Below are 57,671 nucleotides of genomic sequence, written 5' to 3' on the forward strand. Positions count from 1 at the left end.
GGCTTCGCTCCCGGGATCAACACCAGGTGCCATTCCGGTGGCTCCGCTTCCGGGTTCCACCCCAGGCGCCTTGCCGGTGGCTTCGCTCCCGGGTTCAATCCGTCGTCCTTCCTGCACCAGCATCAGCTTGCGACCAGGCTTCTCTCCAAGCCGAAGAGCAAGCCAAAAAGATCCCTTCCCGGCAGGAAACGGCATGTTGCCGCCAATGTCCACCGATGAAGGGATCTTTCTTTTCGCACAAGAACGATGGCTGCTCATCCACCCATCCGGATAAAATCGATCTCGGCCAGGTCGCCGATGATGCCGACCGCGGCGCGGGTGCCGCTGGCCGCCGCGACGACGATCTGCGACGGCGAGAACCCCGCCGTATCCCCCGCGGCATAGACGCCGGGGACGCTTGTGCGGCCGGAGCCGTCGGCCGAAACGGAGCCGTACGCATCGTGCGCGCAGCCGAGCTGGCTACCGAGCGGCGTGCCGAGCATCCCGTCCGGCGAGGCGAAGCCGCCGCTGCGGGCTATCCGGCTGCCGTCCTCGAAGACGACCTCGCGCAGCTTGCCGCCGCTCCCTTCAAGAGCGGCGATCCGGAGAGAGCTGACCTTCACTCCCCGGCTCTCCAGCGCATGCCTCTGCTGCATGGTCAGATTGGATGCCCCGTGGCTGCATACGAGCAGATCGCGGCTCCAGCCGAGCAGAAGCCGCGCCTGCTGGAACAAGCCGCTTCCCGTCGACAGCACCAGCAGCGGCTGCCCGCGAAGCTCCCAGCCGTCGCAGTAAGGGCAGCTGAACAGGCTTTTGCCGTACATTTCCCGCAGTCCGGGAATGTCCGGGAACCGCTCCTGCAGTCCTGCGGCAAGCAGCACCGTGCGGGCGGCGGCGGAACCCCCGGCTGCGGTAAAGACACGGAAACCTCCATTGACCCTCTCCACCGAGACGACCCGGCTCTTGCTCAGCCGCACCGAAGGATATTGCGCCAGTTCATTGCGGGCGAGGGTGCGGAATTCCTCAGGCGCAATCCCGTCTCTCGTCAGATAGCCGTAGCTGGCCTCCGTCACGGAGTTGCGCGGCTGATGATCGTCGAGCAAAAGGACCGACCTTTGCGAGCGGCCCAGCATCAAGGCGGCGCTCAAGCCCGCAGGCCCGCCGCCAATGATTGCGCAGTCCCAATCCATCCCCCTAAGCCCCCTTCCTTGCTACTCTAACCTTATTAGGAAAACAGCAAGCCTAGAAGGGAACGGCCCGACAAAAAGGCGGAGACGAAAACGGGCTCCCCCGCCTTCATCCCCGCCTTGGCGGATCTGCTTTCTGACTCCGTGAATGCCTTCGTCCCGACGCTTACTTCCGTCCCGTAACCGGTACCGCGGCTCCGTAATACTCCTCCAGCGTGTCTCCGCTTTCAGCAAGCTTGGCGGCCAGTTCCTTGCCTACGAAGCGGATATGCCACGGCTCGTATTTATAACCCGTAATGGATTCCTTGCCTTCGGGATAGCGGATGATGAAGCCGTATTCCGCCGCATGCGCCGCCAGCCACTCCGCTTCCGGCGTACCGCCGAAGCAGCTTTCCGCCGCGCATTTGCCGTCCGTTCCGGACATGTCGATCGCAAGTCCGGTCTGGTGCTCGCTATGCCCCGGCCGTGCGCTGTATTTGTCCGCAGCAGCGACTCCGTCTTTTTTGACATAGTTGTCATACAGCGTTTTTTGTCTCGTTTCCGAGCGGTAGCCCGACACCCCAGCCAGCGAGATTCCGTCTTTCTTCGCACCTGCCACCAGCTTCTCCAGCGCCCCGGCAGCCTCCTTGCGAAGCTTGCGCTTGTCGATCTTTTCGCTGAAGGTGAACGGAATGTCCGGGTAGACGAGGTCATCCGGCACGTAGCCCTTCGGCAGGCGGAACTCCTTGTTGATCAGGGCCGCCACCGTATCGGCCTGGGCCGCAACCTGTTCGGACGGCTGCCCGGAGACAGCGGTTCCTTGTCCATCCTTGTCCCCTGCCGGCTTGTCTGTGCCGCCCTTGGAGCCGGATGGATTCGCCGCTCCGCCTGCATTCGTTGTGTCCCCTGCATTCGCTGCCGCTCCGCCTCCCGCAGCTTCGCTGCCGTCATTGGCTACCGGATCCTGCGACGGCGACGGAGAGGCCGTCTGCACATTTCCAGCAGCCTCGTTGACTGCCGAACCCGTTCCCGGAGCGGAGCTGTCGGAGCAGGCTGCTGCCGCCCAGGCGGTAAGGGCAAGCAGAAGCGCTGCCGCAATTCGTTTGTTTCGGTTTTTCATCATCGTCGTTCCCCTTTGCTGTATGAGATCCGCCTCCCGGCGAGCCTGTCTTAAATGTCGAATGAATGGTTGTTAATCTTCTGAACGATCCCGAAGCAGGAAATGTTTCAGCCTCCATGCCCGTCCTCCATCGTACCAAACTGCAGCGGGGGATGGAACAGGGAGCCGCAGGCGCCGCTGCAGGAATATGCCGCAAGTTCCATTTGAACGAAACGGCTAGGAAGTTTATGCTTAGTTTTGGAAATGCTATAGCTTGAGAGGAGTATGTTTCATGTCCCATCTATTCGTGTCGCCCTTCGAAATCAGGCTTGGCGACGGCGGCATTATCCGCGGCGAAGTGCGTGCGGCCAAAAAGCCGGGAGATCGCCCGGCGCTGTTCCTGGCCCATGGCTTCAAGGGCTTCAAGGATTGGGCTTTCATGCCCTATGCGGCCGAGAAGCTGGCCGAAGCCGGCTTTGTCGCCATCACTTTCAATTTCTCCCGCAACGGAGTCGGCGAGCAGGATTTCGATGAGCTGTCCAAATTCGGCTACAACACCTACACCCGCGAGCAGGCCGACTTGGCGGAAGTCCTCAAAGCCGCGATCGGCGGCAATCTGCCCCACGCGGGCTTGATCCAGCGGGCTAAGCTCGGCATGATCGGCCACAGCAGAGGCGGAGGCAACGCCCTCATCTTCGCCGCCGAGCATCCGCTCATCCGGGCGGCCGCTACCTGGAACGGCATCGCCCGCGCCAACCTGTTCGACGACGCCTTCGAAGCCAAGGCCCGCGAGGAAGGCGTCGCCTACGTCACCAACTCACGGACTCGGCAGGAAATGCCTGTGCGGCGCGAGTTTTTCGAGGATCTGGACGCCAATAAAGACCGCTTCGACATTCCCGCCCGCCTCGCCGGACTCCGGATTCCGGTCTTGATGATTCAAGGAAGCGACGATGCTCCCCGTCTGGTCGAAGGCTTTCACCGCCTGCAGGAAGCGGCGCCCCATCAGCCCGCGATCGAGCTGGAAGGAACCGGCCATACGTTCGGCGCCGTTCATCCTTTTGCCGGCACGACGGAGGCGCTGGAGCAGGCTCTGAATGCCACGATCGACTTTTTCAAAGCCCATTTGTAGAAATTTCATGTTCCGTTAAGGTAACCCGGCATGGATTTTGATATTATTCTCGCAGCAAGCAATATCCAGAATCCATTGCATTCACCACTCTTTGAAGGATACAGAAGGGAGTCAATCGTTTCATGGCAGATAAGGACAAGGATCCCAAGGATCATCTCGATCCGGTCGATCCAAAACAGGACGAGCATCTTACATTGGAAGATACGGCAACGAACGAGGGCGTCGAATTCGCTGGCCGCAGCGGCGACGAGCATCGCGAAGAAACGCTTCAAGCCGAGGATATCGTCGAGGAGGAGCGCGCCGAGGAATCCCTCCGGCAGGCCGAGAACGACGCCGAAATCCATACGGCGGATCCCGAGCGCGCATTCGGTTCGGTGCCGGTCACGGAAGGAAGCGCGGTCAACACCTCCGCTGGAGCGGCTGATCTGCCGCTGATGGACGGCGACGGATCGGGTCCCCGCCGCAGCGGAGCCGCTGCCGGCTGGATGATCGCTTCGCTCCTGCTGGCAGTGGCGCTCGTCATCGCGCTGGTCAGTCTCTTCAACGGCAGCGGCGGCGCCGCATCGGGCGGTACGGTTGCCACCGTCAACGGCGAGAAGATCTCGAAGGACGAGTTGTACGAGGCGATGGTTCCTTCCGCAGGCACGACGGCTCTGGACAGCCTCATCACGATGAAGCTCGTCGACCAGGAAGCCAGCAACAAGAAGATCGAGGTCACCGAAGATGAAATGGCCAAAGAGCTTGCCGACGTCAAGAAGAACTTCGGCAGCGAAAGCGCGTTTAAGGACGCATTGAAGCAGGCCGGCTTGTCGGAGGACGTTCTCAACAACCAACTGCAGATGCAGGTGCAGCTTCGCAAGCTGCTCAAGGACAAAGTCAAAGTAACCGATGCGGACATCAAGAAGTATTACGATGAGAACAAAGCTTCCTTCGCAACCGAGGAGCAGGTGAAAGCCTCCCATATTCTCGTCAAGACGAAGGAAGAAGCCGACGCCATCGAGAAGCAGCTCAAAAACGGCGGCGACTTCGCGGCGATTGCCAAGGAAAAATCGACCGATACCGGCAGCGCGGCGAATGGCGGCGACCTCGGTTACTTCGGCAAGGGCGCCATGGTTCCGGAATTCGAGAAGGCGGCCTTCGACCTTAAGGTCGGCGAAATCTCCGCACCGATCAAATCCGACTACGGCTACCATATCATCAAAGTCATCGACCACAAGCAAGCCTCGACGCCTACGCTGGAAGAGAAAAAAGCGGAGATTACGGAATCGCTTGAATATCAGCAGCTCGGCACCTTGTCCCAGACGCTCATCACCGACCTCCGCGGCAAGGCGACGATTACGAATTCGTTTGAAGAGAAAGAAAATGCGGCCGCCAACACTGGAGCAGCAGAAAACAGCGCCGGCGCCGAAAACGCGGCAGCGAACAACAGCTAGGCAGGCACGCTGGAAAGCAATAAAAAGGCTTCCGGAGCCATCCATGAGGATGGGCTTCGGAAGCCTTTTTTGATTGGTGCGAATGGTGACTCAAGGGGCGCCCGTCCGGCTTGAGCTCATCGGCACGGAAGCGGAAGCGAAACCGCCCCCGCTCAAGCCGAACCGCCAACCGTCCCGGCTTCCCGACGCTACATCGTCGTATCCTTGCGGACACGGCGCCGCGCAGCGCGGCTCCGCCTCAGCAGGCCCAGCACGGATACATGCGCCGGAGCAGCATAATAGCCCGCATCCTCATCGGGAGCCAGCAGCACTCCGAGCTGGTGATGTTCGCCCGCATACCTGGCCCGCTGCAGAAACTTGAGTTGTCCATCGGCATTGAACACTTCCATCCGGCAAAAGGCGGAGTTTATATGCAGCGCAGCATGCAGGTCTTCCTTGGTCCTTACCTTTTTCCCGTTCACCTTGTGGAGCACTTCGCCCGCTTCGAGGCCCATCTCCTCTGCCGGCGTTCCCGGCACGACTCCGAGAATGCACAAGCCCCGCTCGTCATGGACGAAGCGCGGCTGACGCTGACGCTCCCGCATCGATCCAAGCACGATGAGCGCTTCATGAAGCCCGAGGGAAAGCAGCGCTGCAGCCGGCACGAGCGGCTGCGCATATGCGGCACCGAGCGCGGCCGCAGCCAGCACGGCACTGTAGGCGAGCAGCCGGCGCGACGTAAGGCGGGCCTGGAGCTTCGGCAGCTCCGAGCGTGTCAGGTCGGTGAAGCCGATGATGGCCGGAAGCGCGATGACCGTCCAGCCGCCCTCCCATGCGGAGCCGCCGAGCAGAGGCGTCCATGGCAGCGAGGCCGCCGCCGAAGCGGATGGCACCAGCAGAAGCAGCGGCACCGGCCAGTAGCCCTGCAAGGCGTAGCCGCCGATCAGCTTGCCGCGCTTGCCCTCGAGGAACAGCGGCGAGGAGAACCGGGCGCCATCCCGGCGGACGAGCAAAGCCTCGGCCGCATGCAGGCCGGCAACGAGCAGCAGCAGGCCGGGAATATCGAGGTTCTCCAGCGAGAGAGCGGCTCGTCCGAGCCAGCCGCCCGTCCCGTCCGGCAAGCCGAGCAGGCCGCTGAGCCATTGCAGCAGTCCGAGCACGCCGGCGCTATAAGCGAAACAGAGATAGCGGACGCGGACGAGCATGAGCAGGGCGGCCGTCCCCCACAGCCAGAGCGCGGCGGAAGGCGTCAGGCTCATGCCGATGAAGGCTGCGCCAGCCGAGAGGGCGGCTCCAGCGAGCAGGCCGCTCCAGACGGCTCGGCCGAGCAGCTTGGGCCAGGCATGCAGGCGCACATGGAAGAGCTTGCGTTCCGTTCGGGTCTGACGAATATAAGAGAGAATGATCAGCAGCAGCGCAAAATAATAAAACGGCTGGGACAACAGCCTGACGGCCGCTGTCCCGTAATGACGGAGAATCTCCAAGGCCGTGTCCACAGCAAGCACCTCATTTTCAAAAGAATGACTCCCAAAAGCGTACCATCCAGTCGTATTGTTTTCGACAACGAAAGGCCGAAATCCTCCCCGCGGAGAATTTCGGCCTTGATTTGCGCGGCGGCTTCGAGCCGGTGAAAAGGGGCTTCCTGATCCCTGCCGCAAGGGCTTATTGCTTCCGGGCTCCCTTGCCGGAGCGGAGCGCCTGCGCCGCAGCCTCCAGCTGGGTATCGTGGCTGCCGCTGCGCACCCAGTCGCGAACGGCCTTCTCCAGCTTTTCCTGCGTAGCCGAATCGGCCGAGCCGGTCTCCCGGAGACCGCATTGCCGCTGGAACGCCTTCACCGCGGCAGCCGTCCCCTCGCTGTAATAACCGTCTGTTCGTCCGGGCTTGTATCCGAGGCCGACGAGCATCGCCTGCAGCGTCTTCGTGTCCTCGCTGATGGCATCTCTCTGCGGCTCTCCCGACCTCGACAGTCGGGACACCGTATATAAAGCCGGAGGCTTCACCTGAATATCCGGGCGGATGCCTTCATGATGGATCCAGACGCCGTTCGGCGTCAGCCATTTGGCGATCGTCATCTTGACGAGCCCGCCTTCCAGGTTGCGGTCATAGCTGACCTGGACCGTTCCCTTGCCGAAGGAGGTCTGACCGACGAGCACGGCGTCCGCCGACTCCTTCAAGGCGCCGGCCAATATTTCCGATGCGCTGGCGCTTCCCTTGTTGATCAGCACAGCGACGGGATACGGCTTGCCTTTTCCATTGGAGAGGATCTTCTCGGCGCGCTGTCCGCGCTGCTGGACTTGCAGGATCGGCTTTCCTGCCGGGATGAACGGCTCGGATATCTTTTCCACCACCGGCAGAATGCCTCCCGGATTGTTGCGGACGTCGATTACGAGCCCTTTCAGCTTCCGCTTCTCGAGCTTGTTCAGCTCCTCTGCGAAGCGTTCGGCCGTGTTCAGCGAGAACTGCCGAATCTCGATCAAGCCGACGCTCCCCGGAAGCAGGCGGGCCTCCACGGTTTCCACGTCGATCTCTTCCCGCACGACGGTAACGGTCATCGGCTTGCCGCTGCCGGCGCGCTGGATGACGAGGACGGCCTTGGAGCCCTTTGGACCGCGCAGCTTGGCTACCGCCTCCGAGATCGGCAGGCCTCCCAGACTGATGCCGTTGACGGACAGGATGACATCCTTCGCCTGCACGCCTGCCCGCTCCGCCGGCGACCCCTTCATCGGCGAGACGACGGTCAGCCTGCCCTCTTCCAGGGACACCTCCGCTCCGACGCCTCCGAACGCCCCTTCCACCGTCTCCGAAAACTGCTTGGCTGCGGGAACGTCCATATAGGTGGAGTACGGATCTCCAAGCGACTCCATCATCCCGCTGAGCGCCCCGCTCACGAGCTTGGCGCGGTCAACCGGTTCATAATACTGCTTCTGGATCAAATCGAGCACCGTATTGATTCTCTGCAGCTCTTCCTTGCTGAGGCCGCCGGACTGCGGCTCCGCGGCTTCCGCCGGCTTGGCCGGAGCATGGAGCGGCGCCGGCGCCGGGGCGGCTGCTCCGGCTGCTTGAGGCAGCGCCAGGACGATCGCCGCCGCCGCGCCCAATGCGGCTGTCCTTCGGACCATCCGCAGTGACAATGACTTCATACCGTTCTCCTCCTCGGTTGCTGTTTCGTTCCAGACCTGCATGAGAATTCTAGTATGCGACAACGGCCCGGGTTTTATTTGGCAGCAGCGGGAAAAGAACGGATCCTCCCCGGCCTCGCGGCTTCGGATTCGACCTAAACAGAACGTCTCGAGGAGCAGCAAGCCGCCTCGACGCCGAGCAGGAGCGACGGTTCTCGGGTCGAAAAGCAAGCCGCTCGCATCGGACCGGCAACAAAAAAGCTCCCCGCAAAAGCGGGAAGCTTTTCGACTTCGCAACCCGCCGCCGCGAGAAGAATGCTCGCGGGCGGCGGATGTTCGTCCATTATTTCAAATAAGGCAGCGGATTGACCGGCGTTCCGTCCTTGCGCACTTCGAAGTGGAGATGATTCCCGGTCGAGTTGCCGGTCGAGCCGACTTCGGCAATGAGCTGGCCGCGCTTCACGGTCTCGCCCTTCTCCACCTTGATGCCGCCGTTGCGGATATGGCCGTATATCGTCCACAAGCCGCCGCCATGATCGATGACGACGCAGTTCCCGTACCCGGTCCACCACTGCGCGACGAGCACGACGCCGGATTCGGCCGCGTAGATGTTCGTTCCTTCCGGAGCCGCCATGTCGGCGCCGGCATGGAGCTTGCGCTTGCCGGTGATGGGATGGATCCGATAGCCGAACGGCGAGCTGATGCGGTAGCTTGCCTTCAGCGGAACGCCAAGCTTGCCGCCGGTGTAATACGTCTTGAGCGCGTTTTTCTTTTTGATCAGCGCAGACTCCTTGGCCGCCAGGTCCAGCAGAAGCTGCTCCTGCTCCTCGCTGATCTCGCCAAGCTCCTCCAGCTTGTCGTCGTACGCGGCGATCAGCTGCTGCTTCTCCGATTCCTTGTCCGAGAGCACCTGCTGGTAATCGGCTATCTTCGCGTACAGCCCCTTGACCTCGGTGAGCTGGGATTCCACTTCCTTCTTCTTCTCCTCGACGAGCTCCTTGTCGTGCCGGCGCTCCTCCAGGATGACCTTGTCCTGGCTCATCATCGTATGAAGCGAGTCGAGGCGGCTGAGGAAATCCGCGAAGCTCGCCGCATTGAGCAGAACCTCCAGGTAGCTGACCCTGCCGTTCATGTACGTCATCCGGATCCGGGACTGCAGGCGGTCGTCCTGCTTGCCGATCCGCTTCTCGGCATCATCGAGCTCCTGGGCCGTCCGCTGCAGATTTTCGGTCGTGTCGCGAACCTCGTTCTGGACCTGGCTGAGGCGGGTGCCGACGGTGTCGATCTCCGCCATGACGGTTTTGAGCGATTCCGCCGTCTGGATCTTCTGCACCTGCACGGTCTTGGCATCCTTCTCGGCCTGGTTGCGGTTATGGGAAGCGGCCTGCATCTGGTCGCGGACCTGCTTGATTTGCTTGTTGATCTTGTCCACCTGCGAGGCCGCCTCTCCCCCCGCCGGAAAGACGGTCAGGGCCAGGACAGCCGCAAGACAGGCGAGAATAACCCTGTTCTTCTTCATCTGCGCTTGCATCCTCCTACACTTTCAAATAACGGCGTACCGATAATACGCTGCCCCATACGCCAAGCAGCGTGCCGATGCCGATCGTAAGCAGCGCGATGATCGGAGCGGCCTCCTGAATCGTGACGAGCCTGATGCTCATGAGGCCCAGCTCGAACTCGGACTGCTGGAACAGCTCCCGGTAGCCGAGCAGGATGACGGCGGCCGTCAAGGCAGAGGAGAAAAATCCGATAAGCGCGCCCTCAACGAAAAAGGGCCAGCGGATAAACGCATTGGTCGCCCCTACCAGCTTCATGATTCCGATCTCCCGCTGGCGGTTGATGATCGTCGTCTTGATCGTCGTGGCAATGAGGAACATGGCTGTGACAGCCAGTCCAGCGACGAGGATCAGGCCGATGTTGCGCACGGCGTTGGTCACCTTGAACAGCGTCTCCACCTGTCCCTGGCCGTACTTGACCCGCAGGAACGGGGAAGGATCCTGCCCCGCGCCGAGCGCTTCGATCTGGCCGGCTGCGGATGCGATCGTCTGCGGATCGTACACTTCGATGACAAAGGAAGCGGGAAGCGGATTGTCCTCGCCTTGATAGTCCTGCAGCAGCTGCTTTCCGTCGCTGCCCATCATCCGGCTCATTTCCTCCAGATTCTGCTGCTTGGTCCGAAACTCGACGCTCTTGACCTCGGGGATATTGCGGATCCTGGTCTCCAGCGAATCGATCTGCTGCTGCGCCGTGTCCAGCTGCAGGAAGGCGCGGATCTCCACCGTGCTCTCCAGCTGGTCGGCCAGCTTGTTGACGTTGAGCGCGAGCAGGACGAAGACGCTGAGGATGAACAGGGAAATGAAGATCGAGCTGATGGAGGCGAAGCTCATCCAGCCGTTGCGGAAGATGTTCCGCACGCCTTCGCGCATGTGGCGCAGGAGGGTTCTAGCCTTCATAGCCGTAATCCCCTCTCAGCTGGTCGCGCGCGATGACGCCGTTCTCGATGGCGATGACGCGCTTGCGAAGAGAGTTCACGATCTCGCGGTTATGCGTCGCCATCACGATGGTCGTGCCCCTGAAGTTGATTTCCTCCAGCAGGTTCATGATGCCCCAGCTCGTCTCGGGGTCGAGATTGCCTGTCGGCTCGTCGGCCACGATGACGCTGGGATTGTTGACGATCGCGCGGGCGATCGCCACGCGCTGCTGCTCGCCGCCGGAGAGCTGAGCCGGCAAATGGCCATGCTTGCCGCCGAGGCCGACAAGCTCCAGAACTTCCATCGTGCGCTTTTTCATCAGCTTGCGGGGAGCTTCGATGACCTCCATCGCGAACGAAACGTTCTCGTAGGCGGTGAGCTTCGGAAGGAGGCGGTAATCCTGGAAGATGACGCCGATGTTGCGCCGCACATAAGGAATCTTGCGCGGCTTGAGCTTGCCTATATTGAAGCCGTTCACGAAGAGCTGCCCCTTGGTCGGGTACTCTTCCCGGTAGATCAGCTTCATGAACGTGGACTTGCCGGCGCCCGAAGGCCCGACGATGTACACGAAGTCATTGCGGTCGATGACGACCGAGATCCCGCGCAGCGCATGCGCGCCGTTGGGGTAGGTCTTCCAGATGTCCATCATTTCAATCACGGGTGTTCTCACATCCTGTCTGTTTTCCGCTTATGAATGTTCGACAGAAAAGGCTTATTTCCTCTCCTGCAGGAAGGGATTTCCTTAATTTTCACAATTCTCATCTGCATGTCCGGTCCGCAGTACCGGATTCGACAACCATCCCTTTGCCGCCTTGTCGAACAAGGGAGAGAAACTCCCTCTCTTTACATCGGTAAAAGAGCAACGATTTGTAGATAAATGTCGAGAAAACCTTATATGTCCCGCCAAAAAAACAACAAAAGGCACGGCGCGCCGATCGGCGTTCCGTGCCCCGCAATTCCGCTGCTGCCTCGCAGTCAATCCTGATCCCAAACCCCGGACAATGAGATCGGGATCCGGTATGGTCGCTCGATATAATTCGGATAGCTGCCGATCGTGAACGTGAGCGGCTGCTTGTAGGCGCCCGCCTTGTACTTGAACGCCAGAGTCTGGTTCGTCTCGTCGGAATTCGCGCTTACCGAGGATCCCAGCTGCTTGTCTTCATGCCGGCTTCCGCTCCCGTCCACGAACGTTCCGTCCAGCAGATTGTAGCTCATGTTGTCGTCCTTGCGGCCCGTATCCAGATGGAACCGCAGCTGCAGCTCCCCGCCGCTCTCCGTCGATCCCAGCAAAGTCACCTTGTCGTCCGGAGCCTTGAGCAGCAAGCCCTTCTCCGTGTCGATGACGATCTCATTCTTGCCCTTATCCAGAGCCCGGAGCCAGGTTCCCGTCAAATACAGAGCCTGCGGCTTGCGGAAGTAGCTGCTCTGGAAGGTGAAAATGGTCCGGTCGGGATCGTTCGTCCCGGAGCTCATGGAGGGAACGGACCATTCCTTGCCGGCATCGTCCACCAGCTTCATGTCGCCTCCGCCGAAAATCTTCATCGTATTGCTCTTCGCAAAACGCGCTTCGATTTTGATCGTAAGGGGAGAGATGACGGCCCGCTCGAAGATGATCTTCTGTCCGGCGGCTTCCAGCGTATAGTCCATCGGGACGGAGCGGGAATGACCCCCGAACTTCGCGGTGTCTACCGCGAACGCCACCTTGTACTTCTGGCCGCGGAGCGTGAGCACGACGCCCAGCTTATCCGGCAGCGGCTCCTCCTTGCTGAACAGAATGGAGATGTTCTCCATATTCTCGGAACCGTCCGCTTGGCCCGTGACGTTCCCGGATGAGCCGTAGCCGACCTGCAGTTGCCGGTCCGTCCCGTCCGTCAGGCTCAAATCATGCAGCTCGACCTGTTCATCGGAGCGCAGGCCCTTGATGCTGTACAGCAGGTTCATCCGGAACTCGTCCGCGACGATGCCCTCCACGGTGAATTTGAGCCCGCCATGCTCATCCGACAGCCCTACCTTCTGCATGTAGTCGTTATCCACCGCGTCCAGAATGGATTGGTCGTTGGCATACTGTTGGCGGATCGCGTCCACCAGCGGGGCCATTCCCGGAATCTGCCTCACGGCAGACGCGAATGCCGGGGATACGCGGATCGTCACGAGACAGACGAGGAGCAGGAGGCAGGCGGCCGAAGCGGCATAAATTCTCCGGCGGACCGTCCTTCGCCTTCCCCGCTTCCTTTCCTTGCCGGCTGCAAGTCCCGCCCTAATCGCTGCGTCCGCCCGTCCTGCGAGAACAGGATCCATCCCCCTATCTTCGGCCAGAACGGAAAAGTCCGGCTGCTCATCCTTCATCCCGCGCCTCCCCCTCTCTCATCCATGCTCTCAGTTTCGCCAGCGCCCTGTTCAGCCAGGTCTTCACCGTGCCCTCCGGCTTCCCCAGCAGCCTGGCGATTTCCGTCAGCGTCATATCGTCGTAGTATTTGAGAATGACGACCTGCCTGAGCTTCGGCTCCAGCTCGGCGATGGCCTCCTCCATCCGCAGCCTGTCCTCGATTCCAGGCATTCCGAATTCCGCAGCGGGAGCCTCGGGCAGCCATTCGGCCGGTCTCTGCCTGCGGCGCCGCTTCTGCTCGTCGATGCAGACGTTCATCAGAATCCGGATGAGCCAGGTTTGGAAATAAGCCGGTTCCTTGAGCTTGCCCAGCTTCATGTACGCCCGCAAGGTCGTCTCCTGAATGGCTTCCAGCGCCGCTTCCTCGCTGCGCAGATAGGCCAGGGCGATCCGCAGCAGCCGATCCCGCGAATTGCCCATCAGCTGCAGGAAGGCGCCTTCGTCGCCCGCGCGGGCTTGGGCGGCCAACGCCGCGGCGCTGTCCTTTGCTTTTGCTTCCGATAAAACCGGTGTCGTCGTTATGTCGTCCAAGCCCTTCCCTCCCTATCTCCGCATTAGACTTCGAGCGCCGTCAAACGGTTTTGACCGCAGCAAAAAAAAGCCGGCTTCGGGCTGGCTTGCCGTGGCGGCCTGCAGCATTCCCCTGAGACAGCGGCTTGCCGCGCTTTCTTCTCCGCGTCTCCTTCCACTGACGCGCTCCCTCATACGGACAGCATGTCAGCGGAGGAGGATAGAGCCTGTGCGGAGCCATATCCGTGAATTTCCTCGAAAATAAGGTCCGCAGGCCGAGGATGAGGCTGCCATTGAGCCTTATTTTCCAGCAATGCGCAAGCGAACGCAAATAGGGCCCGTTCGGAGCCCTATTGCTCTTCTATCAAACCAGGTGCGCTAAAAAAAAGAAGCTTCCCCTGGCCATGCTCATGACCTAAGGGACAGCCTCTTGAATTCTCTTCCGAGCCGTCCAGCCGGCAGAGGTCGGACGCTTGCCCGGCAATCAGCCCTGCTCGACCTCCAGCTGCTTCAGCGGCTGCGTCGCCGGTCCCTCCAGCACGGTGCCGTCATAGCCGAAGCGCGAGCCATGGCACGGGCAATCCCACGAGCGGTCCCCGGAATTCCACCTGCACTCGCAGCCCATATGCGTACAGGTCGTATCCACGACATGCAGCGCTCCTTGCGAGTCGCGATAGGCGCCGGCGCGCTTGCCCTTGACCTTGACGACGGCGCCCTCGTCCGGCTCCAGCGAATCCGGCGTCCGGGACGGAGCGTCCAGCTTGCCGGAGATAAGCTCCCCGGCGACGTTGGCGTTCTGGGCCACGAACGTCTTGAGCGACGGATCGGCCTTGAAGCGCGAAGGCTTGAACAGCTCCAGATGCTTGCTCTGGCCGTTCGCGACGAGATCGTTCACGATCAGCGCGGCGAGCGTGCCGGTCGTCATTCCCCATTTGTTGTAGCCGGTGGCGATGAGCAGGTTGGGATGCTTGCCCGTGATCGGCCCGATGTAGGGCACTTCGTCGAGGGTGACGAGATCCTGCGCGGACCATCGGTAAGGAATGCTCTTGGCTCCGAGCAGAGAATCACCGAACTGCTCCAGCGCCTCGAAATGCTGGATCATCGGAATGCCCTGGCCCGTCTTGTGGTTGTCTCCGCCGACGAGCACGACCCGCTTGTCTCCCAGCTGCGCCGAGCGCAGAGAGCGGACGGTGCTGCCCGCGCTGATGTACATGCCGCCCGGGAAAGGCTTCTCCGGCTCGACCGCGACGATGTAGGAGCGCATTGCATGCAGCCGGGAGAAGAAAAAGCCGCCGCCGTCCGTGAAAGGGAAATGCGAGGCCGAGACCGCCCAGCTGCAGGAAATGGTGCCGCCCGCTTCCGTCTCCACCTGCAGGCGCCCGTTGTCGTCCTCCTTCACCTTTCCGCTCGCGGTCGTATTTTCGTACACCTTGAGCCCATGGCGCTGCGCTTCGGCCAGCAGCTTCTTCAGGTATTGCAGCGGATGGAACTGCGCCTGGCCCGGCAGCTTGATCGCGCCTTTCTCCGACAGTCCGTCCAGCGGAAGCTTGTCCGTCCATTCGCCCGGTATGCCAATGGTCTGATAGGCTTTCCACTCCGTATGCAGCTGCTTCAAATCCGCATCGTTATCGGCATATATATAGGCGTCCTGAGTTTCAAGACCGCAGTCGATGCCGAGCTCCGCCACGATTTGCGTCATCCATTTCAACGCCTCGTCGTTGGCATCGTAATACTGCTTGGCCTGCTCCTTGCCGAAATGCTGCAGCAGCTTGTCGTAGATCATGCCGTGCTGGGCGGTTATTTTGGCGGTCGTATGTCCGGTCGTCCCATCCAGAAGCCGGCCCGCCTCCGCAAGCACGACCTTGAGCCCCTGCTTGCTGAGCAGGTAAGCCGCCGTTATCCCCGTGATGCCGCCTCCGATGACGGCAACATCGGCTTCCACGGTGCCGCGCAGAGATTCGAATTGCGGCAGCTCCTCCGTTGCCCTCCACATCGATTCCGGGTAGCGGGGAAGCTTGCTGGATGAAGAAGGATTGCTGTTGTCCATGATTGACCTCCCATAGGCTGGATTTCCTATTTCTTTTATTCCCACAACCCGACGGAATCAAAACCCGGCGTATAATAAGGAATAGAAAGAAGGTGCCGGAATGGGGATTTCCTTTTACCGAGAATCGGCCTTGCCCTTTCTGGAGGCCAAAGCCTGCTCGTCGTACGATTTCGGCTGCCGGAAGCATTTCCACGAGGAGCTGTCCGTCGGAATCGTGCGCAAAAGCTCCACCGCCGCCTGGTATGACGGCCGAACGGCCAAGCTGGAAGAAGGTGCCCTGATTTCCTTTCCGCCGCTGCTTCCCCATGCGTGCAGCCCGGAGGGCGGGAGCGGCTGGTCCTACGACATGCTGTTCATCTCCCCGGAATGGACGGACTCCTGGCTGGAAAACCCTCTGCCCCTGCGCCGGCCGCTGCTGGCGGATGGACAGGCGGCCGCAGCGTGCAGTTTATGGGTTTCCGCCGCCATGTCCGCCATGAGCGGAGGCGGCACGCCGCTGGAGATCGAGACTCCCGTCATTGGCCTGGTGAAGGCGCTGGACCGGCTTGCCGGCGCGCAAGAGGCGCCGCTGCTCCGCCGCGGCGCGGAGAAAGCCGCCCTGCGCCGAGCGAAGGACTTCATCCATGAGCATTTCCGGGAGAAGGTGACGCTGGACATGCTGGAGCGAGCGGCCGGCCTCAGCCGCTACCATTTGATCCGCTTGTTCAAGCTCGAATGCGGCCTGCCGCCTGCCGCCTACCAGAACATGCTGCGGCTCAACCTCGCCAAAAGCGAGCTGGCCCTCGGGGAAAAGCCGCTCGCGGAAATCGCCCTGGAGGCCGGCTATTACGACCAGAGCCACTTCAGCCGGTCGTTCCGGGCCCATGTCGGCGTTTCCCCGTCACGCTATGCTTCCTCTTGAGCAGCCAGCGGGCAGCAAGATCGTACAAGACGCCTCCGCCTGTTCGCCTTATCGTAGGGGAATATCCCTGCAGCAGGAGGAGACCGCCTCATGTCCATTTCAACAGCCGAACAAGATTTTGCCGCCGCCCTGAAGTCCATCGCAAGAAACCCTGACATCAAGTCCCGCTTGCTTCAATCGCCCGAGCTGCACCGCATCCTCAGCCGGGCTGCCCGCCGGTTCACGGCCGGTGACAGGCGCGAGCCCGCCGTCGGGACCGCTGCCGCCCTGGCCGGGCGCGGGTATGCCGTTTCCCTGGAACATATCGGCGAGAATACTGGCTCGGAGCCGGAATGCGAGCTGGCGGTGCAGGAATTCTCCAGGCTGATCGATGCTTGCGTGAAGCAAGGCCTGAACAGCCGGATCTCGCTCGATCTGTCCCACATCGGCCTGTCCCTGGACCGCGGGCTTGCGCTGCGCAATCTGACCGCTCTCGCAGAGAAAGCCTCAGCCGCCGGGCTCCAGCTGTTCGTCAGCATGGAGGAAGCCGCCAAAACCTCCTCGATTCTGGACGTCTATCGGGAAGCCGCCGAGCGTTCCGCGAATCTCGGCATCACTCTCCAGGCGCAGCTGCCGCGCTCGCTCGGCGACCTCACGCTGCTGAAGGACGCGCCCGGCGCCGTGAGAATTGTCAAGGGAGCCTACCAGGAGCCGGAAGGCGTCTCGATTCCCCGCTCCGGCCAGCTGGACGCCCGCTATCTGGAGCTGGTCGGCCTGGCTCTGGAGCAGGGCAAGCAGACATCCATCGCCACGCATGACCGGAATTTGATCCGGGAAGCGGACGCTCGCGGGTATGTCCGGCATCCGCTGGCCGAGCTCGAGATGCTGTACGGAATCGTCCCGGAGTCGGCGCGGGACTGGAAGGAATCCGGCGTCTCGACCCGAATCTATGTCACCTATGGGGAGGAATGGTACTTGTACCTGTGCCACCGGATCGCCGAGCATCCTCCCAACCTGTATGACGCCGTCACCGACATGATCCGGGGCGGGAGCAGCGTATTGGAAGCTTACTGAAAGCGAAAACAACCGGCGGGCATCCCGCCGGTTGTTTTCGTTCGGCTCTATGTGCACCGATGGCTCCATTGGCCCTGTCTGCACCGATGACTCCATAGGCACTGACTGCCTAGTCAGGATGGGGCCGGGAGACGCCTACACGAACGTTTTCGTGTCGTTGTTGCGGCCGAACTTGTAGGCCGCGACGAGGAAGAACACCAGAGCGAAGGCAGCCAGCACGGCCAGATTGATCGAGATCCGGCTCGTGTCCCCGGTCTGCAGCTCGTCGATCGACTGCAGCACCCAGCGCTGCGGCATGAAGTCGCCGATTTTGCGGATCGTATCCGGCATGATCGAGATCGGGAAGAAACAGCCGGCCAGCAGGCAGCTCGGCGTAATGATGAAGTTCGACATCGCTCCGGATACCGCCGAGTTTTTGGAGAAGGCGACGATAACAAGAGAGAGGCTGACGGACACGAGGGCGAACAGAATCAGCATGCCTCCGAGCTGGACGATCGGAAGGCCGGGATCGACGCCGAAGACATAGCGGAGAGCGACCAAAGCGACGGCCACTTGCACGACCATGACAGCGATGTTGACCAGGACGTTGGCGAGCACGTACGAGCGGGCGCTGATGGGGGAAGACAGAATGCGGTAATACGTCCGGTCTTCGCGGCTTTTCAGGATGATTTCCGACAGGTTGACGGCCGCGGTCATCATGAACAGAATCAGGAAGCCGATGGACTGGACCGACATCGCCTTCGTCAGGGATGTATCGGCGACTTGCTGCGTCTCGAGCTTGAACCCTCCGCCGCGGTAATCGGCATACAGCTTGTCGAAGGCCGCCCGGTCCCCGCCGGCTGCGCGGCTTATGGCAGCGGTATTGTCCAGGTATGCGTTCAGCATGCCTTTGATATATGCCGTCACGGTCTGGCCTTTGACGGATTGGATGGCGATTCCTTCGGGCTTGCCGGCCGCCATGCTGTCGGAGTAGCCCTTCTCCAGAATCAGGCCGGAGTCCAAATCCGCCGAAGCCAGCTTCTTCTTCAGCTCCTCCCGACTCAGCAGCGTCGTCTTCACATGCTGCAGGCTGCTGACATAGGCCGCCGTATCGGCGGCGATGACGGCGCTGCCGTCCTCATTGGCGATGCCGACGCGCAGAACCTGCTGTCCCGCGCTGCCATAGAGCATGATGGAGCCGATGACTCCGATGATCGGCAGCCCCACGTAAACGAGCAGGCTGCTCCTTTTGCGGAAGGTGTTCTTCAACGTATGGACGGCCACCCACCATATATCTCTCCACATCTTACAATCCCTCCCGCTTGCTCATCATATAGGCCGAGGCTGCCAGCAGCAGCGCGGCAAGGCCGGCGTTGAGACCGATGGTCTGAATGACCTGGGTGCTGTCGCCGAGATAAATCATGTTGTTCAAGGCCATGTTCGCCCACCGGATCGGAGACAGGCTGGCGGCGATGCCGAGCAGGCTGTTCTTCTCGACCACTCCAAGCGGGAAGTACGCGCCGCCGAAGAAGGAGGCCAGCTGCACCGCCAGGGAGATCAGACCGCCCGATGCGCTCGACTTCAGGAGATAGCTGAGCGCAAGTCCCAGGCTGGTCGACAGCACGACGACGGAGAGCAGGACGAGCAGGACGAGAGGCAGATTGTCGCCCCAGTACGCATGGTAGACGACCTTGCTGAACGTAATGACGACGAGCACGCAGAGCATGTTGACCGCCAGATTGCCGAGCACCTTGCCGGCAAAAATCTCTCCCTTGCGCACGGGAGCGGCCACCAGGCGCGCTGCCGTGCCCTGCCTGATCTCGCTGTTGACGAGGTTGGCCGCCGACATCGCGCCCCACAGGGCGATCATGACGGTGAGCGCGACCGCGTAGTAATCCATCGAGCCCGGCATGCGGTCCAGATCCAGCGACAGCTCCTTCACGTACCCGCCGGAAGGCGCCGGCTGGAACGCTGTGGCCGCCTTGGCCGGATCGGCCGCCCCGATGGCGGCTGCGGCATTGTAGCGGTCGGCATAGGCCGACAGCATGCCTTGCGTCATGTTGCTCGCGACGGCGTTGCGGTCGCTTCCGTACAGCTTGATGCCGCTATTCGTGACGACGGCATAGTCGTCATAGTTGTTTTTCTCCACTTCCGCCGCCCCGTCCATGCCGGGCTTGAAGTCCGTAAAAGCAAAGCCGGATTTCTCCATCTCCGCCCGGAAACCGGCAAATCCCTGCTGCGCGGCTCCGCTGCTCTGATCCTGCACCAGCACGCGGACCGTATCCATGGCGGCCGTTGTGCTGAACGCATTGGCAAGGGCCGTGCCAAGCACCAGCATCAGCACAAGCGGGAAGGCGAGCATGAAGAACAGCGTGCGCCGGTTCCGGAAGCTCAGGAGCATTTCCTTGAACGCGATTTGGATGACATTCATCTCGACACCTCCTATTGGTCCCGCAGGCTGCGGCCCGTCAGCGTCAGGAAGACCGTTTCGAGATTCGGCTCTTCTTCCTGCAATGCCTTCACTTCGGCGCCGCCGTCCATCAGCGACTTCAGAATCCGGTTCAGATTGTCCACGGCCGCGTCGCTCTGAATGCTCAGACGCCCTTCCTTCTCGTTCACCGCGCGCACGCCGGGAATCTTGCCGATGCTCTGGAGGCTGTAAGCCGAGCCCGGCTTCAGCTCGATCGACAGATCCTTGACATCGGTGATGATCGCCTTCAGCTGCTCCTTGGTGCCGTCCGCGATGATCTTGCCGTGATCGACGATGGCGACCCGGGAGCAGATTTCTTCGACTTCCTCCATGTAATGGCTCGTATAGATGACCGTGCAGCCGGATTCGTTGAGCTTCTTCACCGACTCCAGAATGTAGTTCCGGGACTGGGGATCGATGCCGACGGTCGGTTCGTCCATAATGATCAGGCTCGGCTTGTGCGCGATGGCGCAGGCGATGTTCAGCCGGCGCTTCATGCCGCCGGAGAAGGTGGACGGGCGGCTCTTGGCGCGGTCGCCGAGACCGACGAATTCGAGCGCTTCTTCGGTCCGCTCCTTCAGCAGCTTGCCCCGCAGGCCGTAGAGGCCGGCGAAGAAGGCCACGTTCTCGTAGGCGGTCATGTCGTCGTAGATGGCCAGGTCCTGCGGCACGATGCCCAGGTTCGTCTTGGCGTGGCGGCTATGCTTGCGGCTGTCCTTGCCGAGGATGCGGATCTCTCCCGCGCTCGGCTGCAGCAGCGAGGAGATCATGTTGATCGTCGTGCTCTTGCCCGCTCCGTTGGAGCCGAGGAAGCCGAAGATTTCGCCCTCCTTCACGTTCAGAGTCATATTGTCCACCGCGACGAAATTTCCGAATTTTTTGGTCAGGCCTTGAATTTCCAGCACGTTCATGATCCCCACTCCGTTTCCCTCATCCATTTGATGCTCTCAGTATAAGAAAAAAGGGTGCCCCTATGTCAGTGCATAAGTTCACCCTTTGGATATGAGAATTCTCATGTTCATGCGGAGGGCAGCCTTCCGGGGAACCATGAAATTCTTCATGCATCCCTTCATTATTGCGCAGGCTTGTCCCCGTACGGCAGCAGCGTCGTGACGCTGAAGCCGCGGCTGCCGTCCGCGACGACGGTGCCTCCGACCGAAGCGGCCCTCTCCTCCATGCCCTTGAGTCCAAGCCCCTTGACGATCTTGTCCTTGCCCCGCCCGTTGTCTGTCACGACCGCCTTGATGTAGCGCTTCAGCACGCTCACCTCGACATGGACGGCCGTCGCTCCGCTGTATTTGAGAACATTGGTGAGCGATTCCGTCACGTTGTCCTGGATGATCTTCCAATAAAGAGGTCCGATGGACTCCAGATCTCCGCTCCCGCTGACGCCGGCCTGCAGGCCGCTGCTCATCCCGAAGCTCTCGACCTTCTCCCGCAGCCGGCTCATTCCGAGCTGCTCCGTCGGCGGCTTGAGGCGATGCAGCGTCAGCCGGATCTCCTCGATAGCCCCCTTGGAGATGCCGATCGCATTGTCCAGCAGCTGCCCCGCCCGTTCCGGATCCCGCGCCAGAAGCCGTTTCGCCGCCTCCATCTGGATGAGCGCGCCGGTCATGGAGTGGCCTACGCCGTCATGAATCTCCTGCGACAGCCGGTTGCGCTCCTCCAGCTTGTGCGTGTACTCGGAGCTCCGCTGCAGCTCCTGCCCGTCGCTAAGGCGGCGGGCCAGCCGCTCCTGCTTCATGCGCAGCCGGTCCAGCTCCTCCTCGAAGCCGATGGCCTTCATGAGCTGCGCCGAGTACAGCAGATAATGGAACCAGGCCGCAACGGCCACGAAGATATAGCCGGCAAGCAGCCCATCCCGAAGAAAGAGCAGAGGCAGGAGCGATCCCGCCTGCAGCATGGCTCTCCGCCTTCCGTGGAGAAAGGCCAGCTCGCAGGCGCTGAAAGGCAGCAGCAGCACGAACAAGGGGCTGCCGTATGCGCTCGCGGCGAGCAGGAACAGGACAACCGCGCCAATGGCGCCGGTTTTGGCGTTGATCGGGCCGAGCAGACGGACCGACATGCTGAGCGCGATATAGAGAAGCGCGAGCAGCATGAGCAGCGAAGAATGCGCCGCGGTCACGTCGGCGAAATAGGCTGAAGCCATGATGAAGGCCAGAGCAAGCAGCTTGTTGCCCATCGTCCACAGCTGCATGGCGCTAGGAAAGCTTGCCCGTGAGGTAGTAGATCGCGATCTGCGTCCGATGCTCCAGGGCTGTCTTGTTCAAAATGGAAGTGATGTAGTTGGCGATCGTGCCCTCGGAGATGAACAGCTCGCGGGAAATTTCCTTGTTGGACAGCCCCTTCGCGATCCGGGCCATGACTTCCAGCTCCCGTTCCGTAAACAGGCTGCGGTCGATCGCCGGCGCCGGCGCCGCCGGGGCGGCGGGAGCGGTCAGGCCGGCCCTCAGCTTCTCCAGCACGGCGTCCTGCAGCACGCTGTGGCCGCCATGGACGCTGCGGATCGCAGCCGCGATCTGCTCCGGGTCGTTGTTCTTGAGCAGATAGCCCTTGGCGCCGCTGCGCACCGCATCGAGAATATAGGCGTCATCGTCGAAAGTCGTCAGAATGAGCGGCTTCGCCTGCGACCCCTCCGAGATGAGCCGGGCGGCTTCGACCCCGTTCATGTTCGGCATCCGCACGTCCAGCAGCGCCACGTCCACCTCATTCGCCTTGCAGTAGTCGACGGCCTGCAGGCCGTCCTCGACCGCGGCGACGATGTCGAACTCGCCGAAGCTGGCGAGGATGATGCGCATTCCTTCCCTGATGAATGAATTGTCGTCGGCAATCAGCACCTTGATCATCGGTGTTCCTCCCTATGGCGTCCGGGGCCTGTTTTCACAGGCTTTAAGTGGTAGTTTACCATGAAAAGGAAGGCGAGAAGAGACTAATTGCCCCGGGCCGGGCATATACATGACGAACGATGCCTGATGGGAGGACTGCCCGTGAAAAGGCTGCATCTGATGCTGATCATTCTCCTTGCCCTGCTGCTCGCCGCTTGCGCCGCATGGGGAGCTCTATGGATATACGGCTCCAAAACAACTGTGCCCTCCGGCACCGAGGCGGGAGGATTGCCTCTCGGAGGATTGCCGAGGCAGGAGGCGCTGCGGCTGCTGCAAGCTTACGGAGAAGCGATGGATGGCCGCGCGGTCATCCTGCAGGACGGAGGAGGCCTCGCCTCGTTCGACGCGGACAAGCCCCCGGCCTCGGGCGGCGGGGGCTTTGCGGCAAGACTTATTCCGAATGAAAGCGGCGGCAGCCTGGCGGCCGAGACGTCCGGCAGCCTGACGGCCAGTGCGTCCGGCAGCCTCGCGGCCAACGCATCCGGCGGCCTGACGGCCAATGCTTCCGGCGGCCTTGAAGCTGAAGCTTCCCGCAGCGCCTCCTGGACGCTGCGGACGCTCGGGTTCCGGCTCCGGCTGGACGAAGCGGAGGCTTCGGTCCGCCGGCTGGCCACAGGCTCCGCATGGAGCCGGGCCAAATACCGCTGGCAATGGGACAAGCGGCTGCCGGCGAAGCTCGAGTCGCGCCGCGCGGCGTTCGATGCCGCGCTGCGCCGGAAATGGGGCTTCTACGACGAGCGGCAGCCCATCGACGCGGTGCGGACGATTGGCGCGGACGATCGCGTCGTGTACACGCCGGGCCGGAGCGTCCTCCATCTGGACCTGGACCGGCAGTTCAGCCAGGTCCGTGCTTGGGCGGCGCTTGGCCGGATTGCCGCCTCAGAGCCTCAGAATGAGCTTCTGCCCTCGGCTCGTTCCCTGAAAGGGCTCAAAGGCAAAGCGCTGCTGAAGCAGCTGGGCGTCAGCCCCGTTCTGGAGGGGAGGCTTCAAATGAAAGCCGTGCTCCCCAAGGTCACGCTCGCGTCGCTGCGGGAGGAAGGAATCGACCGGCTGATCGCCAGCTTCACCACCGACTACAGCGCCAGCTCCCAGGGAAGGGCGTTCAACGTCTCGGAGACGGCCCGCACGTTGAACGGATGGCTCATGAAGCCGGGCGACGTCTTTGATTATGGAGAGGTCATCCGGATCACGGAGCGCGAGACCGGCTACCGGGAAGCGCCCGTCATCTTGAATGGCCAGCTCACCCCCGGCATCGGGGGCGGCATCTGCCAAGTGTCCAGCACGCTCTACAACGCCGTGCTGCTGGCCGGCCTCGACATCGTGGAGCGGCGCAACCATTCGCTTCCCGTCTCCTATCTCCCTCTGGGGCGGGACGCCACCTTTGCCGACGGCGTCATCAACTTCCGCTTCCGTAATTCCACCGGCAAGCATATTCTCATCCAGACCAGCTCGGGCGACGGGAAGCTGACGGTGAAGCTGTACGGCACGCTCCCGCCCGACGTCAACTATGAGATCCGCACCGAGACCGTCCGCTCCCTCTCCCCGGCCGTTCAGCTGAAGCCGACCTCGCTGCTCGCTCCCGGCGAGAGCCAGGTTTTGACTCCGGGCAAAAAAGGTTATGTCGTCGATACGTACCGGATCCGTTATGTAAAAGGCAAAGAAACGTCGCGCCTCCGCATTTCGCGGGATACGTACAAAGCCCAGCCGGAAATCGTCGGCATCGGGCAGCAGCCGGGCCGTGCGGCGTCGCCCTCCCCCGGCGGCGCGGACTCCGGTCCGGCCATGGGCGGCACGGGCCCTGAAGGCTCGTCGGCGGGCTTGCTGGAGGACGGCATCCGGCTGCTGCGGTAGCAGCCGAAGCCATGCTCCCCGCCATCAGCAATGACGGCGGACAAGGCTGTACCGTTTTCATTTCATGGCAGGGGGCTGGGCCGATGCAAGCTCCGATCTCCGCCGCTTTCAAACTTTGCCGTTATGGGGTCTGAATATGGCTTCTTCAGCCGATGGCTGCTGCGAGGGCCGAATTCCCGCGTCTTCAAGCGATGACCGCAGCAGCAGCATCGCTGCGGCCGGGATAATATCGGTCCACCGGAGCCGGCCTGCCGAACAGGTAGCCCTGGAACAGCTGATAGCCCTGCAGCTTCAGCCAATCGAAATCCTCCTGCTGCTCGATTCCTTCCGCAAGCGGGACCGCTCCGACCCGCAAGGCCGCTTCCAGAAAGGACAGCGCGGAGCGCTGCTTGTCCGCGTCCCGCGCGACGCCCTGCACATGCTGCATGTCCAGCTTCATGTAATGGGGACTCAGCTCCGCCAGCAGCTCTTCGGTGCTGTATCCCGCCCCCGTATCGTCCAGCGCGCACCGGAATCCCCGCTCGCGGTAGTAGGCCATAATCCGCTTCAAATGCTCCGTATCCTCGACCTTGTCCGTCTCGACCACCTCGAAGACGAGCAAGGAAGGATCCGCTCCAAGCTTCGCGGCGAGATTCACGGTCGTCCGAAGGCAATATTCGGGAGCATAGATGGCCGTCGGGACAAAATTGATGAAGGCCCTGGTCTTCAAAGGAGCCGCATGTCTGACCGCAGCCATGCGGCAAGCCTTGTCCAGCGCGTACAGGCGCCCCCGCTCCCGGGCCGCCTGGAACATTTCGCCCGGGTAGATCAAGGTTCCGTCCTCCCGGATGAATCTCGCCAGGAACTCATAGGCGTACAGCTCCCCGTTCCCGTTGACGATCGGCTGGATATGGCAGCTGATCCGCTCTTCGCGGATCAGGTCGTCGACCCACTTCGTGCCGGCGATCGAGCCGGCTTCGGCCAGCGATCTCCACCCTCCCCCGGCAGCAATGCGGAAGGCGATCGCCTCCGTATCGGCATGGTCCCGGCAAAAATCAAGCATGCCCGGCAAATCCGCTTCCGATATCCTCAGTATATTGTCCTCGAAAACCGCGTCCTTTCCTTGATTGCGCAGTTGATCCGCCGCTTCGCGGACCGCGAGCAGACTTTCCTCGCCTCCGCAGCGAAGCTCGATTCCCAATGGTTCCATCCTGCAGCTTGAGCATTCCACCCTTACCCGCTCCTAATCCTATAATCCAGCCTCGGCCAAGAGGCCAGTCCACCCCAATGATTTTCATTTCGATAAGCATAGTCTTTTTCCAAATAGAACCGAAAAGAGAATGGCAACTTTTTCTATACCCGTTTCTCTCATTGTTGAAACACCGAAGAATTTTTTTCCCTTCCTACAAAAAAGCTTACCAACCATGTGCATTTTGCCGTTATATACAAAAAAGGAAACCGGCTTGCCGCCGTCCGCCGATTGTCTAAGGAGATTAACCGCCGATGCCTATCCTTCACAGCTCCTATAACATGCCGCTTGCTGCCCTATCCATCCTGATCGCCGTGATTTCATCGTTCACGGTTCTTGATCTTGCCATATTGATCGACAAGGCCAGAAAGCGCACGCGCTACATCTGGACCCTCTCCGGAGCCGTCGCGATGGGGCTCGGCATCTGGTCGATGCATTTCGTCGCCATGCTGGCCATGCATCTGCCCGTCCGGGTCACCTACCATCCGATGCTGGTCCTGGTATCCATCGTACCGGCGATATTCGCCTCCGGCCTTGCCTTGCTCACCGTCAGCGGCTCGTCTCTTCCTATGCTGCGCTCATGCTCGGGCGCCGTGCTGATGGGCGCCGGAATCGTTTCCATGCATTATACCGGCATGAAGGCCTTAGTCGTAGAGGCGCATGTGACCTACAACACCCCTCTGGTAGCGGCATCATGCGCCATCGCCGTCCTGGCTTCCCTCGCCGCCCTCCATCTGATCTTCGCCATCAAGCAGCGCTCCGGCACTTCCGGCGTCTGGAAATTCAAGTCCGCCGGAGCGGTCTTGATGGGCCTGGCTGTCGCCGGCATGCACTATACGGGCATGGCTGCCGCTTCCTTCCACCATATAGGCGGAGCCCCAGCCGGCCACGACTCCTCGCTGGACAACACGCTGCTCGCCTATGCGATTTTCATCGGCATGCTCGTCATCCTGGGCCTCGTCTTCATCAGCACCTATTTGAACCGGCGCTTCGAATCCCAGTCGTTGGAGTCCGAACGCAAATTCAAATCCGTCATCGAATCGGCCAGCGACGCCATCATCCTCGCCGACAGCCGGACGATCATCCAGTCCTGGAACAAGGGAGCCCAGCGCATCTTCGGCTACTCCGAAGCCGAGGCGGCCGGCAAGCCGCTGGAGATGATCATTCCGGACCGCCTGCGCGACGAGCACCGCAAGGAGATCGAGCCCTATGCTTCCCCGCTTGCTCCCGACGGGTCCGGAAGCGTCCTGGAGCTGTCCGGGCTGGGCAAGGACGGAGTGGAGTTCCCGATCGAAATGTCCCTGGCATCATGGACCGAAGACGGAGAGAAGTACTTCAGCAGCATTATCCGGGACATCACCGAGCGAAAAAAAGCCGAACAGAAAATCAATCAGATGGTGTATCTAGACGCTCTCACCGGATTGCCCAATCGCCTGCTGCTCGGAGACCGGCTCAAGCAATCGCTTGAATTCGCCAAGGAGACCGCCCAGCAGGTCGGCATCCTGTTCATCGACCTGGACCGGTTCAAGTATGTCAACGACACGCTCGGCCACTCCACGGGCGATCTGCTGCTCATCCAGGTATCGAAGCGGCTGCGGGACTGCATCGACAGCGGCGACACCGTATCGCGCCTGGGAGGCGACGAATTCATCATCCTGCTGCCGGGCACGACCTCGGACGAGATCAGCCGCAAAGCCCTCCTCATCGTCAAAAGCTTCGCCAAGCCGATCCTGATCTCCGGGAACGAAATGTTCGTCACTCCTTCCATCGGAATCAGCGTGTACCCCGGCGACGGCCAGACGCAGGAGACGCTCATCCAGAACGCCGATACGGCCATGTACCGCGTCAAGGAGCAGGGCAAGAACCACTTCCAGTTCTACACGCCCGAAATGAACGAAGCGGTCACCCGCAGGATGAAGCTGGAGCACGGCCTGCGCAAAGGTCTCCAGAGAGGCGAGTTCAAGGTCCACTATCAGCCTCAGGTCGATATCATGTCCGGCATGATCGTCGGTCTCGAGGCGCTCGTCCGCTGGCAGCATCCGCAGTGGGGCCTTATTTCGCCGGCCGACTTCATTCCGCTGGCCGAGGAAACAGGCCTCATCATCCCCATTGGGGAATGGGTGCTGCAGGAATCGTGCCGCCAGAACAAAGCCTGGCAGGACGAGGGCTACGAGCCGATTCGGATCGCCGTCAACATCTCCTCCCGCCAATTCCAGCAGAACGATTTTGCCGAAATGGTCAGCTCGACGCTGGAGGCGACCGGCCTGGATCCGCAATACCTTGAGCTCGAGCTGACCGAAAGCATCGTCCAGAACTCGCAGAAAGCGATCTCCATCATGCATAGGCTCAAGGCGATGGGCATCTGCCTGTCGATCGACGACTTCGGCACCGGCTATTCCTCGCTGAGCTACCTGAAGCTGTTCCCGATCGACAGCCTCAAGATCGATCGCTCCTTCACGCGCAACCTCCTCCAGGATGCCAAGGACGAAGCGCTCGTCCATACGATCATCAATATGGCCCACAACCTCGGGCTCAAGGTCATCGCCGAAGGCGTGGAGACCGACGAGCAGCTGCAGTATTTGCTGCAGCGCCAATGCCATGAAGCCCAAGGGTATTTTTTCAGCCAGCCGATTCCGGCCGAAGAGCTGACCGGCTTGCTGAATACGCTCAGCGCCTAATGCAAGGGAGCAGGAGCGAGCCCGCATCAATAGGGATGCAATTGTCCTGCGGCAAGGACGGAAAACGGAGTATGCCTGATCCCCAACAAAAAGAGCACCTGCGTCCGTCGACGCCAGGCGCTCTTTTTTGCTTGAACCATACCGGCTGCATCCAGCCGCAGACTTCAAAGCCCCCCATTTTCCGTGAAAAAAGAGCGCTCAACGGATTCGTGGTCGAACCTGCTTCACTTCGCTTTGCTCCGGAGCTTTTTAGTGCTCCAGAGCCCTTTGGCGCCCGGATGCCCTTTAGGCGCTCGAAAGCTCAGCCGCGAAGCATGAAGTCCAATACCGCCAGAGCGGCCAGATGGGCGGGATAGAACGATCTCCACAGCCAGCGCGGAACTTTCAGCTTGTCGAGCCCATTCCGCAGATCTTCTCCATAGGCGAGCAGCAGCGTCGGGGCGACGCTGAACAGCTGAAGCGCCCACGATGATCCGTATGCGGCGATGATCGCTGCGTTCAACAGCAGATGGAGCATCACCATCCTCTTCCGGCCTGCATACCGGAAGATCAGGATCAGCAGCAAGCCGTAGGCATTGTAGTCGAAAGGAAGCTCCTGCATGAGGATGCAGGCCGCTGCCACCAGCAAGGCCGCGGCAGTCCCCCCGGCAATGCGCCGGCCTTTGCTTGAGCCGCTGCGTTCGGCGTCGGAATGGCTGTCGGGGCGTGCGCTCCACTCAAGCAGGCCGTCGAGAGCGAAGATGACAAGCGCCGCGGCGAGCAGAGTAAAGATGACGTTGTAATGGTTCGTACCGAACGCAAGCATGTAAGGAACCTGCGCGATGGCCGCGAGCAGCGCGAGCCTGCCGATGTACCGTTTTCGGGAGCGGGTCATCAGGCAGCCGACGGCGATTCCATAGGCGTAAATGGGAAATGCGATCCGCCCGACGATGCGCCAGGCTGTGGAGTCGGGAAAAAAAATGATACCGATATGGTCGATGAGCATCGAAAATATGGCCAGCAGCTGCATGAACGTCACCTCTTTCTCGAACGGGGCGTGAGTACGGTACGGACAAAGCCTGCCTTTGGTATAGATGATAAAGAATTCAATCCCCAAAATCCACCCTGCCGCTGCACCGGAACTCTTCCCCTCTCCTTTTCTATCCTCTCTATCCGATCCTTCCCTTGCCGCCCCCCTCTTTCCCCCTCTATTTCACCCCAAATACCTCCATCTATAGTCCTCTCTATCCCCGCCCTTTCCTATCCTTGCTTTCTCCCTGTCCTCCGCCGAGCCTGCCGTGCGCTCTCTTCTCTACCCCTAGCCGGACGATGGTTTGTCCTGAAGCGGCAAAAAGCCCCGTCCGCGCATGGCGGACAGAGCCCTCTTCCTTTCGCTCAATCGCAAGGCATCGCTTGCGGAGCCGCGCAGGCATGCTGCCTGCTAGTTCTGCTTGGCGGAATACGCCTCTACCCAGCCTGCCGTCTCCGCGAGCGCGGCTTCCGCACGCCCGATGGCGGCTTCGACCTGCGGACGGGCCGTGCCGCCGTAGACGTTGCGCGCATTGACGACCGTCTCCGGCTGCAGCACCTCGTAGATGCGCTCGTCGAACAGCTCCGAGAACCCCTTGAATTCATCCAGCGTAAGGTCCAGCAGGAATTTGCCGTTCTCGATGCAGTACAGCACCGTCTTGCCGATCACCTCATGCGCTTGGCGGAAAGGCAGTCCTTTGCCGACAAGGAAATCGGCGATATCGGTCGCGTTGGAGAAGTCCTTGTTGACGGCCTCGCGCATCTGCCCGCCGTTCACCTTCATCGTCGCGATCATCGGAGCGAACAGGCGCAGCGCGCCGGAGAGCGTCTTGACGGTGTCGAACATGCCTTCCTTGTCCTCCTGCATATCCTTGTTGTAGGCGAGCGGCAGCGACTTCAGCACCGTCAGAAGGCCCGTAAGGTTGCCGTACACGCGGCCCGTCTTGCCCCGCACAAGCTCCGGCACGTCCGGATTTTTCTTCTGCGGCATGATGCTGCTGCCCGTGCAGAAGGCATCGTCCAGCTCCACGAACCGGAACTCCGTGCTCGACCAGAGGATCAGCTCCTCCGACAGGCGGGACAGATGCATCATGATCATGGAGGCATGGGAGAGGAACTCCAGGATGAAATCGCGGTCGCTGACCGCGTCCAGGCTGTTCTCGTATACGCGGCCGAAGCCGAGCTGCTCCGCGACGTAATGGCGGTCGATCGGGAACGTCGTTCCCGCCAGCGCGCCGGCTCCGAGCGGCAGCGTGTCGATGCGCTTGTAGCTGTCCTGCAGCCGCTCGGCGTCGCGCCCGAACATGCTGACGTAGGCCATGAGATGGTGGGCGAACAGAATCGGCTGGGCGCGCTGCAGATGCGTGTAGCCGGGCAAGATCGTGTCCAGGTTCTCCTTGGCCTGGCCGATAAGCGCTTCCTGCAGGCTGCGCAGCAGGCCGACGAACTCGACGACGCGCCGGCGCAGGTACAGATGCATGTCCGTCGCCACCTGGTCGTTGCGGCTGCGGCCGGTATGCAGCTTGCCCCCGACGGGGCCGATATCCTCGATCAGCGCTTTTTCAATGTTCATATGGATATCTTCGTCGGAGACGCTGTACTCCAGCTCGCCCTTGCGGATGCGCTCCAGCACGCGGCTCAGCCCGCCCTTGATCGTCTCGACGTCCCCGGAAGGCAGGATGCCCTGCTTCCCGAGCATTGACACATGCGCCAGGCTGCCGCGCACGTCCTCCTCCGCCAATTCCTTGTCGAACGTAATCGACGCCGTGTATTCCTCGACCAGCTGGTCGGTCTGCTTCGTAAACCTTCCGCCCCACAGTTTGCTCATCGCCCTGCTCCCCCTTCGGATATGACAACGGGCTTGCGCGCCGGACCGGCGCAGCAAGCCCTTATGCTTTTTTTGGATTCATCGCCCGCCTCGCAAAGGCTCAGGCACCTTGATCGGCTGCGATCAGACTTTTGATTCATCAAACCGCCTTCAGTTCGGCAATCCGCCTTCAGTTCGGCAAATCGCTTGCGGCCCCGTCTGTCCGAACCGGATCCGCAATGCCGGATCAGCCCTGGCGGCTCTGCTCCACGCCGGAGGATACCTTCAGACGCAGCGCGTTCAGGCGGATGAAGCCTGTCGCGTCGCCTTGGTCGTAAGCCTGCGACGGATCGGCCTCCATCGTGGCGATATCCGGGTTGTACAGGCTGACCGGGCTTTTGACGCCGGCGCCGATGACATTGCCTTTGTACAGCTTGAGGCGGACGGTTCCGCTGACGTTCTTTTGGCTTTCCTTGACGAGCGCCTGCAGCGCAAGCCGCTCCGGCGCGAACCAGAAGCCGTTGTAGACGAGCGTCGCGTACTTGGCGATAAGCGAGTCGCGCAGATGCATGACATCGCGGTCCATCGTCAGCGACTCCATTTTGCGGTGGGCGCTGAACAGGATCGTGCCTCCCGGAGTCTCGTATACGCCGCGGCTCTTCATGCCGACGAACCGGTTCTCGACCATGTCGACACGGCCGATGCCGTGCTTGCCGCCCAGCTCGTTGAGCTTGTCCATCACCTGCAGCGGGCTCAGCTCTTCGCCGTTGATTGCAGTGCAATTGCCCTGGTCGAACGTCAGCTCCACGTATTCGGCCTTGTCCGGCGCGCGCTCCGGAGACACGCTGAGCACGTACATGCCCTCGTTCTCCTCCGAGCTCGGATCGAACCAAGGATCCTCCAGCATGCCGCTCTCGAAGCTGATATGCAGCAGATTGCGGTCCATGGAATAAGGCTTCGCGGCTGATGCCTGAACCGGAATGCCATGCTTCTCGGCGTAAGCGATCATCTCGGCGCGTCCCGGGAACTGCGCCCGGAATTCCTCGCTGCGCCAAGGCGCGATGACCTTGATGTCCGGCGCCAGCGCGGCGGCCGTCAGCTCGAAGCGCACCTGGTCATTGCCTTTTCCCGTTGCGCCGTGGGCGATCGCGGTCGCACCTTCGGCGCGGGCGATGTCGACCATTCGCTTGGCGATCAGCGGCCGCGCGATGGACGTTCCGAGCAGGTACTGCCCCTCGTAGAGAGCTCCGGACTGGAACATCGGATAGATGAAGTCCTTGGCGAACTCGTCCTGCAGGTCGTCGATATAGACCTTGGAAGCTCCCGTCGCCAGAGCCTTTTCCTCCAGTCCGTCGAGTTCTTCCTTCTGGCCGATGTCGGCCGTAAAGGCGATGATTTCCGCGTCATACGTTTCCTTGAGCCACTTCAGGATGACGGATGTATCCAGGCCGCCTGAATAGGCGAGCACGATCTTTTCCTTTGCCATATCGCTTTTATCTTCCTTTCCTTGTCCCGTCCGGTAGCCCCTTGCCCTCGGGCAGGCCCCGATCGTTCGATTTCGTCGGAGCCGCCTCTACATGAGAGCGGCCATAATCGCTTTCTGCGCGTGCAGGCGGTTCTCCGCCTCGTCGAATACGATGGAGTGTTTGCCGTCGATGACGCCCTCGCTCACTTCCTCGCCGCGGTGAGCGGGCAGGCAGTGCATGAACAGGTAATCGGCCTTGGCATGCTTCGTCAGGTCCTCGTTGACCTGATAACCGGCAAATGCCCGCTCGCGCTCCGCCTGCTCGGCCTCCTGACCCATGCTCGCCCACACGTCGGTGTAGACGATGTCCGCTCCCTCGATCGCTTCGCGCGGATCGCGGCAGACGTGGATCACAGACCCGGTGCCGGAAGCGACGGCTTGCGTCTGCTTCACGATAGCGGCATCCGGCTCGTATCCTTCCGGAGTCGCCACGCTCATGTGCAGGCCGAGTTTGGCTGCGCCCATGAGCAGCGAATGCGCCATATTGTTGCCGTCGCCGATATAGGCCACCTTGAGCCCTTCCAGCTTGCCTTTGTGCTCGAGGACGGTCTGGTAATCGGCCATGACCTGGCAAGGGTGCTCGGAATCCGTCAGGCCGTTGATGACCGGGACGGTGGAAGCGCGCGCCAGCTCGATGACGGTGCGGTGGGCGAACGTGCGGATCATGATGCCGTCCAGATAACGGGACAGCACCTGCGCCGTGTCCGAGATCGGCTCGCCGCGTCCGATCTGCAGATCGTTGCCGCTGAGGAACAGCGCCTGTCCGCCGAGCTGGTACATGCCGACTTCAAAGCTGACCCGCGTCCGGGTGGACGCCTTTTCAAAAATCATGCCGAGGGTTTTGCCCTTGAGCGGGTGATAGGCCTCTCCGGATTTCTGGACGCGCTTCAACTCGATCGCCAGCTCGATGAGGTAGCGGAGCTCCTCCGGCGTGTAGTCCGCCAGCGCGAGAAAATCGCGCCCTTTGAGGCCTGCCGCCAGCTCCTCGCTGCGGGCTCCGGCCAAAATAAGAGGTTGCTGCATTAATGGAACACCTGCTCTTTCTATGCTCGCCGCCGGTCGTCCGGCGGCGCTTGGATTCGTGGAGATCGGGAACCTACACCCCAATTAGGTTTGGGATGTTTAGTTCTGGGATGCCGTGACCGTCTTCTCCTTGAGGACGGCGGCGATGATGCCGACAGCCTGATCGATCTCGTCATTGGAGACGAGCAGATTCGGCAGCAGGCGGATGACGGTCGGGCCGGCGGGCACGACCAGCAGTCCGCGCTCGTGGATCGTCGCGATCACGTCGGCGACCGGACCTGCGCATTCGATGCCGATCAGCAGGCCGAGCCCGCGGATCTGCGTCACCCAAGGATTGCCGGCGAGCTTCTCGCGCAGCTGGCCGGTCAGGTAGCTGGCCGCGCCTGCCGCGCGGTCATACACCCGGTTGCCGGCGATTTCCTCGACCGTCGCCTTGACGACGGCGGAAGCGATCGGCGTTCCCCCGAAGGTCGTCGCGTGGGAGCCCGGTGTGAACGCTTCGCGGAGGAATTCCTTCGCCAGGACGGCGCCTACCGGAAAGCCGCTTCCGAGCCCTTTTGCCGAGGTGAAAATATCCGGCTGCACGCCGTAATGCTCATGGGCGAACAGCTTGCCCGTGCGTCCCATGCCGGTCTGCACCTCGTCGACAATCAGCAGAATGCCGTTATCCTTGCACAGCTTGACGATGTCGTGCAGGAACTCCGCCCGGACAGGCAGGACGCCGCCCTCGGCCTGGACAAGCTCCAGCATGATCGCGGCGGTCCGCTCGCTCACGGCAGCCTTGAGCGCGTCGAGATCGTCCATCGGCACGGTGACGAAGCCTTCCGGCAGCGGCAGATAGCCCTCCTTGACCTTGTCCTGGCCCGTTGCGGTCAGCGTTGCGAGCGTCCGTCCATGGAAGGACTGGGAGAAGGTGATGATCTCGTACCGGTGCTCTCCCTTGATCTTCTGGAAGTACCGGCGGGCCAGCTTGATCGCGCCTTCGTTCGCCTCCGCTCCGGAGTTGCAGAAGAAGACCGCATCCGCGCATGTATGCTGCACGAGCAGCTCCGCTGCCGCTTCCTGCCCCGGAATATGGAACAGATTCGATACATGCCAGACTTCATCGAGCTGCTTCACGAGCGCGTCCTTGATCACTTTCGGCGCGTGGCCGAGGTTCGTGACGGCGAGGCCGCTCATGAAATCGAGATATTTCTTGCCGGTATCGTCCCATAGCCAGCTTCCCTCGCCTTTGACGAGCGCGATCGGATATCTTGCGTAGGTTGGAAACAGTGCGCTGTTGCTCATTGCAGATCCACCTCTCCCTATCGTTATATGGACTCGCAGCCGGATGGCTATTGGTGCGTTGAAATCCTAGAGTCGCTCCGCCGCCGGACGGCTCTTGGTGCGTTGAATCCTAGAATCGCTTCGCCGCCAGATGGCTCTTAGTACGTTGAATCCTAGAATCGCTTCGCCGCCAGATGGCTCTTCCGATCGCTGTTGCCGCCAGATTTCCTGAATAGATGGATTCAATGGTTGAAATCCGGCGGCAAAGGCGACCATTGTCATTTCTCCAGGGCCATTCCGGCCGCTCCGCTCTGGGATTCAACCCCAAGGGCCAATCCGGGTGCTCCGCTCCGGGCTTCAACCCCAAGGGCCATCCCGGATGCTCCGCTCCGGGCTTCAACCAAAGTGCCCTTCCGGATGCTCCACTCCGGGCTTTACCCCCAGGGCCGCCCCGGATGCTCCGCTCCGGGCTTCAACTCCAAGGGCCACCCCGGATGCTCCGCTCCGGGCTCCACCCCAAGGTGCCCTCCCGGATGCTTCGCTCCGGGCTCCACCCCAAGGTGCCCTCCCGGATGCTTCGCTCCGGGCTTCAACCCCAAGGGCCGCCCCGGATGCTCCGCTCCGGGCTTCAACCCCAGGGCCGCCCCGGATGCATTGCTCCGGATCAGCCTTATGCTGCCGCTCCAGGCATGCTACGCAAAGCGGAATTCCTCTCTGCTGAAGGGAGGAGGAGCCTGCCTTCAGGAGGCAGAACTTCCTCCATCAGGAGGACGAAGAAAGACGGAGGGGCTCTGTAGAAGCGGAGCGTTCGCATTTGAAGACCGGATTCCCCCATTCATGGGGTAAGTTCAAGGAATCCGGGCTTCAACAGCGATCGGAAGAGCCCTCCGTTTTCGGAGTCTGCTCCCGTCTTCAACAGCGATCGGAAGAGCCCTCCGTTTTCGCAGTCTGCTCCATAGGAAGAGCCCTCCGTTTTCGCAGTCTGCTCCCTGCTCCCTGCTTCAGCCTGCAATCACCGTGCCGACGCCGCCCTCCAGGACGGCCCGGCTGAGAATGTCCGGCTCGGTGCCGCTGACAATGGCGACCTCGCGGACATTGCCGTGCAGGCAGGCGAGAGCCGCGCGAACCTTCGGAATCATGCCGCCGTAGATTTCTCCGGTGGCGATCATCTCCTCGATCTCCGCCGCGCTCACGCGAGGCAGGACCGTCTTGGCTCCGTCCACGGTGCGCATGATGCCCGGCACGTCGGTCACAACGATCATCCGTTCTACGCCCAGATGGGAAGCGACGGCTCCTGCCGCCGTATCGGCATTGATGTTGTAGCGCTGTCCGGCCGCATCGATGCCGACCGGCGCGATGACCGGGATATAGCCCATTCCCATCACGCCTTCAATGATTTCCGCGTTGACGTCCGTCACTTCGCCGACATGGCCGACCTTGCCGGCATTGCCGACAGGCCTGGCCTGGATGAGCATGCCGTCGACGCCGGAGAGCCCGAGCGCCCGCGCTCCCGCGCCTTGGATGCGCCTGACGATCTCCTTGTTGATCGTTCCCGAGAGCACCATCTCGACGACGTCGAGCACTTCCTCCGTCGTCCGCCTGAGCCCGTCGACGAACTCGGTCTCGATGCCGAGCTTCTCCAGCGTCCCGGAGATGGCGGGGCCGCCGCCATGCACGATGACCGGCTTCACGCCCTGCTCCTGCAGGCGCCGGAGATCTTCGAAGAACGCGGCGGGAAGAGCCGCAAGCGTGCTTCCCCCGCATTTCATCACAAACCGCTGTTCCATCTGCCTCATGCTCCTTCATCCGCTTCATGCCGCTTATGCTCAAGCCGGTTGAAGCTTCATGCCGCTTATATTTTCGCCTGTTGACGGTTTCTGCTGTTAAGTGCGGTAAGCCGCATTGATCCTTACGTAGTCATAGGTCAGGTCGCAGCCCCAGGCTACGGCAGCGCCGCCGCCGATATGGAGATCGACGATGATTTCCACCGTGTCGCCCTTCAGGTATTCCAGCGCCGCTTCTTCATCGAAGGCGACCGGCCGGGATTCCTTGAGCGTCAATATCGGTCCGAGCGAAATATCGACGCTGTCCGGATCGAGCGGCTCGCCGGCCCGGCCTGCGGCCGCGATGATGCGGCCCCAGTTGGCGTCGGCGCCGAAGACGGCCGACTTTACGAGCGAAGAGCCGACGATCGTCTTCGCGATGGCAGCCGCCGACCGGTCGCTCTGCGCTCCGCTGACGCGGACCTCGACGAGCTTGGTGGCGCCTTCGCCGTCGCGGGCGATCGCCTTGGCCAGCACCTCGCATACATATCGCAGCGCATCGCCGAACGAGTTCCAATCCGGATGCAGCGGCGTCAGCTCCTCGCCGCCGGCAAGCCCGCTCGCCATCGCGACCAGCATGTCGTTGGTGCTCGTGTCCCCGTCCACCGTAATCATGTTGAAGGTGCGGTCCGTAGCGGAGCTCAACAGGCTTTGGAGCGCCTCGCTGCCGATATTGGCGTCCGTCGTGACGAAGCCGAGCATCGTGGCCATGTTGGGATGGATCATGCCGGAGCCTTTGGCGGCGCCTGCCACATGAATCGTCCTTCCGCCCGCTTCGACGGCGACGCAGATCGATTTTTTCACAAGATCGGTCGTGAGGATCGCCTGGCAGAACTCATTCGCGCTCCGATCGTCGCCCGCCAGCTGCTTCGGCAGGCGGCCGATGCCTTCGCGCACGCGGTCCATCTTGAGCAGCTCGCCGATGACGCCGGTAGAGGCTACCGCGATCTGCTCGGCCGGAATCCCGGCCGCTGCCGCGAAGGCGGAGCGCATCTCGTACGCGTCGGCCTCGCCCTGCTTGCCCGTGCAGGCATTGGCGTTGCCGCTGTTCACGAGCAGCGCGCGCAGCCTTCCTCCCGCCGCCAGGCTTTCCCGGGTCACCTTGATCGGGGCCGCCTGCACCTTGTTGGTCGTATACACCGCCGCAGCCGCCGCAGGAACCTCGCATACGATGGCTCCCAGATCGTTGCGGCTCGTCTTTTTCAGTCCGCAGTGAAGCCCGCCCGCCCGAAAGCCTGCCGGTGTCGTAACGGAGCCGTCCTGGACGATCGTGAACGGCTTGCCTGCTGTCTCTTGTGTCATCGCGTAAATCGCATCTCCTTCTAGTGGGGTTCCGCCAGGGAATTAAGGATACATCGGGATGAACTGCAGGCCGGCATTCTCTTCCCAGCCCATCATCAGGTTGAGGTTCTGGATTGCTTGGCCGGCTGCGCCTTTGACGAGATTGTCGATGACCGACACGATCGTCACACGTCCTGTGCGACGGTCAACGGCAAAGCCGATGTCGCAGTAGTTCGAGCCGGAGACTTCCTTCGTCGCCGGCAAGACGCCTTCCGGCCGAATGCGCACGAAAGGGCGGCCCTCATAGAACTGCCGATACAGCTCGATGAATTCCTGCTCGGTCCGATCTTCCGCCAGCGAAGCGTACATCGTCGCCATGATGCCCCGCGTCATCGGAACGAGATGGGTCGTGAAGGTGGCGACGATATCCCTGCCTGCCGCATCGGACAGGACGCGCTCGATTTCCGGGATATGCTGATGCTTGTTGACCTTGTAGGCCTTGAAGTTCTCGTTCAGCTCCGAATAATGGGTGCCTAGGCTCGCCCCCCTGCCCGCGCCGGATACGCCGCTCTTGGCGTCGACGATCAGCGAGGACGGATCGATCCAGCCCGCCTTGATGGCCGGCACCGCGCCCAGCAGCGTCGCCGTCGGATAGCAGCCCGGATTGGAAAGCAGCTCCGCCCCGCGAACCTGCTCTCCGTAAATCTCCGAGAGGCCGAATACCGCCTTCTCCAGGTAGGCCGGATCGGCGGCCGGCTTGCCGTACCAATGCTCATATACATCCGGCTGAGGCAGGCGGAAGTCGCCCGACAGGTCGATGACCTTCAGTCCTTCCTCCAGCAGCTGGGGCGCCATCCGGCTCGCCACTCCGGCCGGAGCGGCCAGGAAGACGACATCCGCCTTGCTCTTGATCTCTTTGGGGTCTACGCCATCCAGAACCCCCGGGAAAATATCCGACAAATGCGGGTACCCGTCCGCAATCGGCGTTCCGGCGCTGGAAGAGGAAATGACCGAACTGACCTCCGCATACGGATGCGCCTGAAGCAGCCGGATCAGCTCAACGCCTCCGTAGCCGGTTGAGCCTACAATGGCAGCTCTTGTTTTTGTCCCCATCATCCAGCACTTCCCTTCCTCGCCCTGATTCCTGAGAGAGGCCGCCGCAGGCCTCTTATACCTGAATCATTATACGTTTATATTAATAATAATACAACCGGAAATATGACACTCCTTTCCTTCTAGAACCGGCTTCCGCCTTCCTTCAAGAGAGCAGAAAAAGACGCGGATAGATTCCGCGTCTTCTCGGCTTGAAGGTTCAGCTCCTTACGGACGGCAGCGGCGACAGCAGCAGGCAGAACGGAAGATTGCTTCCGGCGGCTGGAGAGATCCGGATCTCTACGGATTCCTCGCCTGCTCCCGTCCGGTAGAGAACGCTGTTCTGATCGGTTGCAGAGGCCGCTCCCAGATGGGAGAACGTGACGACCGAGCCGTTGACCAGCGCCGAGCCGCGGAACAGGCCTCCGCGCGGATTGAAGGTCAGCAGCGTATGGGGAGCCACGCGCTCCAGAACGATCTTGTACAGCACTCCGTAATTGCCGGAGTTCGTCGCCGGCGTCCCTTTGATGCCGTCATAGCCGGTCTGGAAGGGATCGGCATTATTGTCGCTCAGATAGATCCTGGCAGGGGTCGTCCCCACGACAGGCGCATAATCGAATATCCGGGTGGAATCTGCAAAGGTCCCTCTGACGATCGACTGGTTCGGATCCAGAAACGGCAGGCTGGGTAGAGCGGTCAGAGGATCCCGATCCGCTTTGACGACCAGAGAGGTGTACTTGACGGCGCTGTCGCTGGCCACTTCTCCCTGGAACGTGACGATATCGCCCTGGCTGAGGGCGTTCTGGCCTATCTCCTGGAACAGGAGGCGCGTTTCGCCCGGAGCCAGCACCAGCTCCCGCGCGGCAGAGCCGGATGCGATCGAAGCGAAGTAGCGCTGCAGCGACATCTGGCCCGCTATTTCGCCGTAAGGAGTCGGACCTGCCATTCCGGAGCTTTCGATGAAGAGCGTTGCCGGCCGAGGGTTCGGATTGCTTGCGAGCATGTAGATTTTCAGCTTGGGTCCCGTTGTGTTTTTGTGGTGAAGCAGAATCCTTGCGGGGCCGTCGATGACGTCCTGGTACAGTACCCCTTCCTCCCGGATGGATTCCGGACCGGTAGAGCGGAAGAGCGTATAGGGCTCGGTATCGTATGTAAAAGGCAGCAGCTCCATGTTCTTCACGGACGTTCCGTCGATGGGAAAATTGGAGCCGACGGGCGTGAACAGGCGGTTGAACTCATCCTCGGCATACAGCGTTTCGTCCGTAATCAGGATTTCCTGCGAAAATGCGGCGGCAGCTCCATGCTTGTCGGTCACCGTCAGCGACACTGTCACTGGGCCGGGCCGGAAGTAAGCCGCCTGCTTCCCCGTCCACTGGCGGTCCGTGATGGCATTTTCTTCATCGGTGCTTTCGTCGGCAATGACGACCGGCTCTCCCATGCGGTACTCCTTCTTGTCGGTGCTGAACATCGCCACAGGAGGAATGTTGGGGCTTGTTACGGTTATGGAAAGGGTATAGGGCTTGCTCCATCTCCCCGCGGTATCCTGAACCTGATAGGTGACGGGATAAATGCCCGGCTCTGCGAACACCTCCTGGCGTCCTTCCCATTTTTCCTGCACGATCTGGAGATTGGACGGGGAAGAGGCTCGCGCCTTGTATTGAACCCGGGTTTCGCCGGCGATAATGTCGCCAGCTTGAACGGTAAACGATGCCGCCGGTTCGGCAGCCTGCTTGAGTGTAATTGTATGCGAGCGCTGATCGACCGTGTAAGGAATTTGCAGCGCGGCTGTGATCGAGGTGAGCGGCACCATGAAGACGCCTTTGTCCGTATAAGCCGCCCCTTTCATCAGCGTCCGGATGCCGCTGGCCGTATAATACTTGCTCTTGTTCGTGAAACGGGCCTCCAGCCCCGCCTTGCGGACGACGGTCTCCTTCTTGGCGGGGACGTACGCGACGCTGAAGCCGAGACGTTCCGCCAGCGAGCGCAGGCTTCCATAGGAGACTCCGGCTTTGACGGCGAGCGGCCTGGCTGCCGTGTAGGCCTTGCTTCCCTGCTCCATGCGGGCGCTGTTCATGTACAGCAGCAGATCGCCGGATGGCGGGACGGGCATGCTTGGCGAGGCGTTGCTCGTTGGAGACTCGCTTGGCGGGGAAGCATCCGAGGATGGGCTCGGCAACGCCGCTCCCGGCGATAACTCGGCGGCAGCGGCCGGATCCGGCGCCGCGCTTGCCGACGCTCCTTCGCCTGAAGGAGCGGTCGGCGGCGCTGCCTCCGACGCCCTCGATCCGTCGGCCGTTATGCCGAGCTCGGACGCAGCTCCTGATGCTGCTGCATATGCTGCGGATGCCGCAGGCGTCTCGGCCGGAACCGGTACGGACGCGGCCAGCGCAAAGGCCAAGAACATCATTTTCCCTTTCAAATCCACAACTCCTTTGGTTTACTTGACGCCGATCACCAGGACGCCGGCCACGATAATGCCGCATCCGATCCATCTGTTCGGCGGAACGGCCTCCCCGAACAGCCGCCATGCCAGCAGGAGGCCGAGCACATAGGCCAGACTTTGCAGCGGATAAGCTGCGCTGAGGGGAAGCCTCGACAGCACGGCCAGCCACAGAACCGTGGCGATGCCGTAGAGGGCGATGCCCGCGAGGATAAGCGGAGACAACAGAACCTGAAGGAGATTGTCCGTTCCCAGCCCTCCGGTCCGATCCAGTCCGAGCTTCCAGATCGTCTGTCCCGCAACCAGACACAGGATGTTGAAGAGAAGCAGCAGGTAGGCCATCACGTCATCTCCTTTTGTGCGGGATGCTGCATAGCCCCTTCCAGCTCCTCCACCCGCCGCTCCAGCCGCCTGACCTGCTCCTGCCGGAGCGCGGCCGATTGGGTCAAGGTGATCGTTTTCTGGGTCAGGGCTGAGAGGGCCATCGTCATATGCAGAAGCAGGAACAGAACCCCCATGAGTCCGATGAAGTACAGCAAGGAAGGAGCGTACACGACATGAATCCGTTCCGCGAGGCCGTCGAGCAGTCCGGGAAACAGGGAGAGCGCCGTCATCCCCGTCCCCAGCAGCAGCCACAGCATGGCATACTGCTCCCGCAGCTTGCGCCTGCGGATGAGCAGCAGGATGGTGCATACAAAGCCAAGACTGACTGCAAAGCTGATCCAATAAAATTCAGTTCCCATATCCGATGCTCCAGTCGCGCTTCTTTTTCGTCTTGGTCATGAGCACGGCCAGGATGACCTTGGCCATGTAATAGGCCGACTTCATCGCCGATATGCTGGAGACGCCTCCCTGACGCTCCGACATGACGACCGGCACCTCGATGAAGGAGCCGCGGTGATTGTCCAGAAGCACAAGAGCCTCCACCTCCGGGTAGTCCACCGGATATTCCCGGGCGAATAAAGCAATGGCTCTGCGCCCGCAAAGACGGTACCCCGAGGTCGGATCGGTGATCCGCTGTCCCGTCAGAGCCGATGCCAGGCGGGCAAGCAGGGTGATGCCGAGCTTGCGGGCGAAGGTGGATTGGAAGCCTCTTCTCTCGATGAAACGGGAACCGACGACCATATCGGCTCCCCGCTCCTTCATCGCTTGCAGCAGAGCGGCCAGGTCGGCGGGGTTGTGCTGGCCATCGCCGTCGATTTGCGCCGCATAGGCATAACCGTTCTCCTCCGCGTAGCGGTATCCCGACTGCACCGCCCCGCCGATGCCGAGGTTGCAGCCGAGATTCAGCACCGGCACGCCCTCCATCTCGGCTTGGCAGCCGGTGTCGTCCGCGGAGCCGTCGTTGACGACGACGATGTCGGCATAAGGGGCCAGCCGCCGGATGGACTCGATCGTGCCCCTGATCCCGGCAGCCTCGTTGTAGGCCGGGACGATGACCAGCACGTCCGCTTTCTTTTTGGACTCATGCGCCTGCCGTCTTTCCATCGTCAATCCCTCCTTTGCCATGCGGCTTGTTCATCCGATTGTCCTGCCGGCGGCGCAGGGCTTGGACGGCCATGACAGCCGCTGCGCTGTCGAACACGATAAAAAACGGCATCGCCGTAAAGTTGTACCGGTACTCCGGGACAAACAGCAGCCGGAGCGCCGACATCGCGGCGAGCAGGAGGGCAGGCAGCGCCGCGGGATGCCTCCAGCTGCGGCCGATCACCATCGCGGCGCCGGCCAGCACCCCGGCCCAGATGATCGCCAGATGATAGACATACCGCATCGCAGCCGGCATGACGGGGTACAACGGCGTATGTCCGCTTCCATAGAACATCCGGCCGTAGGTGTACTTGAGCTTGCCGACGGTATACCACTTCACATAGGTCCGTGCATGCTCCGTGAATCCGATGCGAAGCCGTTCCTTTGCTACCTCCATCTGCGTTTTGCCATGCCTGTCCACGAGTCCGTCCTCGTAGTTCTTGTCCGGATAGGTTCCGGCCGCGAACGGATTTACCTGGGTGGAGGCGACAACGAGCTCATGCAGCGCGACAGCATTGCGTACGACCCATGGAGCAAGCACGAGCGCCAGCCCGGCACCGCAGATGACGAATTGAAGCAGCGTCTGCTTCCACTTTCGGCTCCACAGCAGGAAGAGCAGGTGGACAAGGACGAACAGCGGCAAAAACTCCGGCCGAGTCAATACGGCGAGTCCAAGCGAAGCCCCGGCCAGCAGCATCGGCAGCTTCCGCTGTGTCCGGTAAGCGAGAAGCTGGACATAGACGTAAAGCACCAATAGAAAAGCGGCCAGCGTCTCCGTCAGGATGCCTCCCGTCGTCCAAATGAAGGCGGGGTACACGGCACCCAGGAAAGCGGCCAGCAAGCCGGCCCATCTTCCTGCCAGCATCGAGCCGAGCCGGTACATAAGCACGAGCATCGCCGTGCTCAGCAGCGCTTGAATGCAGCGGATCCACGGATAAGGATCGTGAACGCGGTAGTCCACCGCCTTGTATACAGCCGCCATGAAGAGCGGATATCCCGGAGTAACCTGAGCATTGGACTCCCCGCTCTTGTAGGCGTAGATTCCCTTATCCAGCAGCTGCCTGACCATGATGTCATAGTTGACCGTGTCGTGGCTGACCTTGTGGCTGACCGACAGCACGAAGTCCATTCGCAGGAAAGCCCCCAGGCCGACGACGGCCAGAAGCAGAAGGAGAACGATCTTTGGGCTGCTCTTCTTTTGATCCCGTTCAAAGGCGACAACTTTCATTTGATCCTGCTTCCCCTTTCCCTGGCTCGGCACTTGACCGAGCGACACTCTCGCGGTCGTTTCACCCATTATCGCTGGAAAGGCTTAATAATCTGTTGACCAGGTTTTTAACATTTTCTTAGAAATTTCGACGAGTTCCCTTAATGGAATCCGGGAAATAAAAAAACACTTTCCCTAGCGGGCGGAGAATCCGGTCGGATCCAGCCGCTGCTCGAAAAAGTGCTCGATATTGATTTCCTTGCCTTATCTGTGCCCGATTATTCCGAAATCTGTGCCCGATTACTCCGGATTGCTCCAGGTTGCTCTGGATTACTCCAGCTTGAACCCGCGTCCCAGCACCTCCGCCGTATGGCTGATGATGACAAAGGCTTCGGGATCGACCGTCTGCACGAGCCGCTTCAGCTCGGAAACCTCGTTCTGGCTGACGACGACCATCAGCACCGTGCGCGCATCCCCCGTGTAGCCACCATGCGCGTCCAGGCGCGTCAGCCCGCGGTCGAGATCATGCAGCACGGCGTCCGCCAGCTCTTCCGCGCGGGAACTGATGATGAACGCGACCTTGGATAGGGCGAGTCCCGTCTGCACGATGTCGATCGTCTTCGTCGTCACGAACAAGCCGATCAGCGCGTACAGCGCATTCTCCGGCGAGAGGAACAATCCCGCTGCAGCGATGACAAGGCCGTCCAGGCAAGCGACGGATAAGCCGAGCGTCAGCCCCGAGTACCGGTGCAGGATTTGAGCCGCGAGATCCGTGCCGCCCGTGGAGCCGCGTCCTTTGAACACCAGTCCGAGTCCAAGTCCGACGCCGATTCCTCCATAGATCGATCCCAGCAGCGGATTGTTCGTCGGAGCGCCCCAGTGCGCCGTCAGCAGAACGAATAGAGGCATGATTGCCGAGCCGAACAAAGTCTGCAGGGCGAAGCGGCGGCCCAGCAGCAGCAGTCCCGCGAAAAACAGCGGTATATTGAGCGCCCACTGCGTATACGCGGGCGTGATGCCGTATAAATGCTGGATAATGACCGATATCCCGGATACGCCTCCGGAAGCGACCCCGTTGGGGAGCAGGAAGCAGTTGAAGCTGATGGCGATGATAAACGCTCCTGCGAGCAGCAGCAGCGTATTTGTGACGGGATGATTGATGAGCGGTTTCGTCATGCGGCGGGTCTTGCGGCTCTTGCCGCGTTCCGCGTTTGTCTGCTTTTCCCTCGATGACCCTTCGTTCCTGTTGCTCACGAGTTTTCCCCTCTCTAACTCCGCTGGCCGCGTGGAGAGTCCGGCTTCCCAGAAGCCGATTTCCCCTGCTCTGCCGCGGTAACGCAGAGCATGATTTCATTCCGCGCGAAAAAGAGTTCCACACTGTATCCAGTGTTGGAACTCTTCCGTGCTTCTATTCGCTGCGTGCCTCGCCTGCCCTCAGGCTTCCGGCTGCTGCCTGATCTGGTGGCGCAAATAGCCGTTGATGAAAGCATCGAGATCGCCGTCCATGACGGCGCCGACGTTGCCCGTCTCCACCGAGGTGCGATGGTCCTTGACCATGCTGTACGGATGGAAGACATAAGAGCGGATCTGGCTGCCCCAGGCGATATCCGACTGCTCCCCGCGAATCTCGGCCAAATGCTTCTGCTGCTCCTCGATCTTGCGCTCGTAGAGCTTGGAGCGGAGCATCTTCATCGCCTGCTCGCGGTTCTGGATCTGGGAGCGCTGCGTCTGGCAAGCCACGACGATCCCGCTCGGAAGGTGGGTGATCCGGATCGCGGATTCCGTCTTGTTGACGTGCTGGCCGCCGGCGCCGCTGGAGCGGTACGTGTCGACCTTGAGGTCCTCCGGACGGATCTCGATCTCGATATCATCCTCGATCTCCGGCATGACGTCGCAGGAGACGAAGGAGGTATGACGGCGGCCAGATGCGTCGAACGGGGAAATCCGCACGAGCCGGTGCACGCCTTTCTCCGCCTTCAGGTATCCGTACGCATTGTGGCCCTTGATGGAAATCGTGACGCTCTTGATGCCGGCTTCGTCGCCGGGCAAGTAATCCAGCAGCTCCACCTTGTAGCCGTGCTTCTCGGCCCAGCGCGTGTACATGCGGTACAGCATCTGGCCCCAGTCCTGGGACTCCGTGCCGCCGGCCCCCGGATGCAGCTCCAGAATCGCATCGAGCCTGTCATACGGCTGGTTGAGCAGCAGCTGCAGCTCGAAGTCGGCGATCTTGCCCATCAGGTCGGCCACGCCATCCGTCAGCTCGGCATCGAGAGATTCATCCTCTTCCTCGCCGGCCAGCTCCAGCAGCGTTTCCAGATCCTCCTGCTGGGAAGCGAGCCTGTCGTACAGCTCTACGACGGACTTGACCGCATTCATTTCGGCGATGACCTTCTGCGCCTTCTCGTTGTCGTCCCAGAAATCGGGAGCGGTCATCTTCTCTTCATAGTTGGCTATGATCTCTTGTTTGAGATCTAAGTCAAAGAGACCCCCTGAGAGCTTGGAGCCGCTTTGCCGCCTCGCGCAGGTCTTGCTTAACCGTTACGTCGATCATGACAATGCTTCACCTCAAATTTTCGTCTATTCATGACAGGAGCCGGGAGCGGGCGCGTACGGCGCGTCTCTCCCGGCCTCTCATGCTGTTGGGACTGCTGCCCGCCAGGCACAGTCATCCTGCCTTGCGGTTCACAGCCATCATGCGTTCCAGTCAGCCTGGACGCGCTGCCGACTCGGCTGTTTGCCGAGGCAGAGCCTGAACAGCTGCGGAGTTCCTTGCTTGCCGTGGCAGCGCCTGAGCAGTTGCGGAGTTCCTTACTTGCCGTGGCAGAGCTTGTATTTCTTGCCGCTGCCGCATGGGCAAGGATCGTTGCGGCCGATGCGCTCCTCGCGCTTGGCCGGACGCTGCTCGCGGCCTTCGCTGCTGCCGCCCATTTCCACGACCTGGCCCTTGACGACTTCCTGGCGCTCCAGGTTCTGCTCGACCTGGGCCTTCATGATGTATTTCGTAACTTCTTCCTGGATGGTGTCGATCATTTCCTTGAACATCTCGAAGCCTTCGAACTGGTACTCGCGAAGCGGGTCCGTGCCGCCGTAAGCGCGAAGATGGATGCCCTGGCGCAGCTGGTCCATGGCGTCGATATGATCCATCCACTTGCTGTCCACGGCGCGCAGCACGATGACCTTCTCGAATTCGCGCATCGTCTCGCTGCCCATGGCTTCCTCGCGCTCGTCGTAGAGCGCCGTCAGCTTGCCGAACAGGAATTCGGAAATCTCCTCCGGCTCCTTGCCCCACAGATCTTCCTTCGTGACGGCTCCCTCGTTGAGGAAGGTCGCTTCGGCATAATCCACGATGGCTTGAAGATCCCAGTTCTCCGGAACCTCTTCCTTCGGACAGTGGGCTTCGACGATGCGGTCGATGACCGGCTTGACCATATCCATGACGATATCGCGGATGTTATCCGAGAACAGCACCTCGCGGCGCTGCTTGTAGATGATTTCGCGCTGCTGGTTCATGACGTCGTCATACTGCAGGACGACTTTGCGTGTGTCGAAGTTGTTGCCCTCGACGCGCTTCTGGGCGGATTCGATCGCCTTCGTGATGAGGCGGCTTTCGATCGGCTGGTCTTCCTCGAAGCCGAGACGCTCCATCATGCCCATGATATTCTCCGAGCCGAAGCGGCGCATCAGATCGTCTTCGAGCGACAGATAGAAGCTCGAGGAGCCCGGATCGCCTTGACGTCCCGCGCGTCCGCGCAGCTGATTGTCGATGCGGCGGCTCTCATGGCGCTCCGTGCCGATGATATGAAGGCCGCCGATGTCATGCACCGTATCGCCGAGCAGGATGTCCGTGCCGCGGCCGGCCATGTTCGTCGCGATCGTGACGGAGCCTGCTTGTCCGGCGCGGGAGATGATCTCCGCTTCCTCGGCGTGGTACTTGGCGTTTAGGACCTTATGCGTGATGCCGCGCTTCTTGAGCATTTCCGACAGCTTCTCGGAGTTCTCGATCGATACCGTGCCGACGAGCACCGGCTGGTTCTTGCCGTGCCGCTCCACGATCTCCTCTACGACCGCCTTGAACTTGCCCATCTCGGTCTTGTAGACCACGTCCGGGCTGTCTTGACGGATCATCGTACGGTTCGTCGGTACCTGCAGCACCTCGAGGCCGTAGATCTTCTTGAACTCCTCCTCCTCCGTCTTGGCCGTACCGGTCATGCCGGCCAGCTTGCGGTACATCCGGAAGTAGTTCTGGAACGTGATCGTCGCGAGCGTCATGCTCTCGTTCTGGACCTTGAGGTTTTCCTTCGCCTCGATGGCCTGGTGGAGGCCGTCGCTGTAGCGGCGTCCGGACATGATCCGGCCCGTGAACTCGTCGACGATGAGCACTTCTTCCTCTTGCACGACATAGTCTACGTCGCGCTTCATAATCGCATGCGCCTTGAGCGCCTGCTGGATATGATGGTTGAGCGTAACGTTCGCATGGTCGAACAGGTTCTCGACGCCGAACGCCTTCTCCGCCTTCTCCACGCCGGCTTCCGTCAGCATGACGGAACGCAGCTTGATGTCGACGGTGTAGTCTTCTTCATGCTTCAGGCGGCTGACGAACTTGTCCGCCGAATGGTACAGCTCCGTCGACTTGGCCGCTTGTCCCGAAATGATGAGCGGCGTACGGGCCTCATCGATGAGAATGGAGTCCACTTCGTCGATGATGGCGAAGTAGAGCGGCTTCTGAACCATTTGTTCTTTATAAAGGACCATGTTGTCGCGGAGATAGTCGAAGCCGAATTCGTTGTTCGTTCCGTATGTGATGTCGCAGGCATAGGCTTCCTGCTTCTCCTCATGGGAAAGGGAATGCAGGTTGCAGCCGACCGTCATGCCGAGAAACTCGTACAGCGGACGCATGATCTCGCTGTCGCGGGAGGCCAGATAATCATTGACGGTGACGACATGCACGCCTTTGCCGAGAAGGGCGTTCAAATAAACAGGCAATGTTCCGACCAGCGTTTTGCCCTCGCCTGTTTTCATCTCCGCGATCTTGCCTTCATGCAGCGCCATGCCGCCGATCAGCTGCACATCGAAATGCCGCATGCCGAGAACGCGCTTGCCCGCTTCGCGGACCGTCGCGTAAGCTTCCGGCAGCAGGTCGTCGAGCTCCTCGCCGTTCTCGAGGCGGTCGCGGAATTCCTGAGTCTTGGCCCGCAGCTGCTCGTCCGTCAATGCCGCAAACTCCGGCTCGATTCCATTTATCGCTTCGACCGTTCGCAAGAGCCGTTTTACTTCCCGCTCATTCGCGTCGCCGAAAATCTTCTTCACCAGTCCGAGCATGGTTTTCCCCTTTCGTAAACCCACTTTGCCTTAATTTTAACAGTTAGCCGACCCTGTAGCAATGAGAGGCAAATCATTTCCAATAAGTAATAGGGCTTCTTCTTCAATCTAAGCGATAAAAAGCTTGTGTACTAAAACAACTGACATCGTTGCTGCGCAAAATAATCCGCAACCTATATACGCGCTTACCCGCCCTACAGTTGCCAGGCAACGGCTGGAATGGACGCAGAAAGCCCTCTCCGGCAAAGGAAAGGGCGTGGTTTGAATCGTTATTGGATGCTTCAACGGCCGGCTTCGAGCTGTCGGGTCAGCCCTGCTCGATCAGACCGTACTTGCCGTCATTGCGGCGGTAGACCACGTTCACTTCCTTGGTCTCGATGTTGGAGAAGACATAAAAGCTGTGTCCGACCATATCCATCTGGAGTATGGCTTCCTCCACATCCATCGGCTTCAGTTGGAATTTCTTCATTCGTACAACTTCAAGGTCGTCTTCAGAATCATGCAGCTGAACAGAGCTCACATCGTCCTCGCGGAACAGCGTCTTGATGCTTTCATTCTGCCGGAATTTGCGGTTGACCTTCGTTTTGTATTTCCGGATCTGGCGCTCCAGCTTGTCGACGACCGTATCCACCGAGGCGTACATGTCGGGGCTTTTCTCTTCGGCCCGGAGAATGACTCCCGTCATCGGAATCGTCACCTCGACGCCGTGGCGTCCCTTGTGGACAGCCATCGTCACATTGGAGTCTGTGTTGAGGGGGGCATCAAAATACTTTTCCAGTCGGTTCAACTTCTTCTCGACGTAATCGCGCATGGCGTCCGTCACCTGAATGTTTTGACCTCGAATGTTGTAGTTCATTGAGCACTCCTCCTTTTGCATGGTCCCATTATAACATGGGTTGCGCTTTCAAATCAAAAGACTTATTGGCCAATTGTGAATATTCTGAATACTATACTTTTTATTGTTTTTCCGCGATTCCGATTCAAGGAATCATGGTTATTGCGATTAAATACCGATGAAAAAAATCTCCATCAGCCTTTCGTCCCTCCCTCTTGAATTCGGCTATAGTGTCTTACTAACCGCTTTTATACGAAAAAAATCATGAATCGCCGAAAAACAAAACACAAAAAAAGAGGCCCTGCAATTGCAGAGCCCCGTACAGGCACTTGTCATTCTCGTCAATCATCTATGCATGGCCGATCGGCCGGATGATTACAGTTTGACTACGTTGGCAGCTTGTGGACCGCGAGCGCCTTCTACGATGTCGAACTCGACGGATTGGCCTTCTTCCAGGGTTTTGAAGCCCTCGGATTGGATTGCGGAGAAGTGAACAAATACGTCGCCGCCTTGCTCAGTCTCGATGAATCCGTAGCCTTTTTCTGCATTGAACCATTTCACTTTACCTTGCATTCAGAACATTCCCTTCATCTTCAAATGCTGTGAGACGCCTTGTATGCATGGCCCACATTTTGACTATAGCACCGGATTAAAACAGTTGTCAATATGGGATGGAAGCGGATTCATAGCCTGTACGGCCTTGAAGGAGCGCGATCTAGATTCGCTTCCGCTCGCATCCTAATGGATTTTCTTGCATCCTGTCAAAATTCGGCTGAATTTGTCGTTAAGTTGTCTGTTAAGGACGAAAACTTTTTCTCATTATCTACTCCCTATTAAGAAATTCGTGAACCCGCTTTTCAATTCGATCGAACATCATCTGTCCAACCCGCTGTTTCGAAAACCGCTTATGAAGATCCGCTCGAGCAAAACTTCCTTTCTCTGCGGCCTCTACCCGATTCAGGAAGACATGCCGCATGAGGGCCCGCAGATGTACGACGCTCGGCTCTGCCCAGCGGTGGCCGTGATAGAACGATGGCATATCCTCGCTGACTGGATGAAAATCCTCAACGTCGATCAGATAGCTGTTCTCATCCGTCATGAATTCCAGCTGTCCGCTCCACCGGGTCCCGATCGTAGGCAACCCTAGCGCCATGGCATCCCAATAAGGCCTCCCCCATCCTTCCCCCCTGGAAGGCATGACGTACGCGTCGCATGCGCGGTACAGGCCGAGAAGCTCTTCCTCTCCCAAGTAAGAATCGATAACCTGAATATGCGGAAATGCATTGAGGCCCATCTCCCGGACGAGCGACATGATCTCCATGCTCGGGTTGCTGTCAGGCTTAAGGGATAGGTTCACCTTGAGAACGAGCGACACATTCTCGTAAGCCCCGAACTCCTGAACATAAGCTCGGATCAGCACGTCCCATCCCTTCCGCTTGCTCCAGTCAAAATTCGAAACGAACACATAATTTTTGACTTCCTTTAGAGGAAACGGTCGAATTGAGGCCTCCTCGTATCTCCGCTCATCCAGCACTTCGGGGATGACGGCCAGCTTGGTCGGATCTACTCCGGAAGCAGCGAATGTATCCCGATTGAATGCGGAAGGAACCCAGATTTCCGTTAATCCGTTCAAGTGAGGAAGCCAGCCTTCTGGTATTCGATCGGTCTCAAACATCGTTCGGCCGATGGACACCGGAGCCAGGGGAGGGAGGAAATGAAATCCAGGACCTGCCTGATAATGCACGATTCCGTTTGAATTGCGATTTTTCTGCAAGGCATTCAAATAGGTTAACTTTTCTTCTTTAAGCAGATCGGGCCGAGGGTTCTGCTCTTTTGGCTGCAGTTGTATCTTCAATGGAAGGCTTCTGAGGCAATCCAAATAGTCGACCTGTTCATTGGCGTAACCCGAAGCATCATATACGGGCGATTGCCACAAGACTTCATAGGGTCTTTTACACGCTACTAATCCATAGGCCTGTTCGCTCTTCGCATCGAAGCCAAGCGTAACCGTCATCCCCGCCGATGCCAGAATGGATTGCATAAGCGTTTTAGGATAAGGGCGTACATGCTCGATCCTCTCCCAGAACATATTGGCGGATTTTTGCGCCTCCACGTCATAGCTGAGAATGATCATTTTGCCTGATGAGCTCAAGGATCCGGCGCAAAGGGAGAGCAGCTCGATCCACTCATGGGGCAGGATGCGTTCCGCCACCTTGCCGAGGTAGATCCCGTCCACCTTCAGTCCCTGCTCGTTTCTGAACTCGTTGAGCGACAGCCGTGTGACGGCAATGCCTCCAACCGTCCGTGTTTTCTTTCCCCGATTCGAGAAGGATTCCGATGCCGACAATAGGGGGGGATCAAGAACCAGAACATGGTCGCCTTCGTTGAAATAAGTTTTTAAGCATTCATTCTGAAAAGCTTCCGGCTGTCCCTCGTTTTCATCCGCTGCAGACACAGGCCGACTCTCAGGCATGTCGTCGCCATGATTGCAGTAATAGTTTCGAAGAGATTCCATCTCTCTCTCCGCTTCCTCTATCCATTCCCTGATGAGGACTTTGTCCGCCGCCCTGCCGGTTGTCTCCGTCATTGAGAGAGCTTCCCTGAAATAGTGGACGGCCTGATGCAGATCTTTCTTTGTAAAGTATGCACGCCCCAAATGCTTCAATGAGGCGAAACGGAGGAACGCAGGCTGCTCTCCCTCCTGAAAATGCTTGACAGCAAGCCTTAAGTTCTGAATGGACTCTTCGATCCGATCCAGCTTAAGCATGATAATTCCGGTCAAATAGTTCCGGACCGATACGGCCTTATGATAAGTGGCAAGGAAGGCCGAATCCAGAATGTACTGCAAATCTTCATCTGAGAGCAATTGAATTTCATCAAGCTGGATTTCATTGTTGATAAGAGCGAGAGCGAAGTCCTCTTGATCCGGACCTCCGGGATTTGTTTCATCCACACTTCCTCGATGGCTTGACTCAAGCAGCATTGTCTCTGCATAAGCAAGACTTTCCGCTGCGGTAGGATGATTTTCGTTGCACACCAGAGCGTTCCTGAAAGCTTCCGCCGCCTTGGAAAAACTGGCGGCTTCGGAATAGCAAACACCCAGCAGGTTCCAGATGTCAGACTGGAGCTCTGCAGTCTCGTTCTTCATGATCCCCGTTATCCATTGAAGTTGTTGTCTCGCCGATTGAATGCTCCCCATCCGGAACAAGACAACGGCAAGGTTGTAGCGAATATCCAATCTATGCGGATAATGATCCAGAATCGCTCTGAAAATCGTTTCCGCTTTCGGATCGTTTCCTTGCTTATAGAATTCGAATGCTACACTCGACTCTTCTTCAATGATGTCGGATTTCGCTCTTGTCCGTCCTTGCCCTTCTTCGATTACTCTTTCGATTTCGGCTTCGACCGTATCGGCGGTCGCATCCCAGGTGAAGGCTTGCCTAATGAAGCTGGATGCATTGGCTCCCAATTCCCGCAGCCGCTCCGGATCCTGATAGGCCGACCTCATTTTCTGGCGGAGGTCTTCGACATGAATCTCGATTACCCAAGGAAAATCAATGCTTGCGCTAACCCCAAGCTTCATTTGCAATTCCCTTTTTTCGAAGCTCGGAACCAAAATAGCCGTCTCTTCATCGCAGAAATCCATGCTGGCTCCGCGATCAGGAACGATGGGCGGAATGCCGCAAGCCATCGCCTCCGCAATCGGCAGTCCAAAACCTTCCCCCCGGTAAGGATGAACAAGGCAATCCGCCGATCGATACAATTCCGCCATCTGGCTTGGAGTCAAGTCATCCGTTATATAGACGATTTCAGGATAAAGATCATTAGTTTGTATTTTTTGAATAGCTTCCTCATTTGTTTGCCCTTGATAGGATGTTTTTTGGCCATTGTCCTTGATGACCAGCACAACATCATCCTCAGGGCTGAATTCTTGGATATAGGCCTGGAGCAGAGTATCGATTCCCTTACGGTAAATCGTTCCTCCTACAAACAGGAAAACGAATTTCTTCTTGGTCGGAAGAGGATATCGGGAGCCCGAAGGACAATAGAGCGAAGGATCCACTCCAAGTGGAATGACTTTGATTTTTTCAGCCGGAATGCCGCATTTCACATAACAATCTTTTGTATGGCTGGTGTACACCCAAATCTCATCCGTATGATACTTGAACGGAATATACCAATCCCTCGGTATGGCTCCGAATTCCCAAGGCTGCATGACTATCCATTTCTCGCTGTTCGGGCGCTTAAAGTCAGGGGGCCATTGATGTGCGATCGCAATGGAAGACTCGTCTCCTTGCCAAGTCCTCTCTTGAATCTTTTTATATTCAGGAACGATTTCGCTTTGATTGACTTTGTCCATATACGAGAAAGAAACGAGTTCTCGGCGCTCTGCGAGACGGCTTCCAATTTCTCTATTTACATGCGCAAGACTCGCTTGTTCAAACTGCGGCCCGATCCAAGTAACGCTGCTGACCGGCTTATTCTCTTTGGCATTCATCTGCAGGACTCCTTTATGACTATCCGTTGACTTTAATATCGACATCGACTGTTCCAATATCAATATAAAATCCAAAGAAAGACGTCAAAGCCGCTAACGGATTCCCTTCTATATACCGAGTAAACTACTAGAATACAACTTTTCTTCTCTGCAAATTGCTTCATCCTGCACGAACAGAAAACAACGGATGGTGATCCCAATGAAGCCGATGAACGCCCCCAGCGTCCCGGAACCCAACTCACAGCTCCTTGAGCTGGAGCAAAAAATCGAGAGCATTCGGAGTGAAAACAGGCAGCTTGCCGAAAAAATCTCTCAAGTCGAGCTGCAGCAGGAAGAGGCCTGCACTGCTGCTCAACAGCAACAAACCATCTTACAACAATACATCCACCATCTGGTCGAGCTTACCGAGGAGAGTCTCCAGCAAAAACAGGAGCTGCTCATTCTCGCCGACAAGCTTGACCAGTTGGGACGAAACAACTCTCCTGCACAAGCTCCTGCTGCGTCTCCATATGTGCAAGAAACGTACTCTCAATCCGGAGAAGACAGCATCATCCTCTATATTTTGCAGATGCTTAACATTTCAATCGGGGACGCAACCTATGTAGATCTGGGAGCGAATCATGCCAAATTCCTGAGCAATACTTATGCCTTGTACTCAAGGGGAGCAGCCGGCATACTGGTGGAAGCCAATCCATCCCTTATTCCAGAGCTCGAATCCGAGAGGACCCGAGATCTGATTTTGAACCGCTGCGTGGATGTACAATCAGGCCGGATCCAGGATTTTTACATCTTGAATTCGGACGGACTTTGTACGACCAGCTACGAGTCAGCTATGGAATTCTGTGAAAAAAATCCCTACCTGTCCATTGTTGATCATATTAAAGTTCCTACTATTTCTTACAATGATCTCGTCAATCAGTACCTTCATGCTCCGCCAGCTTTGCTGTCCATTGATCTCGAAGGCAAGGATATGGAGATTCTGCAATCCATCGATTTTGAGACCAAACGCCCCGTCATTATTGTCATTGAAATGATTGATTACGAAATCAGGCTTGCTCATCGAACGAAAAACGAAACCATTGTCCGCTTCATGGATCAGCAAGGATATGACGAGTATGCTTTCACCGGCATCAATTCCATCTTCGTCGACCGCGACCGCCTACGTTTGAGATAATCGGTGACGGCGACAGGAATTTCTGCCTGACACCCTTTCGTCTCTCCGGAGAATGGAAGGGTGTTTCCTTTCCGTTCGGAAGAGCAGTAACTGTAACTGTGGATAGGATCTATTGTAATAACGATTGAAATCCGATATACAACTAAGGCAAATCAAGAATATAGGAGAATGAATATGCTTCTTTCCTTGTGCATGATCGTCAAGAACGAACAGGATGTGCTGGAGCGCTGCCTGGAAAGCGTCAAGAGCGCCGTAGATGAAATCATCGTCATTGATACGGGGTCCACGGATCGCACAAAAGCGATCGCTTTGTCCTACCAGGCCCAAGTTCATGAGTTTACTTGGGGTAATGATTTTTCCGCGGCTCGCAATGAAGGCGTTAGAAGAGCAGCAGGCAAGTGGATTCTTGTCATGGATGCGGACGAATATTTTGCCGCCGGAGATGCAGAGAAGCTTAGACAGTTTCTGGAATCGGCCGAGCCTTCCTCCCATCATATTTTTTCTATTAATGTCATTAACTTCGTAGGCAAATCCATGGAACAGGCCGTCATCACTTCGGGAGAGATCCCCCGCCTGTTTCCGAACGGATTCGGAATCGAATATTACCGTCCCATCCATGAGCAGCTCCGCTCTCCATCGGGAGAGCTGCTGTCTTCATTAGCCCCCGTTTCCCTCTTCCATACCGGATACTTGGAGGAAATGGTAAACAGCAAATCCAAGCTGAACCGAAATGCCAGCATCTTCAAGGAACTAAAGGAAAAGCAAGGCTTCACCGCCTATGATTACTACACGCTTGGCAATGAATTTGCCGTAGGCAAGGATATTCAAAAAGCGGTTTATTATTATGAACGAGCCCTCAAGAAACAAAATAAAAATATAAACTCTTCCTGGTACCCCCATTGCGTCATCTCGCTTATCCACAGTTATTTGCTACAGCATCGGTTGCTTGATGCATGGAAGCTCACGGAGGATAAACTTAGTGCATGGAAGGATTACCCGGAATATGCATTCTATAAGGCAACCATTCTTCATCATCTCGGTTTTATGCAAGAAGCCGAGAAAACATATGTAGCGACCATTGAAACGGCCGCTTTAAAATCCAAGGAATCGCAGGTTTTTTGGCTCGAAAGCGCTGAATTCGCATCAACCATTCCTATGCGCAAATTAAGTTCTATCTATGAATGGCAAAAAAAATGGTCCGAGGCCGTTCATTATCTAACCAAGCTTCTCATGCAGGACTTATACGATTACAGCGCTCTGAGAGCCCTGCTCAAAATCATGACAAGATTCGATACCACTGAAGCGACCATAGAGCTCTTGGACAAGCTTTATGAGCCAGGCAACAGCAAACACCGCTACATATTGTTCCGGTCGGCTCTGGCCAATCATGCCGCAGAGCTGAGCAGGCATTATTATGAATCTATAGCAGGTGATCTGGCTTTGTCCCATGAAGACATGCTGGAATACTTCTTCCTCATTAAA

44 protein-coding genes (1 of these 44 running past the window's edge) are annotated in these 57,671 nt (G+C 59.4%); 8 read left to right on the top strand and 36 right to left on the bottom strand.

Annotated features, from left to right (window positions below; translation table 11 throughout):
• The 3 genes from PHU01S_RS26400 to PHU01S_RS16940 all read right to left on the bottom strand — a co-directional run.
• Nucleotides 1–258 (bottom strand): hypothetical protein (locus tag PHU01S_RS26400; RefSeq protein WP_218032466.1); only part of this gene is annotated, 258 nt, incomplete at its 3' end.
• Nucleotides 255–1,169 carry an NAD(P)/FAD-dependent oxidoreductase gene (locus PHU01S_RS16935; protein ID WP_049868327.1) on the bottom strand — a complete coding sequence of 305 codons (915 nt, stop codon included), beginning with the start codon at nt 1,167–1,169 and terminating at the stop codon, nt 255–257. The genes PHU01S_RS26400 and PHU01S_RS16935, both read right to left, overlap by 4 nt.
• A 163-nt stretch (nt 1,170–1,332) precedes the next feature.
• Nucleotides 1,333–2,268, bottom strand: a complete 936-nt coding sequence (locus PHU01S_RS16940; protein WP_373864542.1) for a M15 family metallopeptidase — start codon at nt 2,266–2,268, stop codon at nt 1,333–1,335.
• Between the two features lie 268 nt (nt 2,269–2,536).
• Here PHU01S_RS16940 and PHU01S_RS16945 point away from each other — a divergent pair, with 268 nt between their 5' ends.
• Nucleotides 2,537–3,373, top strand: a complete 837-nt coding sequence (locus tag PHU01S_RS16945) for an alpha/beta hydrolase family protein (protein WP_049868329.1) — start codon at nt 2,537–2,539, stop codon at nt 3,371–3,373.
• Between the two features lie 122 nt (nt 3,374–3,495).
• Complete coding sequence (locus PHU01S_RS16950) at nt 3,496–4,806, top strand: peptidylprolyl isomerase (RefSeq protein ID WP_049868330.1); 1,311 nt, start codon at nt 3,496–3,498, stop codon at nt 4,804–4,806.
• 188 nt (nt 4,807–4,994) lie between these two features.
• Here the strand turns inward: PHU01S_RS16950 and PHU01S_RS16955 are convergent, their stop codons facing one another.
• From PHU01S_RS16955 to PHU01S_RS16990, 8 genes are all read right to left on the bottom strand, one after another.
• Complete coding sequence (locus tag PHU01S_RS16955; protein WP_049868331.1) at nt 4,995–6,281, bottom strand: PDZ domain-containing protein; 1,287 nt, start codon at nt 6,279–6,281, stop codon at nt 4,995–4,997.
• A gap of 166 nt (nt 6,282–6,447) precedes the next feature.
• Nucleotides 6,448–7,926 carry a S41 family peptidase gene (locus PHU01S_RS16960; RefSeq protein ID WP_164763097.1) on the bottom strand — a complete coding sequence of 493 codons (1,479 nt, stop codon included), beginning with the start codon at nt 7,924–7,926 and terminating at the stop codon, nt 6,448–6,450.
• A gap of 322 nt (nt 7,927–8,248) precedes the next feature.
• Nucleotides 8,249–9,424, bottom strand: coding sequence for a murein hydrolase activator EnvC family protein (locus PHU01S_RS16965; protein ID WP_049868333.1), 1,176 nt, complete (start codon nt 9,422–9,424; stop codon nt 8,249–8,251).
• Nucleotides 9,425–9,440: 16 nt separating this feature from the next.
• Nucleotides 9,441–10,358 carry a permease-like cell division protein FtsX gene (gene ftsX, locus PHU01S_RS16970; protein WP_048746310.1) on the bottom strand — a complete coding sequence of 306 codons (918 nt, stop codon included), beginning with the start codon at nt 10,356–10,358 and terminating at the stop codon, nt 9,441–9,443.
• Entirely contained in the window at nt 10,348–11,034 is a 687-nt protein-coding gene (gene ftsE / locus PHU01S_RS16975) for a cell division ATP-binding protein FtsE (protein WP_049868334.1), read from the bottom strand. The genes ftsX and ftsE overlap by 11 nt, the downstream gene beginning before the upstream one ends.
• Nucleotides 11,035–11,351: 317 nt before the next feature.
• Nucleotides 11,352–12,722 (bottom strand): DUF4179 domain-containing protein, encoded by a 1,371-nt coding sequence (locus PHU01S_RS16980; RefSeq protein WP_021881346.1) that lies wholly within the window; start codon nt 12,720–12,722, stop codon nt 11,352–11,354.
• Nucleotides 12,712–13,293 (bottom strand): sigma-70 family RNA polymerase sigma factor, encoded by a 582-nt coding sequence (locus PHU01S_RS16985; protein ID WP_232316946.1) that lies wholly within the window; start codon nt 13,291–13,293, stop codon nt 12,712–12,714. Before PHU01S_RS16985 ends, PHU01S_RS16980 begins: the two co-directional genes overlap by 11 nt.
• A 463-nt stretch (nt 13,294–13,756) precedes the next feature.
• Complete coding sequence (locus tag PHU01S_RS16990; protein ID WP_127508714.1) at nt 13,757–15,319, bottom strand: FAD-dependent oxidoreductase; 1,563 nt, start codon at nt 15,317–15,319, stop codon at nt 13,757–13,759.
• Between the two features lie 100 nt (nt 15,320–15,419).
• Here PHU01S_RS16990 and PHU01S_RS16995 point away from each other — a divergent pair, with 100 nt between their 5' ends.
• Together PHU01S_RS16995 and PHU01S_RS17000 are read left to right on the top strand one after the other, a co-directional pair.
• Nucleotides 15,420–16,220 (top strand): helix-turn-helix domain-containing protein, encoded by an 801-nt coding sequence (locus PHU01S_RS16995; RefSeq protein ID WP_127508717.1) that lies wholly within the window; start codon nt 15,420–15,422, stop codon nt 16,218–16,220.
• Nucleotides 16,221–16,310: 90 nt separating this feature from the next.
• Nucleotides 16,311–17,273: a proline dehydrogenase family protein gene (locus PHU01S_RS17000; RefSeq protein WP_048746302.1), complete on the top strand. Its 963-nt coding sequence runs from the start codon at nt 16,311–16,313 to the stop codon at nt 17,271–17,273.
• 135 nt (nt 17,274–17,408) lie between these two features.
• On the opposite strand, the gene PHU01S_RS17005 is transcribed toward PHU01S_RS17000, so the two are convergent.
• From PHU01S_RS17005 to PHU01S_RS17025, 5 genes are all read right to left on the bottom strand, one after another.
• On the bottom strand, nt 17,409–18,557 hold the full coding sequence (locus PHU01S_RS17005; protein ID WP_127508719.1) for an ABC transporter permease: 1,149 nt from the start codon (nt 18,555–18,557) through the stop codon (nt 17,409–17,411).
• A 1-nt stretch (nt 18,558) separates the two neighbouring features.
• Nucleotides 18,559–19,683, bottom strand: coding sequence for an ABC transporter permease (locus PHU01S_RS17010; RefSeq protein WP_127508722.1), 1,125 nt, complete (start codon nt 19,681–19,683; stop codon nt 18,559–18,561).
• An 11-nt stretch (nt 19,684–19,694) separates the two neighbouring features.
• Complete coding sequence (locus PHU01S_RS17015; RefSeq protein WP_127508725.1) at nt 19,695–20,633, bottom strand: ABC transporter ATP-binding protein; 939 nt, start codon at nt 20,631–20,633, stop codon at nt 19,695–19,697.
• Between the two features lie 161 nt (nt 20,634–20,794).
• Entirely contained in the window at nt 20,795–21,904 is a 1,110-nt protein-coding gene (locus PHU01S_RS17020; RefSeq protein ID WP_218032467.1) for a sensor histidine kinase, read from the bottom strand.
• A 19-nt stretch (nt 21,905–21,923) separates the two neighbouring features.
• On the bottom strand, nt 21,924–22,568 hold the full coding sequence (locus PHU01S_RS17025; RefSeq protein ID WP_127508731.1) for a response regulator transcription factor: 645 nt from the start codon (nt 22,566–22,568) through the stop codon (nt 21,924–21,926).
• Nucleotides 22,569–22,709: 141 nt separating this feature from the next.
• Here PHU01S_RS17025 and PHU01S_RS17030 point away from each other — a divergent pair, with 141 nt between their 5' ends.
• Nucleotides 22,710–24,458 (top strand): VanW family protein, encoded by a 1,749-nt coding sequence (locus PHU01S_RS17030; RefSeq protein WP_049868341.1) that lies wholly within the window; start codon nt 22,710–22,712, stop codon nt 24,456–24,458.
• Nucleotides 24,459–24,642: 184 nt separating this feature from the next.
• Here the strand turns inward: PHU01S_RS17030 and PHU01S_RS17035 are convergent, their stop codons facing one another.
• Nucleotides 24,643–25,647 carry an EAL domain-containing protein gene (locus PHU01S_RS17035; protein WP_127508734.1) on the bottom strand — a complete coding sequence of 335 codons (1,005 nt, stop codon included), beginning with the start codon at nt 25,645–25,647 and terminating at the stop codon, nt 24,643–24,645.
• 293 nt (nt 25,648–25,940) lie between these two features.
• Here PHU01S_RS17035 and PHU01S_RS17040 point away from each other — a divergent pair, with 293 nt between their 5' ends.
• Nucleotides 25,941–28,364: a bifunctional diguanylate cyclase/phosphodiesterase gene (locus PHU01S_RS17040; RefSeq protein WP_021881073.1), complete on the top strand. Its 2,424-nt coding sequence runs from the start codon at nt 25,941–25,943 to the stop codon at nt 28,362–28,364.
• Between the two features lie 301 nt (nt 28,365–28,665).
• On the opposite strand, the gene PHU01S_RS17045 is transcribed toward PHU01S_RS17040, so the two are convergent.
• The 19 genes from PHU01S_RS17045 to PHU01S_RS17135 form a co-directional block, all read right to left on the bottom strand.
• Nucleotides 28,666–29,460, bottom strand: coding sequence for a TraX family protein (locus PHU01S_RS17045; RefSeq protein ID WP_246029263.1), 795 nt, complete (start codon nt 29,458–29,460; stop codon nt 28,666–28,668).
• A 324-nt stretch (nt 29,461–29,784) separates the two neighbouring features.
• Nucleotides 29,785–31,200 (bottom strand): argininosuccinate lyase, encoded by a 1,416-nt coding sequence (argH, locus tag PHU01S_RS17050; RefSeq protein WP_049868342.1) that lies wholly within the window; start codon nt 31,198–31,200, stop codon nt 29,785–29,787.
• 226 nt (nt 31,201–31,426) lie between these two features.
• Nucleotides 31,427–32,665 (bottom strand): argininosuccinate synthase, encoded by a 1,239-nt coding sequence (locus PHU01S_RS17055; protein WP_048745188.1) that lies wholly within the window; start codon nt 32,663–32,665, stop codon nt 31,427–31,429.
• Between the two features lie 87 nt (nt 32,666–32,752).
• Nucleotides 32,753–33,727 (bottom strand): ornithine carbamoyltransferase, encoded by a 975-nt coding sequence (argF, locus tag PHU01S_RS17060; RefSeq protein ID WP_048745187.1) that lies wholly within the window; start codon nt 33,725–33,727, stop codon nt 32,753–32,755.
• Between the two features lie 99 nt (nt 33,728–33,826).
• Nucleotides 33,827–35,014, bottom strand: a complete 1,188-nt coding sequence (argD, locus tag PHU01S_RS17065; protein WP_127508737.1) for an acetylornithine transaminase — start codon at nt 35,012–35,014, stop codon at nt 33,827–33,829.
• A gap of 980 nt (nt 35,015–35,994) precedes the next feature.
• Nucleotides 35,995–36,780: an acetylglutamate kinase gene (argB, locus tag PHU01S_RS17070; RefSeq protein WP_049868343.1), complete on the bottom strand. Its 786-nt coding sequence runs from the start codon at nt 36,778–36,780 to the stop codon at nt 35,995–35,997.
• A 96-nt stretch (nt 36,781–36,876) separates the two neighbouring features.
• Entirely contained in the window at nt 36,877–38,118 is a 1,242-nt protein-coding gene (gene argJ / locus PHU01S_RS17075) for a bifunctional glutamate N-acetyltransferase/amino-acid acetyltransferase ArgJ (protein WP_049868344.1), read from the bottom strand.
• A 42-nt stretch (nt 38,119–38,160) separates the two neighbouring features.
• Nucleotides 38,161–39,210: an N-acetyl-gamma-glutamyl-phosphate reductase gene (gene argC, locus PHU01S_RS17080; protein WP_049869744.1), complete on the bottom strand. Its 1,050-nt coding sequence runs from the start codon at nt 39,208–39,210 to the stop codon at nt 38,161–38,163.
• A gap of 199 nt (nt 39,211–39,409) precedes the next feature.
• Complete coding sequence (locus PHU01S_RS17085; RefSeq protein WP_127508740.1) at nt 39,410–41,608, bottom strand: stalk domain-containing protein; 2,199 nt, start codon at nt 41,606–41,608, stop codon at nt 39,410–39,412.
• 18 nt (nt 41,609–41,626) lie between these two features.
• A complete protein-coding gene (locus PHU01S_RS17090) occupies nt 41,627–41,971 on the bottom strand; it encodes an EamA family transporter (protein WP_049868346.1) in 345 nt (114 codons plus the stop codon).
• Entirely contained in the window at nt 41,971–42,372 is a 402-nt protein-coding gene (locus PHU01S_RS17095) for a DUF2304 domain-containing protein (RefSeq protein ID WP_049868347.1), read from the bottom strand. The genes PHU01S_RS17090 and PHU01S_RS17095 overlap by 1 nt, the downstream gene beginning before the upstream one ends.
• Nucleotides 42,362–43,117 (bottom strand): glycosyltransferase family 2 protein, encoded by a 756-nt coding sequence (locus PHU01S_RS17100; RefSeq protein ID WP_048745181.1) that lies wholly within the window; start codon nt 43,115–43,117, stop codon nt 42,362–42,364. The genes PHU01S_RS17095 and PHU01S_RS17100 overlap by 11 nt, the downstream gene beginning before the upstream one ends.
• Nucleotides 43,095–44,453, bottom strand: coding sequence for an ArnT family glycosyltransferase (locus PHU01S_RS17105; RefSeq protein ID WP_246029264.1), 1,359 nt, complete (start codon nt 44,451–44,453; stop codon nt 43,095–43,097). Before PHU01S_RS17105 ends, PHU01S_RS17100 begins: the two co-directional genes overlap by 23 nt.
• 240 nt (nt 44,454–44,693) lie before the next feature.
• Entirely contained in the window at nt 44,694–45,539 is an 846-nt protein-coding gene (locus PHU01S_RS17110) for a YitT family protein (RefSeq protein WP_048745198.1), read from the bottom strand.
• A gap of 258 nt (nt 45,540–45,797) precedes the next feature.
• Nucleotides 45,798–46,914 (bottom strand): peptide chain release factor 2 gene (gene prfB / locus PHU01S_RS17115; protein WP_198156173.1). Its coding sequence is split into 2 segments (ribosomal slippage): nt 45,798–46,841 and nt 46,843–46,914, totalling 1,116 coding nucleotides; the frame shifts between segments, so codons are not numbered across the junction.
• A 257-nt stretch (nt 46,915–47,171) separates the two neighbouring features.
• Nucleotides 47,172–49,682, bottom strand: coding sequence for a preprotein translocase subunit SecA (gene secA / locus PHU01S_RS17120; protein WP_048745178.1), 2,511 nt, complete (start codon nt 49,680–49,682; stop codon nt 47,172–47,174).
• Between the two features lie 307 nt (nt 49,683–49,989).
• Nucleotides 49,990–50,538 carry a ribosome hibernation-promoting factor, HPF/YfiA family gene (gene hpf / locus PHU01S_RS17125; RefSeq protein ID WP_127508743.1) on the bottom strand — a complete coding sequence of 183 codons (549 nt, stop codon included), beginning with the start codon at nt 50,536–50,538 and terminating at the stop codon, nt 49,990–49,992.
• 354 nt (nt 50,539–50,892) lie between these two features.
• Entirely contained in the window at nt 50,893–51,090 is a 198-nt protein-coding gene (locus PHU01S_RS17130) for a cold-shock protein (protein ID WP_028599014.1), read from the bottom strand.
• Between the two features lie 250 nt (nt 51,091–51,340).
• Nucleotides 51,341–55,015 carry a glycosyltransferase gene (locus PHU01S_RS17135; RefSeq protein ID WP_049868350.1) on the bottom strand — a complete coding sequence of 1,225 codons (3,675 nt, stop codon included), beginning with the start codon at nt 55,013–55,015 and terminating at the stop codon, nt 51,341–51,343.
• A 199-nt stretch (nt 55,016–55,214) separates the two neighbouring features.
• Here PHU01S_RS17135 and PHU01S_RS17140 point away from each other — a divergent pair, with 199 nt between their 5' ends.
• Together PHU01S_RS17140 and PHU01S_RS17145 are read left to right on the top strand one after the other, a co-directional pair.
• On the top strand, nt 55,215–56,189 hold the full coding sequence (locus PHU01S_RS17140; protein ID WP_049868351.1) for an FkbM family methyltransferase: 975 nt from the start codon (nt 55,215–55,217) through the stop codon (nt 56,187–56,189).
• Nucleotides 56,190–56,381: 192 nt separating this feature from the next.
• Nucleotides 56,382–57,671: the 5' portion of a tetratricopeptide repeat-containing glycosyltransferase family 2 protein gene (locus PHU01S_RS17145; RefSeq protein ID WP_218032468.1), read on the top strand. The gene runs 648 nt beyond the window's last position; 1,290 of the gene's 1,938 nt are visible here — the first part of the coding sequence; its start codon is at nt 56,382–56,384; its stop codon lies beyond the right edge, outside the window.

The organism is Paenibacillus humicus NBRC 102415 (assembly GCF_004000905.1).
GTDB lineage: Bacteria > Bacillota > Bacilli > Paenibacillales > Paenibacillaceae > Paenibacillus_O > Paenibacillus_O humicus.

What these genes read in the sequence shown, in the direction of transcription:
- PHU01S_RS16935 (WP_049868327.1), bottom strand. Translation starts at nt 1,169, where the DNA reads ATGGATTGGGACTGCGCAATCATTGGCGGCGGGCCTGCGGGCTTGAGC.
- PHU01S_RS17100 (WP_048745181.1), bottom strand. Translation starts at nt 43,117, where the DNA reads ATGGAAAGACGGCAGGCGCATGAGTCCAAAAAGAAAGCGGACGTGCTG.
- argD (WP_127508737.1), bottom strand. Translation starts at nt 35,014, where the DNA reads ATGAGCAACAGCGCACTGTTTCCAACCTACGCAAGATATCCGATCGCG.
- secA (WP_048745178.1), bottom strand. Translation starts at nt 49,682, where the DNA reads ATGCTCGGACTGGTGAAGAAGATTTTCGGCGACGCGAATGAGCGGGAA.
- PHU01S_RS16995 (WP_127508717.1), top strand. Translation starts at nt 15,420, where the DNA reads ATGGGGATTTCCTTTTACCGAGAATCGGCCTTGCCCTTTCTGGAGGCC.
- PHU01S_RS17090 (WP_049868346.1), bottom strand. Translation starts at nt 41,971, where the DNA reads ATGGCCTACCTGCTGCTTCTCTTCAACATCCTGTGTCTGGTTGCGGGA.
- PHU01S_RS16945 (WP_049868329.1), top strand. Translation starts at nt 2,537, where the DNA reads ATGTCCCATCTATTCGTGTCGCCCTTCGAAATCAGGCTTGGCGACGGC.
- argJ (WP_049868344.1), bottom strand. Translation starts at nt 38,118, where the DNA reads ATGACACAAGAGACAGCAGGCAAGCCGTTCACGATCGTCCAGGACGGC.
- PHU01S_RS16990 (WP_127508714.1), bottom strand. Translation starts at nt 15,319, where the DNA reads ATGGACAACAGCAATCCTTCTTCATCCAGCAAGCTTCCCCGCTACCCG.
- PHU01S_RS17135 (WP_049868350.1), bottom strand. Translation starts at nt 55,015, where the DNA reads ATGAATGCCAAAGAGAATAAGCCGGTCAGCAGCGTTACTTGGATCGGG.
- PHU01S_RS17015 (WP_127508725.1), bottom strand. Translation starts at nt 20,633, where the DNA reads ATGAACGTGCTGGAAATTCAAGGCCTGACCAAAAAATTCGGAAATTTC.
- PHU01S_RS17130 (WP_028599014.1), bottom strand. Translation starts at nt 51,090, where the DNA reads ATGCAAGGTAAAGTGAAATGGTTCAATGCAGAAAAAGGCTACGGATTC.
- ftsX (WP_048746310.1), bottom strand. Translation starts at nt 10,358, where the DNA reads ATGAAGGCTAGAACCCTCCTGCGCCACATGCGCGAAGGCGTGCGGAAC.
- argC (WP_049869744.1), bottom strand. Translation starts at nt 39,210, where the DNA reads ATGGGGACAAAAACAAGAGCTGCCATTGTAGGCTCAACCGGCTACGGA.
- PHU01S_RS17095 (WP_049868347.1), bottom strand. Translation starts at nt 42,372, where the DNA reads ATGGGAACTGAATTTTATTGGATCAGCTTTGCAGTCAGTCTTGGCTTT.
- PHU01S_RS17110 (WP_048745198.1), bottom strand. Translation starts at nt 45,539, where the DNA reads ATGACGAAACCGCTCATCAATCATCCCGTCACAAATACGCTGCTGCTG.
- PHU01S_RS17140 (WP_049868351.1), top strand. Translation starts at nt 55,215, where the DNA reads ATGAAGCCGATGAACGCCCCCAGCGTCCCGGAACCCAACTCACAGCTC.
- argB (WP_049868343.1), bottom strand. Translation starts at nt 36,780, where the DNA reads ATGGAACAGCGGTTTGTGATGAAATGCGGGGGAAGCACGCTTGCGGCT.
- PHU01S_RS17005 (WP_127508719.1), bottom strand. Translation starts at nt 18,557, where the DNA reads ATGTGGAGAGATATATGGTGGGTGGCCGTCCATACGTTGAAGAACACC.
- PHU01S_RS17040 (WP_021881073.1), top strand. Translation starts at nt 25,941, where the DNA reads ATGCCTATCCTTCACAGCTCCTATAACATGCCGCTTGCTGCCCTATCC.
- PHU01S_RS16980 (WP_021881346.1), bottom strand. Translation starts at nt 12,722, where the DNA reads ATGAAGGATGAGCAGCCGGACTTTTCCGTTCTGGCCGAAGATAGGGGG.
- PHU01S_RS16960 (WP_164763097.1), bottom strand. Translation starts at nt 7,926, where the DNA reads ATGAAGTCATTGTCACTGCGGATGGTCCGAAGGACAGCCGCATTGGGC.
- PHU01S_RS16965 (WP_049868333.1), bottom strand. Translation starts at nt 9,424, where the DNA reads ATGAAGAAGAACAGGGTTATTCTCGCCTGTCTTGCGGCTGTCCTGGCC.
- PHU01S_RS17000 (WP_048746302.1), top strand. Translation starts at nt 16,311, where the DNA reads ATGTCCATTTCAACAGCCGAACAAGATTTTGCCGCCGCCCTGAAGTCC.
- PHU01S_RS17055 (WP_048745188.1), bottom strand. Translation starts at nt 32,665, where the DNA reads ATGGCAAAGGAAAAGATCGTGCTCGCCTATTCAGGCGGCCTGGATACA.
- argF (WP_048745187.1), bottom strand. Translation starts at nt 33,727, where the DNA reads ATGCAGCAACCTCTTATTTTGGCCGGAGCCCGCAGCGAGGAGCTGGCG.
- PHU01S_RS17025 (WP_127508731.1), bottom strand. Translation starts at nt 22,568, where the DNA reads ATGATCAAGGTGCTGATTGCCGACGACAATTCATTCATCAGGGAAGGA.
- PHU01S_RS16950 (WP_049868330.1), top strand. Translation starts at nt 3,496, where the DNA reads ATGGCAGATAAGGACAAGGATCCCAAGGATCATCTCGATCCGGTCGAT.
- PHU01S_RS17020 (WP_218032467.1), bottom strand. Translation starts at nt 21,904, where the DNA reads ATGGGCAACAAGCTGCTTGCTCTGGCCTTCATCATGGCTTCAGCCTAT.
- argH (WP_049868342.1), bottom strand. Translation starts at nt 31,200, where the DNA reads ATGAGCAAACTGTGGGGCGGAAGGTTTACGAAGCAGACCGACCAGCTG.
- PHU01S_RS17010 (WP_127508722.1), bottom strand. Translation starts at nt 19,683, where the DNA reads ATGAATGTCATCCAAATCGCGTTCAAGGAAATGCTCCTGAGCTTCCGG.
- PHU01S_RS17035 (WP_127508734.1), bottom strand. Translation starts at nt 25,647, where the DNA reads ATGGAACCATTGGGAATCGAGCTTCGCTGCGGAGGCGAGGAAAGTCTG.
- hpf (WP_127508743.1), bottom strand. Translation starts at nt 50,538, where the DNA reads ATGAACTACAACATTCGAGGTCAAAACATTCAGGTGACGGACGCCATG.
- PHU01S_RS17105 (WP_246029264.1), bottom strand. Translation starts at nt 44,453, where the DNA reads ATGGGTGAAACGACCGCGAGAGTGTCGCTCGGTCAAGTGCCGAGCCAG.
- PHU01S_RS16940 (WP_373864542.1), bottom strand. Translation starts at nt 2,268, where the DNA reads ATGATGAAAAACCGAAACAAACGAATTGCGGCAGCGCTTCTGCTTGCC.